Origin of the sequence: uncultured Nisaea sp., assembly GCF_963974195.1 — a bacterium.
Lineage (GTDB): Bacteria > Pseudomonadota > Alphaproteobacteria > Thalassobaculales > Thalassobaculaceae > Nisaea.
On record NZ_CAXBDC010000026.1, the window covers coordinates 1 to 45617 of the forward strand.

The 45617-nt window shown below is 61.0% G+C and carries 43 protein-coding genes; 14 read left to right on the forward strand and 29 right to left on the reverse strand.

What is annotated here, in order from left to right:
* The 4 genes from AAC126_RS07895 to ppdK form a co-directional block, all read left to right on the forward strand.
* A partial coding sequence (locus tag AAC126_RS07895; protein WP_339851884.1) for an NADH-ubiquinone oxidoreductase-F iron-sulfur binding region domain-containing protein occupies positions 1–486 on the forward strand: 486 nt, incomplete at its 5' end.
* Entirely contained in the window at positions 483–3263 is a 2781-nt protein-coding gene (fdhF, locus tag AAC126_RS07900) for a formate dehydrogenase subunit alpha (protein WP_339851886.1), read from the forward strand. The genes AAC126_RS07895 and fdhF, both read left to right, overlap by 4 nt.
* A 19-nt stretch (positions 3264–3282) precedes the next feature.
* Positions 3283–4104, forward strand: coding sequence for a universal stress protein (locus AAC126_RS07905; protein ID WP_339851888.1), 822 nt, complete (start codon positions 3283–3285; stop codon positions 4102–4104).
* 198 nt (positions 4105–4302) lie between these two features.
* The gene (ppdK, locus tag AAC126_RS07910) at positions 4303–6987 is read left to right on the forward strand and encodes a pyruvate, phosphate dikinase (RefSeq protein WP_339851890.1); all 2685 of its coding nucleotides are present in this window, start codon (positions 4303–4305) and stop codon (positions 6985–6987) included.
* 71 nt (positions 6988–7058) lie between these two features.
* Here ppdK and AAC126_RS07915 read toward each other — a convergent pair whose 3' ends face one another.
* Positions 7059–7397, reverse strand: coding sequence for a hypothetical protein (locus tag AAC126_RS07915; protein ID WP_339851893.1), 339 nt, complete (start codon positions 7395–7397; stop codon positions 7059–7061).
* Between the two features lie 111 nt (positions 7398–7508).
* Entirely contained in the window at positions 7509–8741 is a 1233-nt protein-coding gene (locus AAC126_RS07920) for an MFS transporter (protein ID WP_339851895.1), read from the reverse strand.
* A 364-nt stretch (positions 8742–9105) separates the two neighbouring features.
* On the opposite strand from AAC126_RS07920, the gene AAC126_RS07925 reads away from it, so the two are divergent.
* On the forward strand, positions 9106–10713 hold the full coding sequence (locus AAC126_RS07925; protein ID WP_339851897.1) for a gamma-glutamyltransferase: 1608 nt from the start codon (positions 9106–9108) through the stop codon (positions 10711–10713).
* 113 nt (positions 10714–10826) lie between these two features.
* On the opposite strand, the gene AAC126_RS07930 is transcribed toward AAC126_RS07925, so the two are convergent.
* On the reverse strand, positions 10827–11276 hold the full coding sequence (locus AAC126_RS07930; RefSeq protein WP_339851899.1) for a GNAT family N-acetyltransferase: 450 nt from the start codon (positions 11274–11276) through the stop codon (positions 10827–10829).
* A gap of 21 nt (positions 11277–11297) precedes the next feature.
* Positions 11298–12413 carry a divergent polysaccharide deacetylase family protein gene (locus tag AAC126_RS07935; RefSeq protein WP_339851901.1) on the reverse strand — a complete coding sequence of 372 codons (1116 nt, stop codon included), beginning with the start codon at positions 12411–12413 and terminating at the stop codon, positions 11298–11300.
* Between the two features lie 129 nt (positions 12414–12542).
* On the opposite strand from AAC126_RS07935, the gene AAC126_RS07940 reads away from it, so the two are divergent.
* The 6 genes from AAC126_RS07940 to lexA all read left to right on the forward strand — a co-directional run bounded on the left by AAC126_RS07940 (position 12543) and on the right by lexA (position 17640).
* A complete protein-coding gene (locus AAC126_RS07940; RefSeq protein ID WP_339851903.1) occupies positions 12543–13175 on the forward strand; it encodes an aminodeoxychorismate/anthranilate synthase component II in 633 nt (210 codons plus the stop codon).
* A complete protein-coding gene (gene trpD / locus AAC126_RS07945) occupies positions 13172–14221 on the forward strand; it encodes an anthranilate phosphoribosyltransferase (protein WP_339851906.1) in 1050 nt (349 codons plus the stop codon). The genes AAC126_RS07940 and trpD overlap by 4 nt, the downstream gene beginning before the upstream one ends.
* A complete protein-coding gene (trpC, locus tag AAC126_RS07950) occupies positions 14214–15020 on the forward strand; it encodes an indole-3-glycerol phosphate synthase TrpC (RefSeq protein ID WP_339851909.1) in 807 nt (268 codons plus the stop codon). Before trpD ends, trpC begins: the two co-directional genes overlap by 8 nt.
* 32 nt (positions 15021–15052) lie before the next feature.
* Entirely contained in the window at positions 15053–15529 is a 477-nt protein-coding gene (gene moaC / locus AAC126_RS07955; protein WP_339851910.1) for a cyclic pyranopterin monophosphate synthase MoaC, read from the forward strand.
* A complete protein-coding gene (gene glp / locus AAC126_RS07960) occupies positions 15519–16772 on the forward strand; it encodes a gephyrin-like molybdotransferase Glp (protein ID WP_339851911.1) in 1254 nt (417 codons plus the stop codon). Before moaC ends, glp begins: the two co-directional genes overlap by 11 nt.
* 100 nt (positions 16773–16872) lie before the next feature.
* Positions 16873–17640, forward strand: a complete 768-nt coding sequence (lexA, locus tag AAC126_RS07965; protein ID WP_339851914.1) for a transcriptional repressor LexA — start codon at positions 16873–16875, stop codon at positions 17638–17640.
* A 9-nt stretch (positions 17641–17649) separates the two neighbouring features.
* Here the strand turns inward: lexA and AAC126_RS07970 are convergent, their stop codons facing one another.
* Positions 17650–17964 carry a hypothetical protein gene (locus tag AAC126_RS07970; RefSeq protein ID WP_339851916.1) on the reverse strand — a complete coding sequence of 105 codons (315 nt, stop codon included), beginning with the start codon at positions 17962–17964 and terminating at the stop codon, positions 17650–17652.
* Positions 17965–18048: 84 nt separating this feature from the next.
* Positions 18049–20091: a ComEC/Rec2 family competence protein gene (locus tag AAC126_RS07975; RefSeq protein WP_339851917.1), complete on the reverse strand. Its 2043-nt coding sequence runs from the start codon at positions 20089–20091 to the stop codon at positions 18049–18051.
* Between the two features lie 159 nt (positions 20092–20250).
* Here AAC126_RS07975 and gltX point away from each other — a divergent pair, with 159 nt between their 5' ends.
* Both gltX and AAC126_RS07985 read left to right on the forward strand, forming a co-directional pair.
* A complete protein-coding gene (gltX, locus tag AAC126_RS07980; protein WP_339851918.1) occupies positions 20251–21645 on the forward strand; it encodes a glutamate--tRNA ligase in 1395 nt (464 codons plus the stop codon).
* Positions 21646–21742: 97 nt separating this feature from the next.
* The gene (locus AAC126_RS07985) at positions 21743–23044 is read left to right on the forward strand and encodes a citrate synthase (RefSeq protein WP_339851920.1); all 1302 of its coding nucleotides are present in this window, start codon (positions 21743–21745) and stop codon (positions 23042–23044) included.
* A 79-nt stretch (positions 23045–23123) separates the two neighbouring features.
* On the opposite strand, the gene lpxB is transcribed toward AAC126_RS07985, so the two are convergent.
* The 16 genes from lpxB to AAC126_RS08065 all read right to left on the reverse strand — a co-directional run bounded on the left by lpxB (position 23124) and on the right by AAC126_RS08065 (position 38860).
* Positions 23124–24323, reverse strand: coding sequence for a lipid-A-disaccharide synthase (lpxB, locus tag AAC126_RS07990; RefSeq protein WP_339851922.1), 1200 nt, complete (start codon positions 24321–24323; stop codon positions 23124–23126).
* A complete protein-coding gene (gene lpxI / locus AAC126_RS07995; RefSeq protein ID WP_339851924.1) occupies positions 24320–25153 on the reverse strand; it encodes a UDP-2,3-diacylglucosamine diphosphatase LpxI in 834 nt (277 codons plus the stop codon). The genes lpxB and lpxI overlap by 4 nt, the downstream gene beginning before the upstream one ends.
* Before the next feature lie 7 nt (positions 25154–25160).
* The gene (gene lpxA / locus AAC126_RS08000) at positions 25161–25967 is read right to left on the reverse strand and encodes an acyl-ACP--UDP-N-acetylglucosamine O-acyltransferase (RefSeq protein ID WP_339851926.1); all 807 of its coding nucleotides are present in this window, start codon (positions 25965–25967) and stop codon (positions 25161–25163) included.
* A 3-nt stretch (positions 25968–25970) separates the two neighbouring features.
* Positions 25971–26447, reverse strand: a complete 477-nt coding sequence (gene fabZ, locus AAC126_RS08005) for a 3-hydroxyacyl-ACP dehydratase FabZ (RefSeq protein WP_339851928.1) — start codon at positions 26445–26447, stop codon at positions 25971–25973.
* The gene (lpxD, locus tag AAC126_RS08010; RefSeq protein WP_339851930.1) at positions 26447–27478 is read right to left on the reverse strand and encodes a UDP-3-O-(3-hydroxymyristoyl)glucosamine N-acyltransferase; all 1032 of its coding nucleotides are present in this window, start codon (positions 27476–27478) and stop codon (positions 26447–26449) included. The genes fabZ and lpxD overlap by 1 nt, the downstream gene beginning before the upstream one ends.
* Before the next feature lie 19 nt (positions 27479–27497).
* Complete coding sequence (locus AAC126_RS08015) at positions 27498–28100, reverse strand: OmpH family outer membrane protein (protein WP_339851933.1); 603 nt, start codon at positions 28098–28100, stop codon at positions 27498–27500.
* Positions 28057–30360 (reverse strand): outer membrane protein assembly factor BamA, encoded by a 2304-nt coding sequence (gene bamA / locus AAC126_RS08020; RefSeq protein ID WP_339851935.1) that lies wholly within the window; start codon positions 30358–30360, stop codon positions 28057–28059. Before bamA ends, AAC126_RS08015 begins: the two co-directional genes overlap by 44 nt.
* A gap of 140 nt (positions 30361–30500) precedes the next feature.
* A complete protein-coding gene (gene rseP, locus AAC126_RS08025) occupies positions 30501–31634 on the reverse strand; it encodes an RIP metalloprotease RseP (RefSeq protein ID WP_339851938.1) in 1134 nt (377 codons plus the stop codon).
* Positions 31635–31677: 43 nt separating this feature from the next.
* Positions 31678–32907 (reverse strand): 1-deoxy-D-xylulose-5-phosphate reductoisomerase, encoded by a 1230-nt coding sequence (gene dxr, locus AAC126_RS08030; protein WP_339851941.1) that lies wholly within the window; start codon positions 32905–32907, stop codon positions 31678–31680.
* A gap of 27 nt (positions 32908–32934) precedes the next feature.
* A complete protein-coding gene (locus AAC126_RS08035) occupies positions 32935–33888 on the reverse strand; it encodes a phosphatidate cytidylyltransferase (protein WP_339851943.1) in 954 nt (317 codons plus the stop codon).
* On the reverse strand, positions 33830–34561 hold the full coding sequence (locus AAC126_RS08040; protein WP_339851945.1) for an isoprenyl transferase: 732 nt from the start codon (positions 34559–34561) through the stop codon (positions 33830–33832). Before AAC126_RS08040 ends, AAC126_RS08035 begins: the two co-directional genes overlap by 59 nt.
* 3 nt (positions 34562–34564) lie before the next feature.
* Entirely contained in the window at positions 34565–35125 is a 561-nt protein-coding gene (frr, locus tag AAC126_RS08045; protein ID WP_339851948.1) for a ribosome recycling factor, read from the reverse strand.
* A 2-nt stretch (positions 35126–35127) separates the two neighbouring features.
* Positions 35128–35880 (reverse strand): UMP kinase, encoded by a 753-nt coding sequence (gene pyrH, locus AAC126_RS08050; RefSeq protein ID WP_339851950.1) that lies wholly within the window; start codon positions 35878–35880, stop codon positions 35128–35130.
* A gap of 40 nt (positions 35881–35920) precedes the next feature.
* A complete protein-coding gene (gene tsf / locus AAC126_RS08055; protein WP_339851974.1) occupies positions 35921–36844 on the reverse strand; it encodes a translation elongation factor Ts in 924 nt (307 codons plus the stop codon).
* Positions 36845–36998: 154 nt separating this feature from the next.
* Positions 36999–37826 carry a 30S ribosomal protein S2 gene (rpsB, locus tag AAC126_RS08060; RefSeq protein ID WP_339851951.1) on the reverse strand — a complete coding sequence of 276 codons (828 nt, stop codon included), beginning with the start codon at positions 37824–37826 and terminating at the stop codon, positions 36999–37001.
* A gap of 185 nt (positions 37827–38011) precedes the next feature.
* A complete protein-coding gene (locus AAC126_RS08065) occupies positions 38012–38860 on the reverse strand; it encodes a LysR substrate-binding domain-containing protein (RefSeq protein WP_339851952.1) in 849 nt (282 codons plus the stop codon).
* Between the two features lie 113 nt (positions 38861–38973).
* Here AAC126_RS08065 and AAC126_RS08070 point away from each other — a divergent pair, with 113 nt between their 5' ends.
* Positions 38974–39735, forward strand: a complete 762-nt coding sequence (locus AAC126_RS08070; protein ID WP_339851954.1) for a sulfite exporter TauE/SafE family protein — start codon at positions 38974–38976, stop codon at positions 39733–39735.
* 15 nt (positions 39736–39750) lie between these two features.
* Here the strand turns inward: AAC126_RS08070 and nthA are convergent, their stop codons facing one another.
* From nthA to dnaE, 7 genes are all read right to left on the reverse strand, one after another.
* Positions 39751–40443 carry a nitrile hydratase subunit alpha gene (gene nthA / locus AAC126_RS08075; protein ID WP_339851955.1) on the reverse strand — a complete coding sequence of 231 codons (693 nt, stop codon included), beginning with the start codon at positions 40441–40443 and terminating at the stop codon, positions 39751–39753.
* Positions 40440–40754: an SH3-like domain-containing protein gene (locus tag AAC126_RS08080; RefSeq protein ID WP_339851957.1), complete on the reverse strand. Its 315-nt coding sequence runs from the start codon at positions 40752–40754 to the stop codon at positions 40440–40442. Before AAC126_RS08080 ends, nthA begins: the two co-directional genes overlap by 4 nt.
* Positions 40754–41113, reverse strand: coding sequence for a nitrile hydratase (locus AAC126_RS08085; protein ID WP_339851959.1), 360 nt, complete (start codon positions 41111–41113; stop codon positions 40754–40756). The genes AAC126_RS08080 and AAC126_RS08085 overlap by 1 nt, the downstream gene beginning before the upstream one ends.
* A gap of 71 nt (positions 41114–41184) precedes the next feature.
* Positions 41185–41853: an O-methyltransferase gene (locus AAC126_RS08090; protein WP_339851962.1), complete on the reverse strand. Its 669-nt coding sequence runs from the start codon at positions 41851–41853 to the stop codon at positions 41185–41187.
* Positions 41850–43391: a M81 family metallopeptidase gene (locus AAC126_RS08095; RefSeq protein ID WP_339851965.1), complete on the reverse strand. Its 1542-nt coding sequence runs from the start codon at positions 43389–43391 to the stop codon at positions 41850–41852. Before AAC126_RS08095 ends, AAC126_RS08090 begins: the two co-directional genes overlap by 4 nt.
* A 70-nt stretch (positions 43392–43461) precedes the next feature.
* Positions 43462–43770 (reverse strand): hypothetical protein, encoded by a 309-nt coding sequence (locus tag AAC126_RS08100; RefSeq protein ID WP_339851968.1) that lies wholly within the window; start codon positions 43768–43770, stop codon positions 43462–43464.
* Between the two features lie 13 nt (positions 43771–43783).
* The coding region (gene dnaE / locus AAC126_RS08105; RefSeq protein WP_339851971.1) for a DNA polymerase III subunit alpha at positions 43784–45617 on the reverse strand (1834 nt) is incomplete at its 5' end.

Sequence of the window (45617 nt, forward strand, 5' to 3'; positions counted from 1 at the left end):
TCCGGCCGGGTGAAGAACCCGGGCGTGAAGCTGGTCCCGGCCGGCACCACCGCGCGCGAGCTGATCGAGGATCATTCCGGCGGCATGGCTGATGGGCACAGCTTCAAGGGCTATCTGCCTGGCGGCCCCTCCGGCGGAATCCTGCCGAAAGACATGGCGGACATCCCGCTCGATTTCGGCCAGCTTGAGCAGCACGGCTCCTTCGTCGGCTCCCATGCCGTTGTCATTCTGTCCGACAAGGATGACATGAAGGACGTCGCCCTTAACCTTCTCAAGTTTTTCGAGGACGAGAGCTGCGGCCAATGCACGCCCTGCCGTAACGGCACCGAGAAGGCCGTCAAGCTGATGCAGCAACCGAGTTGGGACACAGGCCTTCTTGAAGAACTCAGCGCGGTCATGGCCGACGCCTCCATCTGCGGGCTTGGCCAGGCAGCGCCCAACCCGATCCGATCAGTGATGAAATATTTCCCGGGAGACCTGAAATGAGCGATCGCATCTCTTTCGAGTTGAACGGAGAAACCGTCGAAGCACTGTCCGGCGAAACCATCTGGCAGGTGGCGGACCGCCTCGGCACCGAGATCCCGCACCTGTGCTGGCAGCCGGAGAAAGACTATCGGGCCGACGGTAACTGCCGGGCCTGCATGGTCGAGGTAGAGGGTGAACGCACCCTCACCGCCTCCTGCGTCCGCACCCCGACGCCGGGCATGAAAGTGCAAACGGCGAGCGAGCGAGCGAAGAAATCCCGCGACATGGTCTTCGAGCTGCTGATCGCCGATCAGCCGGAACGCGAGACCAGCCACGATCCGGACTCCAAATTCTGGAACTGGGTCGACCAGATGGAGATCGGGGACGGCAGCCGCTTCCCCGGAAGCGAAAGACCGAAAGCGGATATCAGCCACTCCGCCATCACGGTCAATCTGGATGCCTGCATCAATTGCAATCTCTGCGTCCGGGCCTGCCGTGAAGTCCAGGTGAATGATGTTATCGGCATGGCTTATCGCGGGCATGGCTCGAAGGTAGTGTTCGATTTCGACGAAGGCATGGGGGAGTCCACCTGCGTTGCCTGCGGTGAATGCGTTCAGGCCTGCCCGACCGGCGCGCTGATGGAAGCCAACCTGCTCGATAAAGCCGGAAGCCGGACGGAATACGCCGATCGCGTGGTCGATACGCTCTGCCCCTATTGCGGTGTCGGCTGCCAGACCCGGGTGCATGTGAAGGACGACAAGATCCTGCACATCGACGGACGGGACGGCCCGGCCAACAACAACCGTCTTTGTGTCAAAGGCCGCTTCGGCTTCGATTACATCCATCATCCCGACCGGCTGACCGTGCCGCTGATCCGGCGCGATGACGCGCCGAAAGCCGGCGACATGGAAATCGATCGCGGCGATGTCTCGAAATATTTCCGCGAGGCGACCTGGGAAGAGGCCCTGGAACGCGCGGCCTCCGGCCTGAAAAAGGTGATCGACCGCGATGGCGGCGATGCGCTTGCCGGTTTCGGCTCGGCGAAATGCTCGAACGAGGAAGCCTATGTCTTCCAGAAACTGATCCGGCAGGGTTTCGGCACCAACAATGTCGATCACTGCACCCGGCTCTGCCACGCTTCCTCGGTCGCCGCCCTGATGGAGGGACTGAATTCCGGCGCCGTGACGGCTCCCTTCACCGCCGCCGAGGACAGCGACTGCATCATCGTGATCGGTGCCCGCCCGGCGGAGAACCATCCGGTCGCGGCGACGTTCCTGAAAGCCGCTGCCAAGAAGGGCAAGGAGCTGATCATCATGGATCCGCGCGGCCAGAATAACGGTCTCGCCCGCCATGCAACGAAGGTTCTGCAGTTCAAGCCCGGCTCCGACGTCGCCCTGCTGAACGGCATGCTGCACACCATCGTCGAGGAAAATCTCTACGACGTTCAGTATGTCGCCGCGAATACCGAGGGATTCGAGGCGCTGAAGTCCAGCATCAAGGATTTCGCTCCGGAGAAGATGGAAGAGATCTGCGGTATTCCCGCCGAGACCATCCGCTCCGTCGCCCGGCTCTACGCCACATCCACCGCCTCGCTGATCTTCTGGGGCATGGGTGTCTCCCAGCATATCCATGGCACGGACAATGCCCGCTGCCTGATCGCGCTGGCCCTGACCACCGGCCAGATCGGCCGGAAGGGCGCTGGCCTGCACCCGCTGCGCGGTCAGAACAATGTGCAGGGCGCTTCCGACGCCGGCATGATCCCGATGGTCTTCCCGGACTACAAGTCCGTCGAGGATCCCGGTATCCGCTCTGCCTATGAGGAATTCTGGAAAACGGACCTGCCGCCGGTCAAGGGACTCACCGTGGTCGAGATCATCGACGCCATCCTGCGCGACGAAATCAAGTCCATGTATATCCTCGGCGAAAACCCGGCCATGTCCGATCCGGACCAGAACCACGCCCGCGCGGCACTGGCCCATCTCGAACATCTCGTGGTGCAGGACATCTTCCTGACCGAGACCGCCTGGCATGCGGACGTGGTGCTACCCGCCTCCGCCCATGCGGAGAAATGGGGCACCTTCACCAACACCAACCGTCAGGTGCAGATCGCCCGCCCCGTGGTTCCCGCCCCGGGTCAGGCCCGGCAGGACTGGGAGCTGGTGCAGGAGCTGGCACAGCGCATCGGGCTGGACTGGGACTACAAGCACCCCTCCGACATCTTCACCGAGATGACGGAGATCATGCCCTCCCTGAAGAACATCACCTGGGAGCGGCTGGAACGCGAGGAAGCGGTTACCTATCCCTGCAATGCACCGGACAAGCCCGGAAACGACATCATCTTCGGCGACCGGTTCCCGACGGAGTCCGGCCGGGCGAAGATCGTCCCGGCCCAGGTCACGGCACCGGCTGAACTGCCGGATGCGGATTATCCGATGATCCTAACCACGGGACGCCTGCTGGAGCACTGGCACACGGGCAGCATGACCCGGCGCTCCGCGACGCTGGATGCCCTGGAGCCGGAAGCCATTGCCGGTCTCAATCGCTGGGATATGAAACGGATGGACGTGCTGGCCGGGGACTATGTCCAGGTCACGACCCGGCGCGGCACCGTCGTCCTGAAAGCCCGGCAGGATGTGGACGTGCCGGAGGGCATGATTTTCATCCCGTTCTGTTTCGCGGAGGCCGCTGCCAACCTGCTGACCAATCCGCAGCTCGACCCGATGGGAAAGATTCCGGAGTTCAAATTCTGCGCGGCCAAGATCGAAGCCGTGCGGGAAAGCGTGGAAGCCGCAGAATAAGCGGCCATGGGAGGAATGAATGGCAATAAAGGATCTGGCCGTTGCCTATAATGGCACGGCTAACAGTCATGCTGCGCTCCGTCTTGCGGTCCGCATGGCTGCCAAATACGGTGCCTCCATCACCGGATTGCATGTAAATCCGCCACTCAATCTGGATAACCAGACCCGCCAATGGATACCGGACAGCATCCTTGAAACCTTGCAAAAGGCGGAGCAGGACAGCGTCTCCGGCATCAAGGCGCAGTTCCGCGAGGAACTGGCGGCCCTCGGCCACACCAGCAAGGGAGACTGGATCGCCGAACAGGGCGAGCCGAACCGGGTTCTGGCAAAAGGCGCACGTTATTTCGACATCCTGCTGGTCGGCCAATTCACCGCGTCAAACGGAGTGAAGGCGGAAATCCGCCCGGAAGACATCGTGCTGCTCTCCGGCAAGCCCGTGATTGTCGTGCCGAAGAAATATGCAGACCGACCCTTCAATGAGTTTGCCGTTGTCGCCTGGGACGGCAGCCGCCCGGCCGCCCGCGCTCTGACCGACGCCATGCAGATTCTGGAGACCAAAAGCCGGATCGACATCGTTACCGTGGTCCCGAAAGACACCCCGCCCGATTGCGGCCATGACATCCTCCGGCATCTCCGGCGCCATGGAATCGATGCCCGCCAGGTTGTCCTGCCGGATAGCGGCGGCATCGCAAATACGATCCTGACCCATTGCGGCAAGACGGACCCCGATATCCTGGTCATGGGCGCCTATAGCCGGACCCGTATCCGTGAGGATATTTTCGGCGGAACCACACGCGATATTCTGGAGAATCTGACCGTACCGGTCCTGATGGCCCACTGATTCACAAAAAGCGCGTCACGAAAGAGTCAAATTCCGCCCCGGACCGCGACTCTTTCCTTTCAACGACGCATTTCTTTGAGTAAACACCATCCGACCCCGTTGGACCTTTTCGCAGGTGCAACAACCAAACGGTGCCGATACCACGGGCGCGGGTGCCCTGGATGCGAGGCACCGGAACCATGACTCGGAGAGCGGATCTTGGCTAAGTGGGTGTACAATTTCGGAGCAGGCAAGGCCGACGGTTCGGCCAAATTGCGGGAGCTGCTGGGTGGCAAGGGCGCTAATTTGGCCGAGATGGCCAATCTCGGGCTGCCTGTTCCCCCGGGCTTTACGATCTCGACCGAGGTCTGCACGCATTATTACGCCAACGGCCGGACCTATCCGAGCGATCTAGCCGATCAGGTGGAAGCCGGTCTGAAAGCCGTTGAAGAAATTCTCGGACGCGGCTTCGGCTCCACCGAAAAACCGCTTCTGGTTTCCGTCCGTTCCGGTGCCCGTGCGTCCATGCCCGGAATGATGGACACAGTCCTCAATCTCGGCCTGAACGACACCACCGTCGCCGCCCTCGCCCGCGAAACCAGCGACGAGCGTTTCGCCTATGACAGCTTCCGCCGCTTCATCCAGATGTACAGCGACGTCGTGCTGGAGGTAGAGCATTACAATTTCGAGGAAATCCTCGAAGAGTATAAAGAGCTCAAGGATTACAGCCTCGATACGGAAATGACGGCCGACGACTGGAAGACCATCGTCACCGAATACAAGGCGCGGGTGAAAGAGGTCCTGGGCCGGGATTTCCCGGAAGACCCGAAGGAACAGCTCTGGGGTGCGATCAGCGCCGTGTTCGGCTCCTGGATGAACCAGCGTGCGAATACCTACCGCCGCCTGCATGACATTCCCGAATCCTGGGGCACCGCCGTTTCCGTGCAGAGCATGGTGTTCGGCAATATGGGTGACGACTGCTCGACCGGCGTCTGCTTCTCCCGCAATCCCTCGACCGGCGACAACCGCTTCTATGGTGAATTCCTGGTCAACGCCCAGGGCGAGGACGTGGTCGCCGGCATTCGTACGCCGCAGCCCCTCACCATCGCCGAGCGCGAGGAAGGCGGCGGGGATCTCGCCTCCATGGAAGAGGTCCAGCCGGACGTCTACAAGGAACTGGTGGCGATCCGGAACAAGCTGGAAGCCCATTATTGCGACATGCAGGACATGGAGTTCACGGTTCAGCAGAACCGGCTCTGGATCCTGCAGACCCGGAACGGCAAGCGCACGGCCGCGGCCGCTCTGAAGATTGCCTGCGACCTGGTGCGTGAAGGCCTTATCGACAAGCGCGAAGCCGTACGCCGTATCGACCCGGCCCAGCTCGACCAGCTGCTGCATCCGACCCTGGACCCGAGTGCCACGCGCGATGTGGTCGGCCGTGGCCTGCCCGCCTCCCCCGGCGCCGCCAGCGGCCAGATCGTGTTCACCGCCGAGGAAGCGGAAGAATGGGTCAAGGCCGGCAAGAAAGTCGTCCTGGTTCGTAACGAGACCAGCCCCGAGGATATCGGTGGCATGCACGTGGCCGAAGGCATCCTGACCACGCGCGGCGGCATGACCTCCCACGCGGCTGTCGTGGCACGCGGCATGGGCACGCCCTGCGTTTCCGGTGCGGGCGAGATCAAGGTCGATGGCAAGAACAAGGTGATGCTGGCCGGAGGACGTGAGTTCGCCGAAGGCGACATCATCACCCTGGACGGCACCACCGGCGAGGTGATGAAGGGCGAAGTAGCCACCATCAAGCCTGAGCTGACCGGCGATTTCGGTGAGCTGATGGGCTGGGTGGACGAGTTCCGTACCCTCGGTGTCCGGGCCAATGCGGAAACCCCGCTGGATGCCCAGACCGCCGTCGATTTCGGCGCCGAAGGTATTGGCCTGTCACGGACCGAGCACATGTTCTTCGATCCGGAGCGGATCGTGCACATGCGCGAGATGATCCTGGCCCGCGATCCGGAAGCACGGCGCGCGGCCATTACCAAGCTGCTGCCGTATCAGCGCGATGATTTCACGGCCCTGTTCCGCATCATGAACGGCTTGCCGGCGACCATCCGCCTGCTTGATCCGCCGCTGAACGAGTTCCTGCCGCACACGGACGAGGAAATGCAGGCCGTGGCCGATGCCGCCGGTGTCTCGCTGCGTGCCCTGCAGATCAGGAAAGCGGAGCTGGACGAAGCCAACCCGATGCTGGGTCATCGCGGCTGCCGTCTTGCGGTGACCTATCCGGAGCTCTGCGAGATGCAGGCCCGGGCTATCTTCGAAGCCGTTGTCGCGGTGAAGAAGGAAGGCATCAAGGCCATTCCGGAAGTGATGATCCCTCTGGTCGGCACCAAGGCTGAAATGGACGATCAGGCCGTTATCGTCCGCCGCATCGCCGATGCGGTGAAAGAGGAAACCGGCGAAGATTTCGACTATATGGTCGGCACCATGATCGAATTGCCGCGCGCCTGCATCGTCGCAGACGAGATCGCCGAGACTGCCGAATTCTTCAGCTTTGGCACCAACGATCTGACCCAGACCACGTTCGGCTTCTCTCGTGACGATGCCGGCAGCTTCATCGACGAATACCTGCAGCGCGGCCTGTTGCCTGCCGACCCGTTCATCACCATTGACCGGGACGGCGTCGGCGCCCTGGTCCGCATGGGTGTCGAAAAAGGCCTGAAAACCCGTCCGGACCTGAAGATGGGGATCTGCGGCGAGCATGGCGGCGACCCGCAATCGGTCCGCTTCTGCCATGAGGTCGGTCTGACCTACGTCTCCTGCTCTCCCTACCGGGTGCCGATCGCACGGCTCGCGGCGGCACAGGCGGCCATTGACGAGTCTGACGACAAGCGCAAACAGGACGCTTGACCGGCTCTTCCCAAAGACAGAAACGCCGCCTTCAAGGCGGCGTTTCTCGTTTCAGCGCGCGCGAAAGGCTTCTAACGCGTTGCGCAACGGTATCTGTTTCCGTTGACCACCTCATAATAACCAAAGACGTGATAGGTATATTGGTCTGTGGTTACCTGAATGTGGTTGTTCGTTCGTCCATTCAGGCACGGCGTGCCGCTCTGATGAAGCCTTGTTGTTATCGTGCAGGTTCCGGCGTTGTAGGCATTTGTCAGATCGCCGTATCTGGTTTGGCTGGGCCAGACCTCCTGCTCGACAGGGAGACCTGCCGCATGCGGGCCGACGACACAGGCCGCGACGGCTTTATTCGACGCTCCGGCAAAACACACGCCCACAAGGCCAAGCACCAGAGCAATGGAGAAAGCTTTCATGACAATACCCCCTTCTTTTCGTAGTTAGGATACTGTCTGGACGCTTCCTCACCCGGTTTTGTGAGCCGGGCGAGGTACACTTTCGATGCATATAGCTGTGAAACGCTGGAACTAGGCGGCTTCCTGTGCCGCTTCACGCATCAGATCCGGGTGCTCAGTCGCAAAATAAGCCAGTGCCAGAAGCGGAGCGATGGCACCGCCCCAGACAACCGCTGACCAACCTGCTTCAGCGTAAGCCCAGGCGCCTACTGCCGATCCAAACGCCCCGCCAAAGAAGAATGTCGCCATATAGAGACCGTTCAGACGGGCCCGGATATCCGCGCCGAGCGTGAAGATTGCCCGCTGTCCGATTATCACATTCGCCGAAACGCCGAAATCAATCAGCACGGCACCAAGGACCAGCAAACCAAGCGCCCAGGAAGACCCTTCGGGAGCCAGAAAGACCATCGGAAAGCTCACCGAGGCGAGAAGCATGGCAAATGCCGTGGCTGGCCTGCTCCATCCCTTGTCCGCGATACGTCCGGCGATCGGTGCTGCGACGGCCCCGGCCGCTCCGGCGAGCGCGAACAAGGCGATCTCGCCGTGGGACAACCGAAAGGCCGGGCCGCTCAGATAAAGCGGTACTGTCGTCCAGAACAGGCTGAACACCCCGAACATCGCCGCCTGATACAAGGCCCGGCGACGCAGGATCGGCTGTGTCAGGACCAGCCGGTGCATGGAGGCCAGCAGATCCCTGTAACGCGGCTTTGGATGCGGAATCCTCTGCGGCAGAACCCGGCGCAATGTCAGTGCCAGCAACACCATGACGGCCGAGGAAAGATAATAGACCGCCTGCCAGGACATCAATTCTGTCAGGAAGCTCGAAACCGGGCGCGCCAGCATGATGCCGAACATCAGCCCGCTCATTACATTGCCGACGACCTGCCCCCGCTTCGCCGCCGGCGCCATATGCGCGGCATAGGGCACCAGGATCTGCACGGCGACAGAACAAAGCCCGATTGCCAGGGCCGAGACCATGAACAGGGCAGCCGACGGCACCAGCACTGCCAGGATCAAACTGGCAGCCACCAAAAGTACCATGGTGACAATCAGCGTTCTGTTCTCGAACAGATCCGCCAGCGGCACGATCAGCAACAGCCCCGCGCCGTAGCCAAGTTGCGTTGCCATAACGATCATTCCCGCAGTCTCTACAGACATGCCGAGAGACGCACTGATCGGCCCGATCAGCGGCTGGGCATAGTAAAGATTAGCGGCAATCAACCCGCAGGCCGATGCCAGCAGCAGGGTAAGGCCAGGGGAAATCGACGGCTCCTCGACAGAACCGGACCGGGGGATCGACGTCAAAACGGGTTCCAGACTTTTGCTTTGTTTGCCTTCCGGTTGTGGAAAGCACTGGCGGGAGATAAGCGGGGGCCCGAAAGCAATCAACAAGCCCGTTTGGAAACAGATATGTTCCACTGGCGACTTTGGGACAGTTTCAACATCCCGTAATGCGGGATGCCGTTTGTGACAGCCAGCTCATCGCCACGCCGGACAATTTCTCGCGTACTCTCCGCACCCGGTCTCGCCTCTCCACCCGGCCGCAGGGGCGTCTTTGGGATTGATCATCCCTCCCGTCACCTGCATCCTCGCTCCAGTCGCGTTCTGCGGCTCACAAATGGATGCGGGTGTCCTGCCCGCCTCTCTTTAATTCAACGGGGGAATTTCGATGGGTGTCGCCGTCTATTCACATGGCCGTCCGACAGTGCGTGCGGTCGGCGGGATGGTCTCTTCCGCCCATCCGCTGGCCTCGGCAGCAGGGGCGAAAATGCTGGAGGCGGGTGGCAATGCATTCGATGCCATCGTTGCCACCGCCGCAGTTCTCAACGTCGCCGAACCGTTCATGTCCGGCCTTGCCGGTCTCGGATGCGCAACAGTATTCACGGCGAAAGAACGCAAAGTCCGCGTTCTCGATTTTCACCCGCCGGTGCCGGCCGCCTTCGATGCCGCGAAACTGAAGAGCCAGGATATCCTGGACGGGGCGAATGCGAGCGGAACGCCGGGCAATCTCGCCGGCTGGTGCACGCTTGCCTCAGAACTCGGCACACTCCCGTTGAGCACGCTTCTGGCGCCGGCTATCAAGCATGCGCGGCAAGGCATCCCTGTCTCACCATTCTTTGTCGAGATGGTGGAGGTCAGCCGCCCGAGGGCGATGCAGCCGGAATGGCTCTCGACCTATGTCGATCCAACCAACAATGCCACCCTCAATGCGGTCCTGAAGCAGCCCGATCTGGCGGAAACCCTGGAAGCCATTGCTACTGAAGGGCCTTCCTATCTCTATGACGGCCCCCTCGGGCGAAAGATGATCGCGCATCTCCGCGCGCTTGGTGGCTGCATGAGCGAAGACGATCTCGCCGCCGTCGCGCCGGTCTGGGAAGACCCGGTGGTCACGAATTACCGGGGGCTCGACATTCACGTGCCGCCGCCGCCTGCCGAATCCTTTCAATTCCTGCTGACCATGAAACTGCTCGACGGTCTTGATATCGGGACCAGGGAGCATCTTTCGGCGGATCATCTGGATATGGTTTTCCGGGCTGTCCGCCTGGCGGCGGAAACCCGCATCCGCAACAACAAATGCAGTCCGGAACGGGTGGCGGAGCTCCTCGGCGAACGTCACATCGCGCCGCTACGCGATCTCCTCCTCGCCCCGGCACCGATCATCGGGCGCACGGAGCAATTCGGCGACGGTCCTCTTCCCGGGGGCGCGGAATTGCGTGAACACACAACATCCTTTTCCGCCATGGACCGCGACGGCAACGCCGTATGCCTGACCCAAAGCCTCGGGTCCATGTTCGGCTCCGGTGTCGTCATTCCGGGAACGGGCGTGACCATGAACAACTTCATGAACTGGGGCGATCTGCACCCGGACTCTCCGAACCGCCTTGTCGGCGGGCAGCGTTTCGGGATGTGCCTCGCCCCCTCCATCTCGCTCGACCAGGACAGCGAGGCCGTGCTCGCACTTGGCACACCCGGAAGCTACGGCATCCTGCAAACCCAGGCGCAGGCCATGGTCCATCATCTCGATTTCGGTCTCGAGCTTCAGGCTGCGATCGACGCGCCGCGCGCCCGGCTTTGGGACGGAGCCAAGGTCAATCTCGAAGCCCGCGTGGAGGAGCCGGTGATCGCGGAGTTGAAACGGCGTGGCCATGAGATCGAGATGACAACGCCCTTCTCCATGCAGTGCGGTGGCATGCATGCGATCCGACGCGATCCGAAAAGCGGCGCCCTCTCAGGTGCTGCGGATTCGCGCCGGGACGGAGCGGCCGTTGCAATCTGAAGATCTCTCCCGGTAAGCGGGCCTGCTCGTCGTCCCAAAAGACTTTCCCGCCTGTCCCAGTATGGAACCTTGAAGGGTTTCCCGGGACAGGCGACTGGCTCCCTGAATGCCTCTCAGGCCGCCTTCAGCATCTCGTAATGCGGGATGCCGTCCTCGTCATAGGGACCGCGGATGATTTCGTAGCCGACACTCAGGTAAAAATCCTTGAGATAGGCTTGCGCATTAAGCCTGATCGGCGTGTCCCCGTAGAGCGCGCGGGCGCGGGCATGGCCCTCTTCCATCAGCTTCCGGGCAAGCCCCCTGCCCCGCGCCTCCGGCGTCACCAGCACCCGGCCAAGCGCTGGCTCGTCGTAATAATCTCCGGGGCCAAGAACGCGCAGATAGGCGAGAAAAGTACCATCCTCAGCGCGCCCGATCAGGTGGCGCGCCAGATGGTCCTTGCCGTCGATATCCGGATAAAAACATTTCTGCTCAAGAACGAAGATATCCTGACGCTGCCTCAGGATGTCATAGAGATCGGCGCAAGAGAGGCTTTCAAAGCTCTCGAATGTCCAATCAACCATGATCGACTCCTTTACGGTGGATCAAGAACGTCCTGCCTGTTTCCATAGCGCCGGATACCGCCTGCGGACAAGCGCGGAAACCGGAACGATTGCAAATCCGCGGGATAGCGCATCCGGTATCCAGTCCCGCAGCACGGTGATTGTCGCATCGTGCGGGTGACCGATGGCGATGGCGGCACCGGTCCTGAGGGCGATTTTCTCGACCTGCTCCAGACGATAGCGAACCTCCTCCGGGGAATCTTCGTTATCCAGGAAGACATCCCGGGTCAGCACGGGCACCCCGGCCGCCCGTGCCGTGCTGACGCCGGCGCTGTCCGGCGCCGTCATCGAATCGAGAAAGAACAGCCCCCGCCCGCCAAGCGCCGTCATCACGGCCTGCATGCCTGTCCGGTCGGTGGTGAAACGGCTGCCCATGTGATTATTCACGCCGACATAGCCGCCAAACCTGGAAAGTCCCCATTCGAGCTTTTCGGCAAGCTGCACCGGCGTATCCCGCACCCGGAGCACCTTCGGGCCGGGATCCGCATCCGCACTCTTCGGCTGCATCGGCACATGCACCATCAGCTCGTGCCCTCGGGCCCGCGCGGCCGCGGTCTGTTTGTCCAGATCATGGGCATAAGTCAGAAAAGACAGCGTGAGCGGCCCGGGCAGGGCAACCACCGCGTCCGAGCGGCGCCGGTCGATCCCGACATCGTCTATCACCAGCGCAATCATCGGCTTGCTGGCTTCCGCCTTGTAGGCGACCGAGTTCCGGATCCAGGCAGGCGTTTTTGAAGGCACCAGATCCGTGACGGGAGGCTCAATGGGAGGAATGATTGCGGGCACGGGCTTTGTATTCTCTTCCGGCACCGGCTCCGCGACCTTGGCAATCAGCCGGTCCAGTGCGGCCTGATCAAGCGGTTTGGGGCCGGCAGGCTCGGGCGCCGGAAGCGCGGCCGCCTGGCGGGCAGACCCGGGCGATTTGTCCGCCGCATCATTGCCCGCAGACGTTCCGGCCGGCATTTCTGCCGATGGCTCCGCCCCGAACTGCATACCGGCCCAAAGCCCGACGCCAAAGACGGCCAGCACGAATGCCCCTCCGGCAGCGGCGAGAGCAAGTGTGCTGATCCTGTTTTTATCTTTGCGTTTCCGCGCCATGAACTGGTCCAAAAGGGTTTGCCAAGCCAGGCCTGCCGGGGCAGTCTCTATGCGCTCGCGCGGTGGCTTGCTATAAACACTAGAAGAGCCTCCGATATTACATCAACATAATTCGATAAAAGTCTGAAAATGTTCATACTTATCGACAATTACGACAGCTTCACCTACAATCTGTGGCACTTTCTCGGGTCACTGGGCGTGGAGGTGGTTGTTCACCGGAATGACCAGATCAGCACCGACGAGGTGATGGCGCAGAACCCGCAGGGTATTGTGCTTTCGCCCGGTCCGCGCGATCCGGACAGTGCCGGCATCTGCCTGGAGCTGATCGAGCGCGCCGCCGGGAAGGTTCCCGTGTTTGGCGTTTGCCTCGGGCTGCAGTCTATCGGACAGGCCTTCGGTGGCAAGATCACCCGTGGGCCGGTGCCGATGCACGGCAAGATCAGTCCGGTCACCCATACGGACAAGGGGGTGTTCCAGGGACTGCCAAGCCCGTTCGACGCGACCCGCTATCACTCTCTGGTCGTCGACCGGGCGAGCTTGCCTGATTGTCTTGAGATTACCGCCGAGACGGAAGACGGCATGATCATGGGGCTGCAGCACCGCGAACTGCCGATCCATGGCGTCCAGTTCCATCCCGAGAGCATCGCCTCCGAGCATGGCCACAAGCTGCTGCAGAACTTCCTGCGGATTTCCGGCGTCAATGCCGAGCCGTTGAAGCCGCTGGAACAGCTTGAATCGGAATTGCGGAAAACCGGAACATGAGCGGCGACATCCAGGACATGAAGTCGCTGATCGGGCACGTGGCGACCGGCGCATCGCTGTCGGAAGAGCAGGCCGAGGCAGCGTTCGACATCATCATGTCGGGCAACGCCACACCGGCGCAGATGGGCGGCTTCCTGATGGCGCTCCGGGTCCGGGGCGAAACCGTCGAGGAGATTACCGGCGCCGCGAAGGCGATGCGGGCAAAAGCCCTGCGCGTCAGTGCACCCGCCGATGCCATGGACACGGTCGGCACCGGCGGCGACGGGGCGAAGACCTACAACATCTCCTCCGCCAGTGCCTTTGTGCTGGCCGGCACGGGCCAGCCGGTCGCGAAACACGGCAACCGCGCGCTCTCCTCCCGCACCGGCGCCGCCGACGTGCTGAGCGCGCTCGGCATCAATAACGAGTGCGACATGAGCCTGGTGCAGAAGGCCATCAACGATGCAGGTATCTGTTTCCTGATGGCACCCCGCCACCATTCCTCCATGCGCCATGTCGGCGGCACGCGCGTCGAACTCGGCACCCGGACGATCTTCAACCTGCTCGGCCCGCTTTCCAACCCGGCCTTCGTGAAGCGCCAGCTCGTCGGCGTGTTCGCCCGTGAATGGGTGGAGCCGGTGGCACAGGTGCTGGGCAAGCTCGGCTCCGAACGGGCCTGGGTCGTGCACGGCTCCGATGGCCTCGATGAAATCACCACGACCGGCCCGACCTATGTCTCCGCACTGGAGGACGGCAAGGTCCGCTCTTTCGAGATTTCTCCGGAAGATGCGGGACTGCCGCTGGCAAAGCCGGAAGATCTCAAGGGCGGCGCCCCGGAAGAGAACGCGAAGGCTCTGCGCGACCTGCTGGAAGGCCAGACAGGCCCCTATCGCGACGTGGTGCTGTTCAATACCGCCGCCGCCCTGATGGTTTCCGAAAAGGTCTCCAATCTGAAAGACGGCGTTGCCATGGCCGCCGAGGCGATCGACAGCGGCAAGGCACTGGCGAAGCTTCTGGCGCTTGTCGCGGTGACCAACTCGCTCAACAAGGCAACCGAAAATGAGTGATATTCTCGCCAAGATCTGCGCCGACAAGCGTGAGCATATTGCCTCCTGCAAGGCCATCCGGCCGGTCGGTAAGCTGAAGTCGCACGTCAATGAGGCGTCGGCGCCGCGCGGGTTCGGAGCCGCCCTCAAAAGGGCCTCCCGGATTGGCTACGGACTGATTGCCGAGGTCAAGAAAGCCTCGCCCAGCAAAGGCCTGATCCGTGCCGATTTCGACCCGCCACGGCTTGCCGAAGCCTATGCGGCGGGCGGCGCCACCTGTCTCTCCGTTCTGACGGACCAGCCCTATTTCCAGGGCCATGACGATTTCCTGATCGCGGCCCGGAATGCGGTGACGCTGCCGGTCCTGCGCAAGGATTTCATGCTCGACCCCTATCAGGTCTGGGAAGCCCGTGCGCTTGGCGCCGACTGCATCCTGCTGATCATGGCCGCCCTCGAGGACGCACAAGCGGCCGATCTCGAAGCGCTGGCCATGGAGCTCGGTATGGATGTGCTGATCGAAGTGCATGACGGCGCGGAGCTGGACCGGGCCCTCGCGCTGAAATCACCGCTGCTCGGCGTCAATAACCGTAACCTGAAAACCATGGTGACGGATATCGCGACCACAGAGGAACTCGCCGCCCGGATTCCGGCGGACCGGATCCTGATTTCCGAAAGCGGCCTCTATGAGCCGTCCGACCTTGCCCGCATGGCTGCCGTTGGCGCACGCTGCTTCCTGGTTGGCGAAAGCCTGATGCGGCAGGAGGATGTGCGCCGCGCGACCGCAATGCTTCTGAGCGACCCCGTACCGGCGGTCGCCTGAGCGTCCCGCCCTTTAGGCATACGGATAACACGATGAGTGAACTGACCCATTTCGACGAGCGCGGCAATGCCGCCATGGTCGATGTCGGCGACAAGGACATCACCGAGCGCACCGCCACGGCGGCCGGTACGGTAACCATGGCCCCCGAGACCATGAAACTGATCGTCGATGGCGGTGTGAAGAAGGGTGATGTGCTCTCCGTTGCCCGGCTTGCCGGCATCATGGGCGCGAAGAAGACGCCGGACCTGATCCCTCTCTGTCATCCGCTTGCCCTCACCTCCGTCAAGGTCGAGCTGACCTGCGATACGGACCGCAATGCCGTCGATATCAGCGCTACCTGCAAGCTGAAGGGCCGCACCGGTGTCGAGATGGAGGCGCTGACCGCCGTCAGCGTCGCCGCCCTCACCGTCTATGACATGTGCAAGGCCGTGGACCGGGGCATGAAGCTCGAGAACATCCGCCTCCTTCACAAGGCAGGCGGCAAATCCGGAGACTGGCATGGCGAATGATCTGCTGCCGGTCGAGGAAGCCCTCAGCCGCATCCTTTCCGCAATGCCGCTCATGCCGGCCGAGGAAGTGCCGCTGACGGACGCCCACGGGCGCACCGCGGCTGCCGATATCGCCGCCCGGCGCACCCAGCCGCCGGAAGCCGTCTCCGCTATGGACGGCTATGCCGTGCGCGGTGCGGATGTTGCCGCAGCAGGCGCCAGCCTGAAACGGATCGGCACCGCCCCCGCCGGACATATCTTCGACGGCACAGTCGGTCCCGGTGAAGCAGTCCGCATCTTCACGGGCGGTGCGGTGCCCGACGGCGCCGATACCATCGTCATCCAGGAAGACGTGAAAGCCAGCGCGGAAGTTGACGGGGCCACTCTCGAAATCACCGAGGCAACGAAGACCGGCGCCTATGTGCGCCCGGCCGGCCTCGATTTCCGGGAAGGCGATGTCCGGATCAAGACCGGACGCGTGCTGACCGCACGGGATATCGGCATGGCCGCCGCGATGAACGTGCCGTGGATCGAGGTCCGGCGGAAACCGCGCGTGGCCATCCTGCCGACCGGCGACGAGATCATCCGGCCCGGCGATCCGACAGGACCGAACAAGATCGTCAGCTCCAACAGCTACGCATTGGCGGCACTGGTCAGGGCCTGCGGCGGTGAGCCGACCATTCTCGGCATCGCGCCGGACACGGTCGAGGGCCTGCAGGCCATGGTGCGCGGCGCCAAAGGTGCGGATATCCTGATCACGACCGGCGGCGCCTCCGTTGGCGAGCACGATCTTGTCCGTCACGCACTCGGCAGCGACAAATTCGGTCCGGGCGGACTTGAGCTTGATTTCTGGAAGATCGCCATGCGGCCCGGCAAGCCGCTGATTTTTGGCCATATCGGCGACACCCCGCTGCTTGGCCTGCCCGGCAACCCGGTTTCCACCATCGTCTGCGGCACGGTATTCCTGCGGCCGGCCATCTCCGCCATGCTCGGCCGGACAGAGCCGGACAACCGCACTCTGAAAGCGCGCCTCGCCATGCCGCTGAAGGAAAACGACCGGCGCCAGGACTATCTGCGCGCGACCTATCATCTGGATGAAAACGGCGAAGCCGTGGTCGAGATCTTCGAACGGCAGGACAGCTCCATGCTGGCCCTGCTGGCCGATGCAAACTGTCTGCTGATCCGCCCGCCACACGGCCCGGCGCTCTCTGCCGGCACCAAAGTCGATGTTCTTCCCCTTGGTATCGGCACCATTTCAATCTGATCTCCCGCTCGATCAGAGGCTTGACGCAGAACAGGAACCAAAGTAGAACATTGCAAATGTTTATCTTTTGTTCCTGACGGAACCAGTGCGGGAGTCCCTGATGCTCACAAAGAAGCAGCACCAACTGTTGCTATTCATCCAGAAACGGCTGGAAGAGAACGGAGTCTCCCCTTCTTTCGACGAGATGAAGGACGCACTGGACCTGAAATCAAAGTCAGGTATTCACCGGCTGATCACCGCACTGGAAGAGCGCGGCTTCATCCGACGCCTGCCGCACAGGGCCCGTGCTCTGGAAATACTGCGCACACCCGATTCAAGCGCAACGGTTCCGGCCCAGGCGGACACAATGCATCCCGCTGCATTGGACCGTACGGCCAGCCGTGGCTTTACCCCGAATGTCATCCCTGGAAATTTCGCCCGCGCCTCCCGCAATGACGAAGATGTTCCCAGACAGGCTCCCGCGGAAGCCACGCATTCTGACGAAGAGATGATCGATCTTCCCATGCTCGGGCGGATTGCCGCCGGCACACCGATCGAAGCACTGCGGGACAATAGTGCACGCATCGGCATTCCCGGCTCCATGATCCGGGCGGGGGAGCATTACGCGCTGGAGGTTTCCGGCGATTCCATGGTCGATGCCGGTATCCTCGATGGCGATACGGTTGTCATCAAACGCGGCGATACCGCCGAAAACGGCAGTATTGTCGTTGCCCTCGTGGACGAGCATGAAGTCACGCTGAAAAGGCTCCGCCGGCGCGGCCATGCCATTGCGCTGGAGCCAGCCAACCCGAATTACGAGACGCGGATATTCGGCCCGGATCAGGTCCGGATTCAGGGCAGTCTCGTCGGGTTGATGCGGAAATATTGAGGCCGGCAATTAGCCGGCGTTCGCGCCCCAGATCACACCAAGATCGGCGATCTTCACTTCTGGCTGCGGCTTGTTGCGTGCCCGGACGGAAAGGACGTGGCGCCGTTCTTCCTGCGCCTTGTTGATCGCGACACTCTTGATCTCGCGCCGGTTGGTCAGCGGGATTTGATCGAAAACCGACGTCGCCCATTCATGACGCGCTTCGTTTCCTTCTTCGTCGGAGGCTTTCTTGATCGCGATATAGGCAAGGTTCTTGGTGCCGACAACATCGGAAACCGAGTCAGCCAGAATGCGCAGAGCCCGCTTTTTCAAAGTATCCGACACTGGCACATCACCTTTCAAAAAACGCAGCCCGCACAATAAAGATAATTATTTTGACTAAAGTTATCTCTTTTTTCGCATAAAAATTCAATTTGTTTTATAGCGCAAACGCTTCGTCACGCTGGACCAGGGCCTGTTCCCTTGAATGTCTCTTGAATATATCACTTTGGGCACCGGTTCATCCAGCCAGATCGCGATGGAGCCACCGGGTCTGATCTGCTTCGGTCCGACGATCAAACGCGGAGCCGGACAGATGTCCGGCACACGAATGCGGGTCACCAGAACGTCCGCTCTCTGACAATCCTCGGAAAGTGACTGCGCGTCCGACGACCAGGCCACAGCCCCCAGCCGCGATGCGGTGATGGCACATCCCAGACTGTCGCAATTGAACCTGGATGACTGCTTTGGCTCGCCCTCCCGCATATCCGGCAAGCCGGCGCGGCGGCGCCAGACTCCGACAGAAAACCCGGAACGGCCGGAGGTTGTGACGATCTGTGCCTCCGAAATGACACCGACCATCCGGGCACGGTCGGCAATCAGCAGGTCGGGAGAGGCCCAGGGCCCCACCAGCAGAACGGCCAGGCAGACGGCAAGAACGGGAGCGGCGCCGAGCCGCAGGCGGCCACGGAACAGGCACAGCCAAAGACCGGCACATGCCGTAAAACCGATAACCCAGCCGGGGGCCGCCACGACCGTATGCGTTGCATGCGGCCAGCTCTGAACGATGGTGGCAAGACGGAGCACGCCATCGATGCCCCATCCCATCGCGACCAATGCAGCCCCCTCCAGCTCGAATGGCATCAGAAGCAAGACCGCGACGCCAAACGGCATGATCCAGAGGCTTGCCGCCGGAACGGCAAGCAGATTGGCCGCAACGCCATAAAGCGCGGCTTTCTGAAAATGATACAGCGCCAGCGGCAGTGTGGCGGTCGAGGCGACAAGGGAGCTGAGAGCGAGCAGGACGACATACCGGGTAACCCCGGCAAGTGGACGGCCCCGCACCGGATACCGGCTCCAGACACCGGTCTCGTAAACGGCGACGAGGCAAGTGACTGCTGCGAACGACAACTGAAAACTTGCGCCCAGTACATATTCGGGGCGCACCGCCATGATACTCGCCGCAGCGGTCGCGATCAGGCGCATGGAAATAGCCCGCCGGCCAATCACAACGCCGATCAGCACCGCTAATGTCATGATATAGGCACGTTGCGTCGGCACCGAAGCCCCCGACAACAGCAGATAAGCCGTCGCAAACAGTACCGCTCCCGCTGCCGCCGCTCTTCTTGTTGGCCAGAGCAATGCCGTCTTTGCATTGAGGCTCAGCAGCAGGCGGATAAAGAAAAAGACACAGCCCGCGACAAGCCCCATATGCAACCCGGAGATCGCCAGCAAATGCGCGATCCCCACATCGCGCATGGCCTCTGTCGCACGCTCGGAGATCCAATCCCGGTCACCGACAAGCAAGGCCGCGGCGAGCGCGCCGGTATCCCCCGGAAGCCGCGCCCTGATTCGGTCCGAAAGCGTTGTACGAAGGGCCGCAAGCCTGCCGGACCAAGGCACCTCCCCCCGCGTCTCGACGGTCAGCGGGCCAAGGGCAAAGCCGACGGCGCCTATCCCGTCGAAATAAAGCGCCCTCTGGAAATCATATGCATAGGGAGAGACTGGCGGCGGCGGTGGTCTGAAACGCCCGAAAACCTTGATTCGCGAGCCTGCGGGCGGTGCCTTGTCCCGCTTCAGCAACAGCACCCGTACCCGACCGGGCCGCTGTTCCGGCTCAATACGGCCAAACTGCTCCACCCGCACGATCAGCCGCTCACCACGGGATGTGACGCGTACCTCCTCCACCATTCCAGTGAGAGAAACCGCCATTTCCCGCTTCAAAACCGGCGCCGCAACCTGCCAGGCCCGCACTTGCGCAGCCGAGAACCCGGCGACAACAGCCAGAACCGCTATCAGACAAAAGACGGAAGCCGTGGAGAGCCGGGTCACCAGCAGAAGCAGGGCAAGAAGGACAAACAATCCAGGCCCGACCCAGAGTGGCGGCTCGAAAGACAGCTCGAAATAGCCGAAGATACCGATGCCAAACGCAACAGGCAGCCAGAGTCCGGCGCGCGGCCGGTTCTCGGCCAAAACGCCCTCCCACCAGCCGCAAATCCGCCCGGGCAGCAAGCCCCCCGCCACGGTCCAATCTCGCACTGCACCGGCCAATGTGCTACACAGCCCCGCGCCCACAGGCCAAGATGGCCGGGGGCTCACCCTTTGCCCAACAAATCACGAGAAAACAGCTCCATGTCCGTCGTCACGCGCTTTGCCCCGTCGCCAACCGGTTTCCTCCACATTGGTGGCGCAAGGACCGCGCTCTATAACTGGCTCTATGCGCGGCACACGGGCGGAAAATATCTGGTCCGGATTGAGGACACCGACAAGGCACGCTCCACCCCGGAAGCCGTGCAGGCGATTTTTGACGGCCTTGCATGGCTTGGCCTGCTCGGCGACGAGGAGCCGGTCTATCAGTCGGCCCAGCTTAACCGGCACGCGGAAGTGGCAAAGGAACTGGTTGCCAAGGGCCGGGCCTATTACTGCTACTGCACGCCCGAAGAGCTCCAGACCATGCGCGAGGAGGCGAAGGCCGCCGGAAAGCCGATGCGATACAACGGCATGTGGCGCGACCGCGATCCGTCCGAGGCACCAGCCGGCGTCGATCCGGTTGTACGGCTGAAAGCGCCGCTTGAAGGCGAAACGACGCTGGTCGACCACATCCAGGGCGAAGTCACCGTACAAAACGAGCAGCTTGACGATTTCGTGCTGCTGCGCGGCGACGGCACCCCGACCTACATGCTCTCAGTCGTTGTCGACGACCATGATATGGGCATCACCCATGTGCTGCGCGGCGACGACCACCTGAACAACGCCTTCCGCCAGGCCGCTCTTTATCGTGCGATGGAGTGGGATGTTCCGGAATTCGGCCATATCCCGCTGATTCACGGTGCCGACGGCGCCAAGCTGTCAAAGCGCCATGGCGCGCTCGGAGTCGATGCCTACCGGGAAATGGGCTATCTGCCGGAAACCGTGAAAAATTACCTGCTCCGCCTCGGCTGGGGGCATGGCGATGACGAGATCATCTCCTCCGCGCAAGCCGTCGAATGGTTCACGCTGGAGGCCGTCGGCCGCTCTCCGTCCCGTTTCGATCTTGCCAAACTGGAAAATCTGAATGGCCATTATATCCGTGAAGCCGATGATTCCAGACTGACCGATCTTGTGATCGCCGGCCTCGGAAACGTCGACGAAACCGGGCAAAAACGGATTCTCAAGGGCATGGACGGACTCAAGCAGAGGGCCAAGACCATCGTCGAGTTGACGGAGAACGCCGCCTTCTATACCGCATCCGTGCCCTTGAACTTCACGGAGAAAGCCCAAAATCTACTGACGGAAGAAGCTCTTAGCCACCTCACCGCCCTCACCGCCGAACTTGAAGCGATGCCGGACTGGAACGAGGAAGCCATTGAGCAAGCCGTCCGCACCATCGCCGAAAAAGCCGATATCAAACTCGGGAAGCTGGCCCAGCCGCTGCGCGCGGCGCTCACAGGATCAACCGTTTCGCCAGGAATTTTCGAGGTCGCCGCCGTTCTGGAACGCGCGGAAACCCTTGCCCGGCTCAAGGCGATTTGCGGCACTGCACAATAGAGACTAATATCCGCCGCGATTAAGCGGCTCGTTGCTCTCAACTCCCATCCAAGGGAATGCGGGGCAGCCGCCCAACAAGCACTAAGGGAAGCTCAGGATGACTAAATCAAACACCGGCAGCTTTACACTCACCGATAATCAGACCGGCAAGAGCTACGACCTTCCAGTCCTGCACGCATCGGTCGGCCCGAATGTGGTCGATGTCCGTAAATTTTATGCCCAGACCGATCACTTCACCTACGACCCCGGCTTTACCTCGACCGGCTCTTGCGAGTCTGCCCTGACATTCATCGATGGCGACAAGGGCATTCTGCTCCATCGCGGGTACCGGATCGAAGACCTAGCCGAAAAATGCACCTTTCTCGAGGTTGCCCATCTGCTTCTGAACGGCGACCTGCCAAACAAGGAACAGAAGGCCAAGTTCGACCACGATGTCACCTATCACACGATGGTGCATGAGCAGCTCAGCAACTTTTATCGCGGCTTCCGTCGCGATGCGCACCCGATGGCGATCATGTGCGGCGTTGTTGGTGCCCTGTCGGCCTTCTATCACGACAGCACCGACATCAATGACGACCATGCCCGCATGGTGGCATCCTTCCGCCTGATCGCGAAAATGCCGACGCTCGCCGCGATGGCGTATAAATATTCCATCGGTCAGCCGTTCAACTACCCGAAGAACGATCTGAGCTACGCTGAAAACTTCCTGCACATGATGTTCTCGGTCCCGGCCGAGGAATACAAGATGAACCCGGTGCTCGCCAAAGCGATGGATCGCCTCTTCATCCTGCATGCCGATCACGAGCAGAACGCATCCACATCGACAGTCCGTCTTGCCGGTTCTTCAGGCGCCAATCCGTTCGCCTGCATCGCGGCCGGTATCGCCTCCCTCTGGGGCCCGGCACATGGCGGCGCGAACGAGGCTGTGCTGACGATGCTCAACGAGATCGGCCACAAGGACAACATCAACGAGTACATCAAGAAGGCGAAGGACAAGGACGATCCCTTCCGCCTGATGGGCTTCGGTCACCGGGTCTACAAGAACTACGATCCGCGCGCCAAGGTTATGCAGGAAAGCTGCCACGAGGTTCTTGAAATCCTCGGTGTCGACGATCCGCTGCTGGAACTCGCGATGGAACTCGAGAAGATCGCGCTTGAGGACGAGTATTTCGTCAGCCGCAAGCTGTTCCCGAATGTCGATTTCTATTCCGGCATCGTGCTGAAGGCGATGGGCTTCCCGACCTCCATGTTCACCGTTCTGTTCGCCGTTGCCCGGACCACGGGCTGGGTCGCGCAGTGGAAGGAAAGCATCGAGGATCCGCAGGCAAAGATCGGCCGCCCGCGCCAGCTCTACACGGGCCCGACCGAACGTCCGTTTGTCGAGCTCGATAAACGCTAAAACATCTCGTCAAATCGATGAAGAAACGGCGGCGCGAAAGCGCCGCCGTTTTCTTATGGGCGATTGGGCGATGGGATGGTTATGGCTGTTCGGGAAGTGCAATACCGGCCGCTTTCGCCACAGCCAGAGCAGCCCGGTCCGACGGTGCGATCTCGCCGGTTCCGAGAATCTCGCGCAGAGCCTCGCCGGCGGCGATACTGCCCCCGCGGGCCTTGCTGTCGTCAAACAGGCGGGCGACGGCAACGGTCAGTGCCTCGGGCGTGCAATTATTCTGCATGAAAAATGGCTGGACCGGCCGCTTCAGGATCCAGTTCGCCAGAACCACGGCCTCCATATTGACAAGCATCCGTCCGATCGGAACCGAGAGCGGGTTGACCTTGTAGCCGACAACCGTCGGAACGCCAGCAAGCGCCAATTCGAGTGTGACCGTTCCCGAAGCAGCCAGCGCTGCATTCATGGCAGAGAATGCATCATATTTATCGTCGGGATTTTCCAGAATGACCGGCTGCAAGGGCCAGGATTTCACCCCTTCCCGCACCATCTCCGCAACACCGGGAACGGTTGGAATCACGACACGCAGGTTTGGATAACGCGGAGCCAGACGCTTCACGGTCTCGCCAAACCCCGGGAGCAACCGGCGCACTTCACCCGGGCGGCTGCCCGGCAGCACACCAAGAACCGGTACCTTCGGCAGAATCCGTGTCCGCGCGCGCAGGCGGGCTCCGTCACCATCCGGTTGCACCGATGCCGGATGGCCGACGAACGTGGTCTTGAGACCATGCTCCTCGAAATAGGGAGGCTCGAACGGGAACAGGACCAGAAGCTCATCCAGGAACTTCGAGATGGTCTTCGCCCGGCCCGGCCGCCAGGCCCAGACGGTCGGCGCTACCATATGCAGCAATGGAAATGGAATGTTCTGGCCCGCGGCGCGGCGCTTGAAGAGACGCTTCTGCACACGCAGACTGAAAGCCTTGGAATCGATCGTCAGCAAAATATCCGGTTGCAGCTCCAGGATATTGTCCACGGTCTGGCCGATGCGCCGCAACAGCTTCGGGGCATGCGGAAGAATCTCGAAAACCCCCAGCACCGCCATTTCCGATATCGGAAACAGGCTGGTCAGGCCTTCGTCCGCCATCCGGTCTCCGCCAACACCGGCGAAACGCACCTGGCCGCCCGTCATCCTTTTAAGGGATTTCATCAGGCCAGCGGCAAGCACGTCGCCTGACGCTTCACCGGCGACGATATAAACCAGCGGCGTCCGTGCCGCAGGCTGGTTCACGACAGGCTTCCCTGGAGGCCGTCGATACCAACGAGGAACAGCCCGGCCGCATTCGCGGCTTCCACGGCAATCTCGCGATCGACAAGAAGCGTCGCGCCAGCCTCTACGGCAATGCCCCGGAATCCGGCTGCGGCAGCTCCCCGGATTGTATCCGGTCCGATCGTCGGCAGGTCAGCACGACGCTCCTGCCCGCGTTTACGCATCTTGACCAGCACCGGCCCCTCCGCACTCTCACGTTTCAGTCCTGCGGTACGGGCAATCATTGCATCGGTTCCCTCGACGGCTTCCACAGCCAGGACCAGGCCCTCCTGAACAGCGACAGCCTGTCCGACATCAGCCGGGCTCAGCGCTTCCAGAACGGCCTTTCCGCGCGCTATATCAAACTCTGCGGTCTCGTCCGGAGCACGGTCTGTGATTGCCCCCGAGGGCATCAGATAGCCGCCAAGAACATCATCGATCCCGACCACGCTAAATCCATCGCCTTCCAGCTCCTCGATGATAACGGAAAGCAGACCGTCATCGCCAAACGCCTTGCGCCCGGCCTTGGCCAGCATCTTGGCTGACCGCAGATCGAGAGACATGTCCGAAAAAGCCGGCCTGCGCATCGGCCCGGCCATGACCACCTCTTCCACCAGGGCGTCTTTCAGGTGCTTCAGCGTGGCACTGGTCGCACCAAGCCGCACCCATGCATGATCCAGCCCCTCAACAGTGGCCTGATCCGTTTGCCCTTCGAAGGCGATGACAAAGACGCCGTCTCCATCGCTCAGCCGACGTTCAGCAATACGGCGGGGCAGCACCCCGCCGCCGGCGAGAATTCCCAGCTTCGGCATGATGGTCTCAAGTCCTGCCAGGCTGGCAGATGGCGCCACGGCTGCCGGTGGCGCGGATGAAACCAACGATATCCGCCACGGCTTCGTGATCGCTGAATTCACGGGCGACAGAGTCCACACGTTCCTGGAACGTGCCTTCATCCGCGAACAGCAGCCGGTAAGCCTTGCGCAGCTCGGCAATCTGCTCCTGGGTGAACCCCCGGCGCTTCAGGCCGATCAGGTTGAGCCCGGACAGCCGTGCCCGGTCCCCCATCACGGTTCCAAACGGGATCACGTCATTCTCGACACCGGTAAGGCCGCCAATCATGGCGTGCTTGCCGATGCGCACGAATTGTCGCGCAGCGCTAAGCCCGCCGAGAATGGCGTACTCACCAACAGTCACATGCCCTGCCAGGGTCGCATTGTTTGCCAGTATGACATTGTCACCAACGATGCAGTCGTGCGCCACGTGAGAGGCAGCCATGAACAGGCAGCCGTCTCCCACCTTGGTCAGCATCCCGCCACCTTCGGTGCCGATATTCATGGTGACATGCTCGCGGATCACATTCCGGGCACCGATCACCAGTTCGGACGGCTCCCCGCCATATTTCAGGTCCTGGGGAATCTGCCCGATGGACGAGAACGGAAAGATCTCTGTTTCCGCGCCGATGCTGGTCCGGCCATCAAGGACGACATGAGCATGCAGACGGCAGCTGTCTCCCAGAACGACGTTCGGGCCGATGACGCAATACGGGCCGATCTCGACCCCGGAGCCGATCTCTGCGGCTTTATCGACAATCGCGGTCGGATGGATGCTGCGCTCTTGCGATGTCATCCCCTAGCTGTCCACGATCATCGCGGAGAATGTCGCCTCGGCAACCAGCACGCCGTCGACTTTCGCCGCTCCGGTGAATTTCCAGACCGGTCCCCGGTTCCTGGATTTCTCCACATGAATCTTGATCTGATCACCAGGAACCACGGGCTTGCGGAAACGGGCATCGTCGATGGTCATGAAATAGACCAGCTTGCCTTCCGCTTCCTTGCCCAGAGTGGCCACGACAAGACAACCGGCGGTTTGCGCCATGGATTCGATGATCAGGACGCCCGGGAAAACCGGACGGGTCGGGAAATGACCCTGAAAAAAGTTCTCGTTGATCGAGACATTCTTGACCCCGACCGCTTTCACGCCGAGCTCGATTTCCTCGATTTTATCCACCATGAGAAACGGATACCGGTGCGGGATCAGTTCCATCACCCGGTTTACGTCAATATCGGTTTCGACAGCCGTTCCGACTTCAATATCTGCGGCGCCCATCAGTTCTCCAGATCTTTGTTGCGTCGCCCCAAGGACTTGATAGCAGCCACCTGACGGCGGAAATCTCTTATTGGCACGGCCGGAGCCCCACCGATTTTTTCACCCGGCGCGGTCGTGCTCGTAACCCCGGACTGTGCTGCAACCTGCACGCCGTCACCGAGCTCGATATGGCCGGCCACACCGACCTGCCCCGCGAGAACCACGTAATTGCCGATTTTCGCGCTTCCGGCAATACCGGCCTGACCACAAATGATACAGCCTTTGCCAACCTGAACGTTGTGGCCGATCTGAACCAGATTATCAATCATGGTCCCACGGCCAATCACCGTATCCGGGCCACTGCCCCGGTCGATACAACTGTTCGCACCGATTTCCACATCATCCTCGATGATCGCCCGGCCAAGCTGCGGCATCTTGATGACACCGGCTTCATCCACTTCGAATCCGAACCCGCGCGTCCCGATCCGGGCTCCCGGATAGATCACCACACGCGCCCCGATCAGGCAGTGGGAAAGCGACGCGTTTTCACCGACAACGGTGCCTGCGCCAACCTCGACATTCTCGCCGACGATGGCGTTGGCTTCGACCCTGACCCCGTCCCCAAGCTTCGCACCGGCCGAAATCACCGCGCCCGGTCCGACGGAACAATCTTTGCCCAACATTGCCGCGTCATCAATTGCCGCAGTTGGGGAAATGCCTGTCGACGGGCGGTCTTCCGGATAGAACAGGGTCGCGATTTTGGCGAATGCCCGGCGAGGCCGGTCGCTGACGATCAGGGCAAGCCCATCTGGCGCCCGGTCGGCAATATTGCGCGGCAGGATACAGATAGCCGCCGCGGATGAACTCAGGGCTCCCACATAGCGTCTGTTCTCAACGAAACAGATGTCGCTGGCCGTCGCCTCTTCAATGGAGGCGATATCCTCGATTACCAGTTCCGGATCAGGACAGTTCAGCAATTCGCCACCAACGCGCTCGGCAAGGTCAGCGGCGGAATATGTTCCTGATTTTCTGAAGAATCTCTTGTCCGGCATCGCGCGGCATCAATCGCTTCTAGTTCTGCGTTTCAGTAAAGGTCACCTTGACCTTCGGCAGCTTCTTGTTCAGGCGTTTCATGATCTCTTCGGTAACATCGATTTTACGATCCCCGAGGAAAATCTGATTCTTGAACAAGACCAGCCCGACACCAACTTCGCCGGCAACTTCAGCGACGATCTCGATCATCGTCTGGCGCACCTGGCCGTTTGCCCGGCCATAGGCCTGGTCCAGCTGGCGCTTCATTGCCTGGCCGTCCCGCTGCAGGGCCGCGATATTCTGCTGGTGCTCACGGACACGCGCCTGGAAGACTTCATTGGCGAGAATGGCCTGCTGTTGCGCCAAAGCCTTTTCGGCTTCACGCACATCGGCTTCACGCTGCTGGAAGTCCTTCTCGTAGACCTTCCGGCGGCTCTCGACCTGCTCGCGGATATCCTTCGCCGCATCGGATTGGCGCATAATCTGCTGCACATCGACAACGGCCACACTGACCGGCTCGATCTTGTCGAGCGCATCCGCCGGGGAAACCGCGACGGCGGTCGTCAGCGAAACGGCAAGAAGAACCCCTGCAAGGACTCTAGAAGCGCGTTCCGAAACTGAACCTAAAGATTTCAGTATCATCAGCATCGTCCTTCAATATTGCTTGCGCCACATCGACGCGGATCAACCCAAACGCCGTGGCCCAGGAAATACCCGTACCCACTGACGCTCGTAAACTCGTGCTGTCGATGATTTCCGGTCCGCTTTCATCGATCCCGTAGAGCGAGCCGACATCGGTAAACACGAACCCTTTGATCCCAAGATCACCAGGCAGGCCAAGCGGGAAGCCGACCTCGGCCGTGCCGACATAATATGTATTGCCGCCCAGGGCATCATCACTGTCCCTGTCCCGCGGACCTATGCCATTCCGGGCGAAACCACGGAAATTGTTACCACCGACAAAGAACCGTTCCGCGATTCCGACATCTTCACCCAGTCCAACGATGTGTCCACCCTCACCGATCAGGCCAAGGACATAATCGTCAATCAGCGGAATGTAATAGGAGCCGCGAAGGGTCGTCCGGAAATGCGACACCGTACCGCCGAGCCCGGCGACATCGTTGGACACACTTATGAAATAGCCTTTGGTCGGATCATTCCTGTTGTCCCGCATATCGAGAGACAGGGTGTGACCAACCTGGGAAACGGTCTGGGAGCCTTCCTGGTCCTGCACGAAACGGGAAGCATCATCGTCCACATCCCGGATCTCCGTGGTCTTCAGCAGGTAGTTGACCGAATGCCGGAGATCCTCTCCAAGATCGTATCCCGCGCGCAGACGGAAACCACTGCTCTCTTCCTTGAAGGAGCTCTCGTCCGTTTCATCCCGGACGATCCTGAACAGATCAATACCGGCAGCCACGTCCCGATCCATGAAATAGGGCTCGGTGAAGCCGAGATCGAACTGCTGGCGGTTGACCGAGCCGGAGAACTTGAGGCGGAGATCCTGTCCCCGGCCAAGCAGGTTACGCTCCCGGATCCCGATATCGCCGATCACACTGTCCACGGTCGAAAAGCCGACACCGAAGGAAATTTCCCCGGTCGACTGTTCCTCGACAGTGGCGGTAATGACGGTCCGGTCCGGCTGCGAGCCTTCCCGGTTCTGCACATCCACGGTCTTGAAGAAGCCAAGGTTACGAACACGCCGGGTGGAGCGCCGCATCTTCGAGGTATTGAAGGCATCGCCTTCGGCAAGCTGGAATTCCCGCCGGATAACCCGGTCAAGCGTCCGCACATTGCCTTCGATATCGATCCGCTCAACGAAGACCTTGGGCCCCTCGCCGACAAAGAAGGTGATGCCAACAGTCTTGCCTTCGACATCCTGGTGCGGTTGCGGGCGGATATCCACGAAGGCGAAACCGAGAGTGCCGAGATAATCGACAATCCTGTCCACGGCATCGTCAACCTGGTCTGCGTTGTAGATCTCGCCGGGAACAATCTCCACCAGCGGACGCAGCGCTTCTTGTTCGATATTTTTCAGACGGATATCGAAGTCCATATCCCCGAAAGTATACTGGTTGCCTTCTTCCATCGTGAAGGTGACAACGAAATCCTTCTGGTCCGGCGTCAGCTCGGCGACAGCATTGAGGACTTTGAAGTCCGCATAGCCTTCGCTCAGATAGTGCCGCCGGAGCAATTCACGGTCGAAGCTGAGACGATCGGGATCGTAGGTGTCCGTGGTCGTCAGAATGCGCCAGAAGGCATATTCCTTGGTCTGGATCACATCGCGCAGCTTGGAATCGCTGAAAGCCTTGTTGCCGATAAAGGAGATCGACCGGATCCGGGTCAGCGGTCCTTCATCGATCTCGAACACCAGATCGACACGGTTCTGTTCTAGCTGGATAACCTTCGGCTCGACCGTCGCGGCGAAACGTCCGCTCAGGCGATACACATCAAGAATGCGCTGAACGTCCTGCTGCACCCGGGTCCGGGTGAAGACGCGCCGAGGCTGCAATTCGACCTCGCGCTCCAGCTCTTCGTCCTTGATACGCTTGTTGCCCTCGAAGGCAATCCGGTTGATCACCGGGTTCTCGACGACCGTGACAGTGATGCGGCCACCCGCGGGGCGAAGATTGACATCGGCAAACAGGCCCGTGCCAAACAGCGCTTTCAAGGACCTGTCCAGCGTGGCGGCGTCAACAGTGTCACCAACCTTGACGGTCATGTAGGAGCGTACCGTTTCCGGGTCCACGCGCTGGGTTCCGACCACTTCGATCTCATCGACCTGCATGGTCTGCGCGTACGCAGGCGAAATGCCGCCCGGCACATGCGGAGCCCCAAAAAATCCAACCGCGAGGGCGGCTACGGCGACAAACAAACGGGCAAGCGTCAGTCGTGCCGTCACATCAAACTCCGCAAACACTTATCAAACCCTGTGAAGGTCAGTCCGGTGGCGGACTATAGACTGGTTGGAACACTCATTAAACCAGTGATTCCGTTGATAATTCGAAAACTTACGGAGCCTCATATCCGGCATGCCCGCTATCAGCCGAAAATCGCACCTATTTTCTGTATGAACGAATTGCTGACAATGTCATTCCAGGTGACGAACACCATGAGTGCGATGACCAGCGACAGTCCTGCCACGGACGCATATTCCCTGAAACGCTCATTAAGCGGGCGGCCGCGAATCGCTTCCGCCGCATAGAACACCAGATGCCCGCCATCGAGCACCGGAATCGGGAACAGATTGATCAGGCCGAGATTGACGGAAAGCACGGCCATGAACCAGAACGTCGTGTCCCAGCCCTGCTTTGCCACTTCCCCGGACATCTGGGCGATCTTGATCGGCCCGCCGAGTTCTTCCGTGCCGCGTGAGCCGGTGATCATCTGGCCAACGGCACGGAGCGTCTGTGCCGTCATGTTGTAGGTCTCCACGGTCGCGCTCCAGAGCGCGTCCAGAGGACCGTGCTTGATCATGGCGACATTGTTGCTGCGCACCCCAAGCTGACCGAAGCGGAGCGTGTTACCGAACCGGTCCTCGGTGACGATCTCTTTCGGCGTAATGGTCAGATTGAGTTCAGACTCGCCCCGGCGCACGATCATCGGCAAAGGCGTGCCGGGGTTTTCACGCACGACAACCTGCAGATCCCCGAACCGCGTGACCTCGGTGCCGGCTATTTCCAGCACACGGTCGCCGGCCTCAAGACCGGCCGCCGCCGCCGCACTCTCCGGCATGACCTCATCGATCGTCGCCGGCGCATAGCGCTGTCCCACGACCATGAAAAGCCCAGCCAGAACGACAATCGCGAAAATGAAATTCGCGGCCGGGCCGGCGGCAACGATGGCAATACGTTGCGCAACGCTCTTGTAATGGAAGGAAACCGCCTTCTGTTCCGGCGACATCTCCTCGAGGCCTTCGGAGGTGGCGCTCGCGGGATCCGCGTCGCCATACATCTTCACGTAACCACCCAGCGGGATCGCCGAGACCTTCCAGCGGGTATCATTCTTGTCATTCCAGCCGAAGAGTTCCGGGCCAAACCCGATAGAGAACACCTCGACCCGGACACCGGCGCGCCGGGCGACCCAGTAATGCCCCAACTCATGGACAAAAACCAAAACCGTGAGAATCAGCAAGAACGGGATCAGGCTTCCAGCGAAACCAGTCAGAAATTCCATGGCGACGGCGATCCTCAGAACGGTTTGTTACGATTGGTACTATTTAGAGACGCTTGGCCTCAATCTCAATGGCGCTCTCGGAGACGCGAACAGGTGCCGCCGTCCGGCGGCCGCGCGAAATCAGCTCCCGCGCCTGTGCGCGAACATCAAGATCAAGCGCGATCACATCGTCGATTGTCTTCGCGACACCTGCATTTACGGTCTGCATTGCGTCTCCCACGAGTTCCGCAATCCCCGTGAACGGGAGCCGCTTGTCCAGAAAAGCTTCCACACCAATTTCGTTGGAAGCATTCAGGATCGCGGGATGCGCCCCACCAGAGCGAAGGGCTTCACGCGCCAGTGCCAGTGCGGGGAAACGCTCCATGTCAGGCGCAAAGAAAGTCAGCTTGGCGATCTCGGTAAGATCGAGCTTCTGGACTGTGGTTTCCATCCGCTCTGGCCAGGCCAGCGCATAGGAAATCGGGGTTCGCATGTCCGGCATGCCGAGCTGCGCCAGCACCGAGCCGTCCGAGTAAGCCACCATGCTATGGATGATCGATTGCGGGTGAACCAGAACGTCTATCCGGTCCACATCCAGATCGAAAAGATGCGCGGCTTCAATAACTTCAAGCCCCTTGTTCATCATGGTCGCGGAATCAACCGAGATCTTGGAGCCCATGCTCCATTGCGGGTGCGCCACCGCTTCCTCGGGCGTCTTCCGGGCCATCTCCGCCAGCGTTGCATCCCGGAACGGTCCCCCGGACGCCGTCAGCACGATCTTGTCGATGGCCTTCCGCCGGTGCTGCTCGAACACCTGGAAAATCGCATTGTGCTCTGAATCGACCGGCAGCAGCGTCGCGCCCGAGGCCTCGACCTCCCGCATCATGATATCGCCGGCGGAAACGAGGCATTCCTTGTTAGCAAGCGCCACCGTCGCACCGCGGCGGACCGCCGTCAGCGTGGGCAGCAGACCGGCACACCCGACAATAGCAGCCATGACCCAATCAGACGGGCGTGCAGCAGCCTCGCAGACAGCGGCATCACCTGCTGCAATCTCGATTCCGGTTCCGGACAGGGCATTCTTCAGATCGGCATACCCATCCGGATCGGCAATCGCGACAAATTCGGGTTTCAGCGCGTGCGCGAGCTGCGCCAGACGCGCGACGTTACGGCCACCAGAAAGGGCCACCACGGAGAAGCTGCCGGGATTTGCCAGCAGCAAGTCCGTCGTACTGCCTCCGACGGAGCCAGTGGCACCGAGGATGGAAACAGACTTGCGTTGCTGATTCTGCATTGTGTCAGTCGTTCTCAGCATGTCGCCTTAGGGCCATGTCCAGAGCAGTATGCTCTTCCCGGAGAGAAGCATCAGTGCCGCCGCCAAGGGCAGAACGGTGACCTGACCGTCTACCCGGTCAAGAATGCCGCCATGCCCGGGTATCAGGCGCCCGGAGTCCTTAACATCGAAATAACGCTTCAGGGCTGACTCGGCAAAGTCACCCGCCTGCGCGACGATGGCGATGACTGCCCCCGCGAGGGCAATAAGACCAGGTTCATGGCCGAGATTCAGAGCCAGAAGCGCGCCGAAACCGGCACTTCCGGCCATTCCGCCGATCAGCCCCGCCCAGGTCTTGTTCGGGCTGACCCGCGGCCAGATTTTCGGCCCGCCGATAGTGCGGCCGGCAGCGTAAGCCGCAACATCGGTGATCACCACTGAAAGCGCCAGCCACAGGGCCGTATCGAGCCCGTGATCAGGCATTACCCGCACCCAGTAGATGGCGAATGCGGGGGCGAATGCGATCAACAGGCCCGGAAGCAGCTTCAATGTCCAGGCACCGGTCAGCAGGCGCACCGCAACCGCATGGACCAGCGGCAGCCCGCACAAAGCCAGTAATGCCGATGGCAGCCACAGACTGCAGGCAGCCAGCCCAACAAGCATGGCGGCAACCAGAGCCGTCAGACGGCTGATCGCCGGTGCGCTGCCCGGTGCAACCAGATTGCACCATTCCCAGGCCATGGCAGCGGAAAGCAGCGCCACGAGTATCAGAAAATAATAATTCCCGAGCCAAAACAGCAGAATGACCGGAGGCAGAATGACAATGGAGGACACAATCCGCAGAACAAGCTCCCGCGAACGGCCAGCGGAGGCGGGTGCCTGTACGGGACCGGGGCCTACACCATCCGGCGCCGGATCATTCTCTCTACCCGGCATCTCCAGGTCAGCCGACGGCAGCGCCGAAGCGCCGGTCCCGCTGACAGAATTCGTCAATGGCTTCACTCAGCTGATCCTTGCCGAAATCGGGCCACAGCGTCGGCAGGAACACATATTCCGAATAGGCGCACTGCCACAGCATGAAGTTCGAGATTCGTTTCTCGCCACTGGTCCGGATCAACAGATCCGGATCCGGAATATCCGCCGTTTCAAGCGCTTCGCCAAACATCTGTTCGCTGATCTGATCCGGCTTCAGGGCACCATCGGCAACCAGCTGCGCCAGACGGCGCGCCGTGCCGACAATTTCGGCACGCCCGCCATAGCTGAGCGCAATAGTCAGGACCAGGCGGTCATTCTCCCTGGTCAGACGCTCTGCCTGCTCGATCAGACTGACGATATCGCGATCAAGCCGCGCCCGGTCGCCGATCACCCGGAACCGGACGCCCTTCTCATGCAGCTCTGCAATCTCGCTTTTCAGATAGCGGCGCAACAGCCCCATCAGGTCGAGAACCTCCATCTTCGGCCGTTTCCAGTTCTCCGAGGAGAACCCGAACAGCGTCAGATAGCCGATCCCGAGATCGATCGATGCCTCGACGGTACGCCGTACCGCTTCCGCGCCACGCTGATGGCCAACCGTACGCGGCAATCCCCGTGCGTTCGCCCAACGGCCATTGCCATCCATGATGATGGCGATGTGACGCGGATGTTTTGGTTGTTGTTGTGCGTCGGATTCAGCCATCGGTCAGACCTGCATGATCTCCTTTTCCTTGGTGCCGAGCGCCTCGTCGATACGGGAGACGAACTTGTCCGTCATCTCCTGCACTTCCTCTTCGTAGAGGTGGCGCTCGTCCTGGGAAAGGTCGCCATCTTTTTCGGCCTTTTTAAGGCTGTCCATGCCGTCACGGCGGACATTGCGGACCGCGATGCGGGCCGACTCGGCATATTTCGCCGCGACCTTGGCAAGCTCCGCGCGGCGCTCTTCGGAAAGATCCGGCAGCGGAATACGCAGAAGCTGGCCATCGACCTGCGGGTTGAGACCGAGATCGGACTCGCGGATCGCTTTTTCAACCGCCTTGGTCATGGACTTGTCCCAGACCTGGACGGTGAGCATGCGCGGCTCCGGCACGCCCACGGTGCCGACCTGATTGATCGGCATCTTCGAGCCATAGGCATCAACCACGATAGGCTCAAGCAGATTGACGGAGGCTCGGCCGGTCCGGAGGCCCTGGAATTCTTTTTCCAGAGCGGAAATTGCGCCGTCCATGCGGCGCTTGAGATCGTCGAGATCGGGTCCTTCAGACATTTTTATTCAGCCTTCTCGCTTATGATTGTGAAGGTACCGCGTCCGCGGATGACATCCGCAAAAGCTCCCACATTCTCTATCGAAAAGACAAGGATCGGAATGCTGTTCTCGCGTGCGAGCGAGATCGCCGATGCATCCATGACCCTGAGGTCCTTCGACAGAACATCCATGTAGGTCAGCTGATCGTAGCGTACCGCGTCCTTGGAGAGTGCAGGATCGGCATCATAGACGCCGTCGACCTTTGTCGCCTTCAGCATCGCGTCGCAGCCCATTTCGGAGGCCCGCAGCGCGGCAGCGGTATCGGTCGTGAAAAAGGGGTTGCCGGTGCCCGCGGCGAAAATCACCACCCGGCGCTTTTCCATGTGGCGCACGGCCCGGCGGCGGATATAGGGCTCCGCCACTGCGGAAATAGGCAGAGCGGAGAGCACCCGGCACGGCACGCCAATGCCCTCGAGTGCGCTCTGCATGGCAAGGGCGTTCATCACCGTCGCCAGCATGCCCATATAGTCGGCGGTAGCCCGTTCCATCCCCTTCGCGGCAGCGGAAACGCCGCGAAAGATATTGCCGCCACCAATGACGACGCAGACTTCGCCACCCAGGTCCCAAACGGATCTAATCTCGTTCGCGACCTGGGAGACCATATCCGGGTCAAGGCCATAGGCCCTTTCGCCCATAAGGGCTTCACCCGAAATCTTCATCAGAACCCGTTTATACTTGGGAGCCGGCGGCTCCTGACCTTCTTCGATCGCCGTCATATTGCTCTCCCCCGTATAATTTCAGGTCCCATCCTGCCGATTAGCTGCCCAGCGTGGCTGCCACTTCGGCGGCAAAGTCTTCTTCTTCCTTTTCGATGCCTTCGCCAAGCACGAAATGGCGGAAGCCGACGAGCTTCACCTCGGTACCGAGTTCCTTTGCGGCATTCTCGATAACCTTGGAGACCTTGTTCTCGTTGTCGATCACGAAGGTCTGCTCGAGCAGGACGACTTCCTGATAATATTTGCGGATACGGCCTTCGACCATCTTCTGGGCGATCTCTTCCGTTTTACCGGAGGCTTTCGCCTGATCCACGAGAACGGCACGCTCGCGCTCGACCAGCTCCGGATCGAGATCGTCGACGGAGAGGCTCTGCGGGGACGTCGCGGCGACATGCATGGCGAGCTGCTTGCCAAGCTCGGAAAGCTTGCCGGCATCCGCGGTCGATTCCAGCGCGATCAGCACGCCGATCTTGCCAAGGCCCGGTACGACCGCGTTATGGACGTAGGGAACGACAACGCCGTTGGAGACAGAGATCGACACGGCGCGGCGGATGCTCATGTTCTCGCCGATGGTGGCGATGTTGTGAGTCAGCTGCTCTTCCACGGTACGGCCGGTTTCCGGATAGGCCGTGCTCTTCAGCGCATCGACATCGTCGCCATTGGCGAGAACGAGGCTTCCAAGCGTAGACACGAAACCCTGGAACTCGGCATTACGGGCAACGAAGTCGGTTTCCGCATTGACCTCGATCAGCGCACCCTTGTTGCCTTCGGTCACAACAGCGACCAGACCTTCGGCAGCCACGCGGCCAGATTTCTTGGCGGCAGCGGCAAGACCTTTGGTCCGCAGCCAGTCGATCGCGGCTTCAATATTGCCGTCGGTTTCGCCCAGCGCCTTTTTGCAATCCATCATGCCCGCGCCGGACTTCTCGCGCAGTTCCTTAACCATCGCAGCGGTGACAGCCATCGTCTTCCTCTTTTCGTTGCTCATGCCGTCCGATCCCCTGTCGGGGCCGGCGGGCCTGTCAAACAATCGTAACTTTTCGAACCCATCTCGTAACGGCGGCGGCTCCGCTTGTGCGTGCCGCCGCTATCACGATCAGTATAGCAAACCGGAGCGATTAGGCGCTTGCGGTTTCCGTAGCAGCAGCTTCGGCAGCCGGCTCAGCAGCGGCTTCGGCCGGAGCTTCGGCAGCGGCCTCAACAGCCGGTTCGACCGGAGCTTCTTCCGACTCGCCGACATCGGTGCCGGAAGCCATCATTTCTTCCTGCAGACCGGCGAGAACGGTATTACCGACCAGCTCGCAATACAGCGAAACGGCGCGCATCGCATCGTCGTTACCCGGGATCGGGTAGCTGATGCCCTTCGGGTCGCTGTTGCTGTCCAGGATGGCCACGACCGGAATACCCAGCGTGTTGGCTTCCTGAATGGCAAGCTGTTCCTTGTTGGTGTCGATCACGAACATGATGTCCGGAAGGCCACCCATTTCCTTGATGCCACCGAGGGAGCGATCGAGTTTCTCGCGCTCGCGGGACAGGTTGAGCTGCTCTTTCTTGGTCAGACCCTGCATGCCCTGCTCGAAACGCTCTTCCAGCTCTTTCAAGCGGCGGATCGAGTTGGAGATGGTCTTCCAGTTGGTCAGCATGCCGCCGAGCCAGCGGTGGTTGACGTAATACTGACCGGTCTTGGACGCGGTCTCGGCAATTACATCAGCAGCCTGGCGCTTGGTGCCGACCATGAGCACGCGGCCACCGGACGCGGTGACGTCGCGGATCGCGGACAGGGCGCGATACAGAAGCGGAACCGTCTGCTGCAGGTCGAGAATGTGAACATTGTTGCGGACGCCAAAGATGTACTCTTCCATCTTCGGGTTCCAGCGGCGCGTGTGATGGCCGAAATGGACACCAGCTTCAAGCAGCTGGCGCATCGTAAACGTGGGAACGCTCATCTTTCCGTCTTTCTCCGGTTATGCCTCCACGGGTTTTGCCCAGGCACCTGCCCGGACACCGGAGCGCTGCGCCGGGATGTCTCCCCGACACCGCGCACACCCGTGTGCGTGATGAATGCGCGGTTTCTAATGTCTACGAAGGCTAAATGCAAGGGGCAAGACACAGGTAAATGTTACGCTGGCGATTAACTCCGGCCCCGAACAGCCCCCCTTATCGCTTCCGCCATCGCTCCGGCGAGGTCCGACCGGGCTGCCCCGCCGACCAGGATCGCGCGATTGGATGCAGGCAGTTCCGGAAAACCTTCCGCGGATGAAAGAATCCGCATTCCCGGCTCCACACATCCCAGGGGCAGAACACCAACCGCAAGTCCCGCGCGGATTGCGGATCGCAGACTGGAGAAACTCTGGCTCGTATAGGCTACCCGCCAGCCGCGTCCCGCACGCTTCAACGCCTCCGTCGGCAGACGGCACCAGGGGCACCCACGATCAAGCAGGGCCAATGGTACATCCTCGCTTTGGTTCAGAACCATGCGATCCCGCGCCACCCAGACCGTGGGCTCCGATAAAAGGGGCTCCCCCGGAACCGACTCAGGTGCCGAACATATTGCGACATCGAGACGCCCGCCTTCCACAGCGGCGGCGAAAGCCGAGGTACATCCCGATTCAACAACGATCTCGACTCCCGGATTGCGGTTGCTGAAATCGGCCAGGGCCGCTTCAAAGACCGTATCGTCATAATCGTCCGGAATGCCGATCCTCAACCGGCCGGACAGCGGCGTCTCGAACAGCCGGGCCGTCCGCTCGAATTCAGCGAGGGTACGCCGGGCCGCTGGTAACAGCTGCTCTCCCGCCGGGCTGAGGCGCATGCCCCGTGCACCACGCTCGAACAGCGTGACCCGGAGGGCCTCTTCCAGCTTGCGCAACTGCACGCTGACGGCCGACTGCGTCCGGTTCAGCCGGGATGCTGCCTGGGTCAGATTTCCGCATTCCGCGATCACGATAAAAGTGCGCAGCAAATCGTTGTTCAGCGCCATAGCGTTCGTTTTTTACGATTTCATTGATTATTTCAATTCATTTTTTCGAATATCTGCACGTCTCTATGGTGCCCCCTCAACGTCACTCACTTCCACCGGAGCGCCCGAAGCACATGCCCCTCGAAACAATTCTTCTTCTGTTTTCTATCGGCCTCGTCGGAGGCGTGTGGAATGCGATCGCCGGCGGCGCCACATTGTTCACCTTCCCCGCCCTCATGGCGGTGGGACTGCCGTCACTCGTGGCCAATGCGACCAACTATCTTGCGATGCTGCCGTCCAACCTCAGCGCCCTGCCCGCTTATCGCCAAGAGCTGAGAGAGATCGGGCACCGGGTCTGGCCCTTGATGGCGTACTCGGGTCTTGGGGCTATTTGCGGATCACTCCTTCTAACGGTGTCCGACCCGAAACTGTTCGACGCTCTCATCCCGTTTCTGATTCTGTTCGCTACCGGACTGTTCGCATTCGGCGATCTGCTCCGCGCGCGTGCGATCCGGCATTTCGGCGATCATGCAAGCCAGACCCTGGCCCGTATCGCGCTCTTCGCCTTCTCCATCTACGGAGGCTATTTCGGAGCCGGTCTCGGCATCATCCTGCTCGCCATGGTGCAGATCATGGGCTTTGCGACATTCCATATGGCGAACAGCCTGAAGAACCTGCTCGCGGCAAGCTTCACCATTCTGAGCATCGGTGTTTTCGGCATAGGAGGCCTGATCGCATGGCCGGAAGCCGCCGCGATGATGGTCGGCAGCACAATTGGCGGCTATATGGGCGGCCGCTGCGCAAAATACGTGAACGAGCGCTATCTGCGGATCGCGGTCATCGCTTTCGGCGTACTGCTGTCAGGCGTCTATTTCTACCGCATGGGCAACGCCTGACAGATCCCTCATGTGTTAGGCGGTGACTTCCGTCACCCCGATCATCGAATCCCGGTGGACAAGGGCGGCAAGCGCTTCCTCGCTCATGCCGTCCGTGCCCTCGGGCCGCATCGGCAGGACCATGTAGCGCATGTCGGCCGTGCTGTCGTGGACCCGCACCGCACGGTTATCAGCGATCTCCGTGCCGAATTCACGGAGCACGGCCCGCGGCTCCCGCACAACGCGGGAACGATAGGAGCGGCTCTTGTACCAGTCCGGCGGGATACCGAGGATCCAGCGCGGATAGCAGGAGCAGAGCGTGCAGACCACGACGTTATGCACCTCCGGCGTGTTCTCCAGCACGATCAGCTTCATCGGCCCGATATCGTGCCCGACCTCGGCAATTGCTTCCTTCGGGCTCGCGATCAACCGCTTCTTGAAGTCAGGGTCCGTCCAGGCCCGGGCGACGACAAGCGCCCCGTTCGCCGGGCTGCGGGCATCCATCGCTTCGACCTCGGCGCGGATGTCGTCCGCCGTCACCAGGCCCTTGTCGATCATCAACTCGCGCACCGCCTCTTCCATCAGGCGGTAATAGGTCATGCTGTCATCCTGATCGGCCCGGTGCGGATGATGATGCTCCGGATCGTAGGGATGCAGGTGGTCGTGGTCATGATCGTGGTGGTGATGATGCCCATGATCGTGACCATGATCGTCATGCCCGGTGCTCATGCCGTTTCTCCTTCAGATTCCCCGGCCTGGTCGAGCCAGAACTCGAAGATCTCGATGTCGATTTTATCGTCCTCGTGGCCCTCGTAATCCGACCAGAGATCCTTCTGACGAAAGCGCACCCGGTAGAGCGGTATTTCAGGCGCGCCGTCGCGTCCGAAAGCCAGTTCCTCCGGATTGCGGAAGGCGCCGCAGATTCGCTCCACAATGCCCGTATGCCCGCGCACATAATACGGCGTGCGGATATGGCTCGGCGGAGTCGGCGGGAACTGCTTGTGGACCCGGACCCGGTCGCCGACCGCGAAGCGTGCCATCAGCACCCTCCTCCGGCGCTGCCTTCCGGCATCACGCCGTCCGGATAGCGCGCCCTAACTTCTTCAATCTTGGCACCGAGTTCGTCCGCGGTAAACACACCACGCTCCAGCAGCGTGTTGGTGACCGAAGAGATCCAGCGCTCATAATAGGTCATGTCGTCATAGGCACTTGGCGGCAGGGCCTCGATGCCCTTGCGCAACTGATCCACCGTCATCAGCTTCAGCCGGTTCGTGCAGATCATCATCAGGGCATCGACCCGCTTTTCCCAAAGCGCGTAATCATGCTCTTCCCGGTCGATCTCGCCCGCCGGAAGGCCGCCCATGTCATGATGGCCGCGCGCGGTAAAATCCCGTTCCATCGCAGCTCCTCCCTTTCAGAATTCAGAGGCCATGCTGGCCAATGTAAGCACGGACCGCAAGCCCGTCCGGATCACGGTTTCACGAGGCAGATAGCCAGGCCGTCATAGCCTTTCGAGCCGACGACCTGCAGCGCCGTCGCATCCACCCGGGGATCGGCCTTGATCATCGCGATCACCTTGCGAACGCCCTGAACATCCAGATCCGCAGTCCCGGCTTCCAGCACCTGGCCCCGGCGCACGACATTATCCACCAGGATCACGCCACCCGGACGGACCAGCTTCATGGCCCATTCGAAATAACCGGGATTGTTCTGCTTGTCCGCATCGATGAAAGCGATATCGAACGGCCCCACGCCATCCGCTTCCACGCCCGGCAAACTGTCGAGCGCTGCGCCGACGCGCACCTCGATCATGTCCTGATACCCGGCGTCCCGGAAATTGGCGCGCGCCACCTCGGCATGCAGTGGCTCGAACTCCAGCGTCACGACCTTGCCGTTTGCCGGAAGCGCACAGGCAAACCAGAGCGTGCTGTAACCGCCGAGCGTGCCGACCTCCAGCACCTTCTTCGCCCCGATCATCCTGGCAATCAGATGCAGGAACTTGCCCTGATTGGCCGAAACGCTGATAGCGGGCAGGTTCGAGGCGTCACTGGCATCCAGCGCTTTCTGGAACCCCGCCTGTTCGGGCACCAGTTCCGCCGTGAAGTAATCGTCGACGGCATTCCAGATTTCCTGGCTCATGCTTGGCTCCGATCCCAGGTGGCGGCGTCCCCGTCGACGGGGAAGAAAGGCCGCTGAACATATTTCCAGTCGAAATTCGCGAGGTTCGGCGAAGTCAATCCCGGCACGTCCACCTCCACGATCCGCTCCGGCGGGAACATGTGGGCGTAACCCGCCCGGAAATGCCCGCGCGACTTGACCACGATGCAGCGCTCGGCAGCCGCATCGATCCCGAATGCGGTCAGATAATCCGGCGAGAGGCACTGGGTCCGTTTGGTAATGCAAACGATCTTGATACCGCCTACTTTCAGCACCGCCGTATCGCCGAGATCCGTCGTCTTGCCCTCGACCATGCCGTAATTGCCGACGAAAACTCCATCGGAGAGATGCAGAATCTCCGCCGTCACGTCGAGCTTGTCAGAGAAGCTGTTGTCTTCCTCGCTGTTCAGCGTGATGTCGATCGTCGCGCCCACACCGGCGGCCTTCGCAGCCCGGACCGCGGCCGGATCGAAAAACACCGCGAAGGTACAGCCGGTCACGCCGGCATCGAGGAAGGCCTTCAGGATATAGGTCGTATTGCCGCGCCCGCCGCCGCCGGGATTATCCGCCGGGTCCGCGAACAGGATCGGCTCGCGGGAAGCATCCGCGCTGACGCTCCTGGCAAGAGTGGCCGCGTCGTCCAGAGCGGTCATCGTCGGGACATAGCGCTGATGATCGTTCCAGGCGGCTTCCGCCAGATCGGTCGCCACGCGTTTCGCGTCTTCGGCGTCCCCCCGGGTTGTCACGATCACCGTCATGCCGTTCTTCGGCGTGTCGCAGAAGGCGAAACCGGAAAGGCAGGTCACGTTCATCACACTGGCATCGAGTTTGGTCTGCCCAAGCCGGATCAGGTCGCCATACGGATGCCCTTCGGCTGTCAGTTGAGTGACCGACGGCGCCACCAGCGGCAACCGGATGCGATAGGATGCGGTCTCCACACCGTCGAACATCTCCAGCATCGCCTTGGCCGCCTCGCAACCGCGCTCATAGAGATCGACATGCGGGTTGGTGATGTAGCCGATCATCAGATCGGTCGCTTCCATCATCTCCTCGGAGACGTTGGCATGCAGGTCCAGCGTCGCGATCACCGGCACGTCCGGCCCGACCACATCACGCACCAGCTTGAAGACCTCACCGTCCGGATCGTGAGTGTGGGTGGCGCAGGCGCCACCATGCTCGCAGATATAGACGCCATCCACCGTGCCGCCGGCTTCCAGATCCGCTTTCAGCTCCGCCAGGAACTCGTTGAAGAACGCTTCCTCGACAGGCCCTGCCGGACATGAGCCGATCACCAGGGCCGGCACCGGCTCCCATCCGGCGGGACCACCGAATTTCTCGTCCATGATATCATAAAACCCGCAGATCCCGAGATGGATCGAGGGATGCTCCGCCCGCGCCTGGCGGTCGATATCGGCGCCCTTGAACCACATGTTCTCTTCGAAATCGGGACGGGAACAGCTCGGGGCGAAGCGATTGGATTCAAGATTGAATCCGCAGATCGCGATACGTTTCTTGCTCATGATAACGGGTCCGGCGGTGATGGAGGGTCAGAGACAGGATGGCCAGCCTAGGACTCTCGGCCCCCGATGCCTACCCCCCGGATGTCATTTGTGAATTGCAGAAATCCTGCAAATCACGCGCATATCCGGCGTAGCAGGCCCCCTTTTCGACGAAGCACAGCTCGAGCGTCCGCTTTCTGTTGGCCTTCTGGTCTTCAAGATTAAGGAGTTTCTGCAAATCCATGCCGAACTTGTGCTGCTCGATCCTGCGTTCCGCCGAGAAGCAGCGCCCCGTCATGGTATGCTCTTCCCAAAGCGTATAGAGGCCGTAACCGGCGCAGAACGTCACCGCTATCCCGCCGACCAGAAACATTATTTTCTGAACAACCGCATCAAACATGCATCACTCCGGATCAGATATCCCGAGCATCGACAATACCGGGCAGCGACTTGATGGCCGCACGGAAATTCGGAGAGATCGTATAGGTTCTGGCGAGCGCCACCTCAACCTCCTCGTGATCCGTGTCGACCACCAGCTTGACCTTGCCGCGCCCCGGCTTCTCCTTGGAGATCATCTCGCAGATATGCGGGATCGGGTCCTGGTCGCGCAGATAGATCTTCAACCCCGCCGCCGTGCCGGAAACCGCCTTGTCCAGCGCCTCGATGCGGGACACGGTGAGCCGGATGCCCTCATCCTCGATCTTCGCGTCGGCCTTCACCAGCAATGACTGCCCCGCCTCCAGCAAGTCCCGATTGACCGCCAGAACCTCGGAGAAGACCGTGACCTCCGTCACGCCCGCCTGATCGGTAAGCTGGACAAAGGCATACCGGTTGCCCCGGCTCGACGTGCGCACGCGGGAGCCGACGACGATCCCGGCGAGAATGATCCGGGCGGAGTTTCCCTTCGCCTTCACTGTGGCGACAATCTGGTCCGAACGGACCACGCCAAGCCGTTCCAGCGATGCGCCGTAAGCATCGAGCGGATGGGCCGAGAGGTAGAAGCCGATGGCGTCGAACTCTTCCTTCAGACGCTCCATCGCCGGCCAGTCAAGCCGGTCCGCCAGCGCGATATCCGGCTCGGGCTCACCCGCGGAGCCGCCGAACATGCTCACCTGGTCCGAGCTGCGCTCCGCCGCCGCCGCGTTGGCGTGACGCATGATTTTCTCGACGCTTTCAAACAACTGCCCCCGGTTCATCGTCAGGCAATCGAAACCGCCTGCCCGAACCAGGTTTTCCATCAGCCGCTTGTTCACCACCGAGCCGTCGATACGGCTGGCGAATTCGTTGATCGACTTGTAGGGGCCGTTCTCCGTGCGCTCCTTGATCAGCGCCTCCATGGCGCTCTCACCGACATTCTTGATCGCGGTGAGTGCGTACCGGATCGCAAGCTCTCCATTCGGGCCGATTTCCGGCACGAAATCGACGAAGGATTTGTTGATGTCCGGGCCGAGCAGATCGATACCGAGGCGCTGGATTTCCTGCCGGAAGACATTCAGCTTGTCGGTGTTGTTCATGTCGTAGGTCATGGACGCGGCCAGGAACTCGACCGGGTAATTAGCCTTGAGATAGGCCGTGTGATAGGCGACCAGCGCATAGGCGGCAGCATGGCTCTTGTTGAAGCCGTAGCCTGCGAAAGCGGCAATCTGGTCGAAAATCTCCGACGCCTTCTCGGCTTTCACATTCTGCTCGACCGCGCCATTCACGAATGTCTCGCGCTGGGCGTCCATCTCCTCCTTGATCTTCTTACCCATGGCGCGGCGCAGAAGGTCAGCGCCGCCGAGCGTGTAGCCGGACAGCCGCTGGGCCGCCTGCTGCACCTGCTCCTGGTAGATCATGATCCCGAAGGTTTCTTTCAGCACCGGCTCCAGAACCGGATGCATGTAGTCCGGCTCCTCCTGCCCGTGCTTGCAGGCGATGTATTTCGGGATGTTCGCCATCGGGCCCGGACGGTAGAGCGCGACGAGCGCGATGATGTCCTCGAAACGGTCAGGTTTCATCCGGCGCAGCACGTCACGCATGCCGGTACTTTCAAGCTGGAACACGCCGGTCGATTCCGCTCGTCCCAGCATGGCGAAGGTCGGCGCATCGTCGAGCGGGACCTGCGAGAGATCGATATGGATATCCCGCCGTTTCAGCAGATCGACCGCATTCTGAAGCACCGAAAGCGTCTTCAGACCCAGGAAGTCGAACTTCACCAGCCCGGCCTGTTCCACCCATTTCATGTTGAACTGGGTCGCCGGCATGTCC

Excerpts from the sequence above, each read along its gene's own strand:
- pyrH (WP_339851950.1), bottom strand. The coding sequence starts at position 35,880 with ATGACGGCGATCGAAGAAGGTCAGGAGCCGCCGGCTCCCAAGTATAAA.
- AAC126_RS08065 (WP_339851952.1), bottom strand. The coding sequence starts at position 38,860 with ATGGCGCTGAACAACGATTTGCTGCGCACTTTTATCGTGATCGCGGAA.
- AAC126_RS08095 (WP_339851965.1), bottom strand. The coding sequence starts at position 43,391 with ATGAGCAAGAAACGTATCGCGATCTGCGGATTCAATCTTGAATCCAAT.
- trpD (WP_339851906.1), top strand. The coding sequence starts at position 13,172 with ATGAGCGGCGACATCCAGGACATGAAGTCGCTGATCGGGCACGTGGCG.
- lpxI (WP_339851924.1), bottom strand. The coding sequence starts at position 25,153 with ATGCCGAAGCTGGGAATTCTCGCCGGCGGCGGGGTGCTGCCCCGCCGT.
- lpxA (WP_339851926.1), bottom strand. The coding sequence starts at position 25,967 with ATGACATCGCAAGAGCGCAGCATCCATCCGACCGCGATTGTCGATAAA.
- tsf (WP_339851974.1), bottom strand. The coding sequence starts at position 36,844 with ATGGCTGTCACCGCTGCGATGGTTAAGGAACTGCGCGAGAAGTCCGGC.
- fabZ (WP_339851928.1), bottom strand. The coding sequence starts at position 26,447 with ATGGGCGCCGCAGATATTGAAGTCGGAACGGCTGTCGAAACCGATATT.
- AAC126_RS08040 (WP_339851945.1), bottom strand. The coding sequence starts at position 34,561 with ATGGCTGAATCCGACGCACAACAACAACCAAAACATCCGCGTCACATC.
- lexA (WP_339851914.1), top strand. The coding sequence starts at position 16,873 with ATGCTCACAAAGAAGCAGCACCAACTGTTGCTATTCATCCAGAAACGG.
- dxr (WP_339851941.1), bottom strand. The coding sequence starts at position 32,907 with ATGCAGAATCAGCAACGCAAGTCTGTTTCCATCCTCGGTGCCACTGGC.
- nthA (WP_339851955.1), bottom strand. The coding sequence starts at position 40,443 with ATGAGCACCGGGCATGACGATCATGGTCACGATCATGGGCATCATCAC.
- AAC126_RS07930 (WP_339851899.1), bottom strand. The coding sequence starts at position 11,276 with ATGGTTGATTGGACATTCGAGAGCTTTGAAAGCCTCTCTTGCGCCGAT.
- AAC126_RS07925 (WP_339851897.1), top strand. The coding sequence starts at position 9,106 with ATGGGTGTCGCCGTCTATTCACATGGCCGTCCGACAGTGCGTGCGGTC.
- fdhF (WP_339851886.1), top strand. The coding sequence starts at position 483 with ATGAGCGATCGCATCTCTTTCGAGTTGAACGGAGAAACCGTCGAAGCA.
- frr (WP_339851948.1), bottom strand. The coding sequence starts at position 35,125 with ATGTCTGAAGGACCCGATCTCGACGATCTCAAGCGCCGCATGGACGGC.
- AAC126_RS08090 (WP_339851962.1), bottom strand. The coding sequence starts at position 41,853 with ATGAGCCAGGAAATCTGGAATGCCGTCGACGATTACTTCACGGCGGAA.
- AAC126_RS07940 (WP_339851903.1), top strand. The coding sequence starts at position 12,543 with ATGTTCATACTTATCGACAATTACGACAGCTTCACCTACAATCTGTGG.
- AAC126_RS08085 (WP_339851959.1), bottom strand. The coding sequence starts at position 41,113 with ATGGAACGGGATTTTACCGCGCGCGGCCATCATGACATGGGCGGCCTT.
- rseP (WP_339851938.1), bottom strand. The coding sequence starts at position 31,634 with ATGGAATTTCTGACTGGTTTCGCTGGAAGCCTGATCCCGTTCTTGCTG.
- AAC126_RS08070 (WP_339851954.1), top strand. The coding sequence starts at position 38,974 with ATGCCCCTCGAAACAATTCTTCTTCTGTTTTCTATCGGCCTCGTCGGA.
- gltX (WP_339851918.1), top strand. The coding sequence starts at position 20,251 with ATGTCCGTCGTCACGCGCTTTGCCCCGTCGCCAACCGGTTTCCTCCAC.
- AAC126_RS07915 (WP_339851893.1), bottom strand. The coding sequence starts at position 7,397 with ATGAAAGCTTTCTCCATTGCTCTGGTGCTTGGCCTTGTGGGCGTGTGT.
- lpxD (WP_339851930.1), bottom strand. The coding sequence starts at position 27,478 with ATGCCGGACAAGAGATTCTTCAGAAAATCAGGAACATATTCCGCCGCT.
- AAC126_RS07905 (WP_339851888.1), top strand. The coding sequence starts at position 3,283 with ATGGCAATAAAGGATCTGGCCGTTGCCTATAATGGCACGGCTAACAGT.
- trpC (WP_339851909.1), top strand. The coding sequence starts at position 14,214 with ATGAGTGATATTCTCGCCAAGATCTGCGCCGACAAGCGTGAGCATATT.
- AAC126_RS08080 (WP_339851957.1), bottom strand. The coding sequence starts at position 40,754 with ATGGCACGCTTCGCGGTCGGCGACCGGGTCCGGGTCCACAAGCAGTTC.
- AAC126_RS08015 (WP_339851933.1), bottom strand. The coding sequence starts at position 28,100 with ATGATACTGAAATCTTTAGGTTCAGTTTCGGAACGCGCTTCTAGAGTC.
- AAC126_RS07935 (WP_339851901.1), bottom strand. The coding sequence starts at position 12,413 with ATGGCGCGGAAACGCAAAGATAAAAACAGGATCAGCACACTTGCTCTC.
- AAC126_RS07985 (WP_339851920.1), top strand. The coding sequence starts at position 21,743 with ATGACTAAATCAAACACCGGCAGCTTTACACTCACCGATAATCAGACC.
- AAC126_RS08100 (WP_339851968.1), bottom strand. The coding sequence starts at position 43,770 with ATGTTTGATGCGGTTGTTCAGAAAATAATGTTTCTGGTCGGCGGGATA.
- moaC (WP_339851910.1), top strand. The coding sequence starts at position 15,053 with ATGAGTGAACTGACCCATTTCGACGAGCGCGGCAATGCCGCCATGGTC.
- glp (WP_339851911.1), top strand. The coding sequence starts at position 15,519 with ATGGCGAATGATCTGCTGCCGGTCGAGGAAGCCCTCAGCCGCATCCTT.
- rpsB (WP_339851951.1), bottom strand. The coding sequence starts at position 37,826 with ATGAGCGTTCCCACGTTTACGATGCGCCAGCTGCTTGAAGCTGGTGTC.